A 57,671-nucleotide genomic window follows, 5' to 3' on the forward strand; every position below is an offset into this window, starting at 1 on the left:
CCTAAAATTGTGCGTGAAAATGCGCTCGACTTTATTAATAATATAGATCATAACAATACACAAAGTTTATTGGTTACGGCTTCATTGGATATCTGGGTAAAGCCATTCGCTCAGGCACTTAAAATGGAGCTTGTTTCTACGCGGGCAGAGTTTAAGAACGGGGTTTTCACAGGAAATTTTGTAGGAAAAAACTGCAACGGGAAAGAAAAACTTGTAAGAATAAAAGAAGAAATAAACGATTCTAAATACGATAAAATTATTGCATTTGGCGATACTTCCGGAGATCGGCCAATGTTGAAATGGGCAAATGAAGGACATTATCAATTTTTTCACTAATTTTGGGAGATAAAATTGTAAAAAATGAAAAGCCTGTTAATTGCATGTGCAGTAATCTTCATGAGCTGTGCAAGCACTTCATCCCAGAAGTCTTCTGCTGTGCAGGAAAATGCTGAACTTCTTGTCTCTGAATCCCAGGGAGGAGCAGATACATCCGGCTTTACAATCATTAAAGACGAAAAAGATTTTCGAAACAGAATCAGAGGAAGTTTTGGTGTTGTAGACCTTGATAAAGAATCTTATATCAAATATCCTTCATTTCCGAAAAACAAAAAAGTCGTTTTATACAATTTGGGAACTTTCAGATCCGGAAGTCACAAAATTGATGAAATTAAGAGCGCGTCTGTAAAAAATCAGATTCTTTATGTAGAAGTTCCGGCCGGAGAACCTTCCGGTGGAATGGAAATTCAGGTGATGTCTAATCCCTGGATTATTTTCACTGTTCCCGCCAATTACCAGTTTACCTCCGTAGAATTAAAATATTCAAAATAAGAATGGATAAAGTATATTTAGATAATGCCGCAACCACTCCGCTTGCAGAAGAAGTAATAGATGCAATGGTGGGTACTATGAAGATGAATTTCGGAAACCCGTCTTCAACGCACAGCTTTGGCCAGGAAGCAAAAATCCTTATTGAAAATGTAAGAAGACAGGTTGCAGACTATCTTCATGTAACTCCTGCCGAAATCATTTTCACTTCCTGCGGAACAGAATCCAACAATATGATCATCAAATCCTCGGTAGAGCACCTTGGAGTAGAAAGAATCATCAGTTCTCCTCTGGAACATAAATGTGTTTCTGAAAGTATTCTGGATATGAAGAGCAGAAAAGGAGTAGAAGTAAACTATATCCGCCCGAATGAAAAAGGAGATATTGACCTTACAAAATTAGAAGAGCTGTTAAAAGCTTCAGATAAAAAAACATTGGTAAGCTTAATGCATGCTAATAACGAAATCGGAAATATTATCGACCTTAAAAAAGTTGCCCAGCTATGCAAAGAGCATAACGCGCTTTTCCACTCGGATACCGTACAAACTATGGCTCACATGAACCTTGATCTGTCTGATATCCCTGTAGACTTTGCTTCATGCAGTGCCCACAAGTTTCATGGACCAAAAGGAGCAGGATTTGCATTTATCAGAAAGGCAACAGGCTTAAAAGGGATTATCACAGGAGGGCCTCAGGAAAGAAGCCTTAGAGCCGGAACAGAAAATGTTTGCGGAATCGTAGGATTAGGTAAAGCATTGGAACTTTCCCTTAATCATATGGGTGAGTATACCAACCATATGCAGGATATCAAAAATTATACGATTGAGAGACTTTCTGCCGAAATTGAAGGGATTAAATTCAATGGAAGAAGTGCTGAGAAGGAAAACAGTCTTTATACGGTTTTAAGTGCATTATTACCTTATAAAAACCCATTGATCGGGCTTCAGCTGGATATGAAGGGAATTGCAATTTCTCAGGGGAGTGCATGCTCATCAGGAGCTTCAAAACCTTCCATGGTTATGATGATGGTGCTTTCTGAGGACGAAATGGATCACTGTACGCCATTACGTATCTCTTTCAGCCATATGACGACGAAAGCAGAGATTGATTCATTAGTGAATGCTTTGAAGGAAATTTCAAGCGATTACACTATAGAAAAAACTAATGTTGAGCATAGATAGGCTTGTGCTTTAAAAATCGTAATTTTGAACATCCAATAGAGGATTAAAAAGAAAATAATATTAATTAAAATAAAAGAAACAAAATGGCTTTAGAAATTACAGACAGCTCATTTCAGGATACGGTTTTAAAATCAGACAAACCGGTATTAGTAGACTTCTGGGCAGTATGGTGCGGACCTTGCAGAACATTAGGACCAATCATCGAAGAAGTAGCATCAGATTTTGAAGGTAAAGCAGTAGTAGGGAAGGTAGATGTAGACAACAACCAGGAAATCTCTATGCAGTATGGTATCAGAAATATTCCTACAGTTCTTATTTTTAAGAACGGGGAGGTAGTGGATAAATTAGTAGGGGTAGCTCCAAAAGAAGTTATCGCTGAAAAATTAAGCGCTCACTTATAAAAAAACAACTTTGGTAATGAATGCCTTCCATGATTGGGAGGCATTTTTTTTGAAAATAATTTGCAGGTAAGGAAAAAAGGTGTAATTTTGCAACCACGAAAAAGAAACGAAGTTCTTTAATAATTTGATCCGGTAGTTCAGTTGGTTAGAATGCCGCCCTGTCACGGCGGAGGTCGCGGGTTCGAGTCCCGTCCGGATCGCAGAAGTTTTCTCAATTTCTTTTAAAAAAATTGATCCGGTAGTTCAGCTGGTTAGAATGCCGCCCTGTCACGGCGGAGGTCGCGGGTTCGAGTCCCGTCCGGATCGCAGAAGTTTTCTCAATTTCTTTTAAAAAAATTGATCCGGTAGTTCAGCTGGTTAGAATGCCGCCCTGTCACGGCGGAGGTCGCGGGTTCGAGTCCCGTCCGGATCGCAGAAGTTTTCTCAATTTCTTTAAAAAAATTGATCCGGTAGTTCAGCTGGTTAGAATGCCGCCCTGTCACGGCGGAGGTCGCGGGTTCGAGTCCCGTCCGGATCGCAGAAGTTTTCTCAATTTCTTTAAAAAAATTGATCCGGTAGTTCAGCTGGTTAGAATGCCGCCCTGTCACGGCGGAGGTCGCGGGTTCGAGTCCCGTCCGGATCGCAAAAAGTCTTCTAGAAATAGAAGACTTTTTTTTTTATAACCTTTGTAAGAGTTTGGATGCTAAATAAGGAGGGTGGAACATTTAAGTCTGTTCTATTTTAATTTAACGCAAAGTTATATTCATTTATCTTATTGTTAAGGAAGCTAAGTAATCGACAATGTCGCTGATGAAGCTGAGTGAAAATTTGTAAGCTTAGAAAGAATCAACAAAGTTGATTCCTGTCTTTGCTCTCTTAAAAATGAACGATCAGATACTAAATCTTTGTGTTAAATTTAAATTAAAAATGTTTTACTCCTCAGATTTGGAGTCCTTGCCATGAAATAGTTAACATTAAGACACAAAAAAAGACTTTCAGAAATGTAAGTCTTTTTGCTCTTCCTACTGACATAGATTAGAATTGTTTCGTATAGTTAATTATTGAATTAGCCTAATTTTAAATTCCTTGCAGTGCTCGAAACATTTGAGTTGAAGAATGTTTTAGATTCGAAAATACAAAGAGTATCACACAGATATTAAAACCTGTTATGCTTTAGGAATTTACAAAGAAATTCCCGGTTCAATATCTCCTTATTGGAAATATGAAAACCCTGAAAAGTTTATCGGTTCTGGATTTTCTAAAAATATTCAGAATGATCTGGAGGATACTCTTGATTCCCGTTTATACTTTAGCCGAAAAGCATTCATTTTTCTATCCTCAAGAAATAGATGAATATGGTAAGCACAAAGCGTTGTGCATCTGTTTCATGTGGGGGAAGGCTTTTCGTAATGGAGTAATTTCTATGGCGGAAATCTAACCGGAGTGATAACGAAGTCAATCGACTTGGTACAAAGATGCTGGAAAATGGAATTCCTAAGCCAGAAAGCCTATGAAGAAACCAGGAAAGAAAGGTTTCATCCTAATGAAACTTAACTGTGTCTCGAAACTCAATCTTTTTGAGTGATTAGTAGAGGAAGCCATAAAAAAACCACGCCCAAGAGCGTGGTTAAAATTTCAAACTTCATCCAAATCTTGGATAAAAGTATGAAAAATATTAGTTGTCCAAATATATCGTCATTTTATTTTTTGATTATTTTAACAACAGAATCAGAATCATTAATTCTTATTAAATATGCTCCTGAAAGTAAAGAAGAAACATCAGTCTTCTTATTTTCAAATTTTCCAGTTTTTACTAGTTGCCCGGACATATTATAAATTTGATAATAATAGTCTTTAGTATCTTTTGCATCAATATATAATATCGTACTTACAGGATTTGGATACACTACAAGTTTATCAGATTCTACTTTCTGCTCAACTTCTTTTTCAGCAAAAGTATTAACGGCCCGTTTTCCTGAATTATTTGTTACAGACAGACCCAGGTATCTAGGTTCATCTTTTGCACAACGGCAAGACATAGCAGCTTGAGGATAAACTCCAGTGCCAGAAGCTACACTTCCTATATAACTAACCGAAGGTGATTGAATTCTAAGAGCAATTGCCCAGCCTGAATTTAGGTCTCCTAATGATGCTGTCCATAGCCCGGTAGAATTAGCAAATGTTGGCATTGTATTCGTAGGTGTCCCAATTGATTTTGGTATCCATCCGCTTCCACCAAAAAGTCCTCTAATTCCACTTGTAGGAATATTTCCAATATTATACTTAGACCCATTGAAGTTAAATACCCATCCCCAATAGGTATTAAATCTTGAATATGTAACAGATGGATCGTAACCATAATAGGCAACATTGGCGGAGTTAGCAAGCATATAGCCAGGGTATTTAATCTCACCAACTGCGTTATTACTAGCTCCTTTTAATTGTGCTATAACACCCTGCCCAATTCCGTATGTTGATAGGTTTGCGGCATTAGCACGTCCCTTATTATAAAACCATGGCGATGAACCTTGATTATATCCAAATAAACCAGCCATAGTAGTGTCAGGGATTCTATAACCATTAGGACAAGGGTCAAATGGTGATTTTTCGGTATTATGTCCCCATCTTTCTGGCATCATTTCTTTTTCATCAGAAATCCAATCTTTTACCTGGGCATTAGCCACATTTCTATTCTGTTTTGCAAATCTAGCATCTGCAGAATTATATACAATTTCTTCAAAACCAACCTCAGTAGGTGTTGTAAGTGAAGGATTATTATCTAAAGATGTATTATGAAATAGAAAGTAAAAAGGATTTTCTGTAGAATACTTTAGAATCTTTCTTATTTTCTCACTTGGAGTATCAGTTGGCGAAACACCAGCTTCCTGCTTATAGGTGCTATACTCTCTGGAATAACCATTTGCTGTTTTATCTCTAAAGTTTGCATCTGAGATTCCTGCTGAATAACTTGTTAAATTTATAGTACCATCAGTATTCGCGGCTGCTATCTGCCTAAACACCTGATAAGATGGGTCATTGTAAATAACATTTGGAGCAGAAGTACAGGTAGCACATCTGTTTAGAGTACCACCGTTAAAATAGAATGTTGGCAAAGGATCTTTTCTGCCCCACTGGTAATGCAGTCCACTTGCAAAGTGAGTTTTGATATTAGATTCTGTTCTATCAGGAGTATTAATATCTATCGGAAGATCTTCTAAAGCCCCTAAATCTCTATCCATAAAAACAGTTTCCATAGGTGCCACTCCGCTTTTTGTAGGATTAATAATATGTCCGCTTGTATTTGGAGTTACCATTCCGTTATCCGCTGCTAAGCTTGAATTTTCTTCTGTCACATATTTTGGTAAGTCATTAACAGTAGATCTAGGTGCCCAGATATGCCAGCTCCAAACCACAGGATCCTGCATCTTAGAGTTAAGCCACTGTCCAGAATTTCCCCTATGAAAAGCAACCACTGCGTTACCTATAACATTGGGTTTTAAAGTAATCCTAAGCTCACTATTTTCGTCAATATTATCAGGATTAGGATATATTTCCATTTTACTGATTAAATTTTTATCAGTTGTCCATACAATACTTGGCGTATTTTTAGTTCCTTCTCTGAAAGTTCTATTGCTCCCTCCATTAAGGTACAGCATATCCATTGCAATTGCTTTTTTGAGCTTTATTGTTACAATTCTGTCATCAGGATTAGCTGTATTAGTATAGGCTATAAAACTGTTCGGTTCTTTTGCCCATTCTTTCAATGTTGCTACATCTGCAACTACATTATCTCCTTCAAGATAACGATTGGCAAACTCTTGATTAATATCAATAAACTGTTTATTAGGATCTGCTATACATCTACACGTACTAGCTCCTTTAGTCATTGAAGTCTGGTTAACTGCAAATAACATCTTGCCAGTGTAATCATTTAAAAAGTCACTTACAATTCCTACTCCTCTTATTCCATTCCAAGGAGAATAGGTTGCTGTTGGTAAGTTTCCTGTTGATCTCCAGTTAATATAACCCATTCTGTTAAAACTAGAAACATAATCTACTTTTTCATTAGGTCCTAAAAACACGTACGCTCCTGTAATTGGGAAATATCCAATATTTCTATTATAGTTTGGATCAGATTGATTTTTTTGATTCGTAAAATCAAACCCGATTTGAGGATATACTTTTACGCTACTTAAAACAGGATTAACTGTAGTGTATTTGAATTTAGAATTATCATTTAAATCATCGTCTGCGCCGCTATTTAATCTTCCCCAAGGGCTCATATTGTTTCCAAAACTGCTTCCCAAACTACCTGCATAATGAGATGGGATTCTCCAGCCGTTAGGGCAGGGATCATAAGGCGATTTCAGCTCGTATGATTTGCTGTCTGCCTCTATTAAGTAATCTTCTGGAGTTGCATTTAAACCACGATCATAAGCTTTTCGCCCATTAGAATATAACCCTTTTCTATTATCTGACCAAAGATCCCAAGAAACTCTATCATGTTCACTAGTTCCTAAAAACTTATATTGTACATCCGAAAACCAAGTTCCATAATCGGTATTATCATAACCATTCCATCCGGCATAAGTAATTATTTTCAACGGATTATTTACAGAATATTTTAGGTTGTTCACTATATTCTCGTGTCCACTTATATTATTCCTTAAAATCCAACCTGTTTTTGGGGTAGCTTGATAGGATAATTCTCCAAAATCAGCCGCATTATACTTGCCGGCTTTTCCATTAATAAAATAAGTAGAACCATCTTTGTGAGCTAATGGCGGAATAGGGTCTTTTCTTCCCCATTGGTACATAAGTCCTACTGATTTATTGGAATCGTTTCCTAAAAACTCAGTATTTGTAGCTCCTAAATTTCTGTTCATCCATTTCCACTCTTCATTTGGGATTGGAGTATTATCTACTCTTGTTTCAAAACCTTGTCTGAAAGTAGCGCCATTAGCAGTAGGATCATCTGTAACCCAAACGTGCCAGCTCCACTTCACTTCATAATCATTGATTGTAGGATTAAATGTATTTAAAGAAACCACTGCATTACCTTTTCCTTTAGTAATATCAATAGGAACTTCTATTTCCGCATTTTCTCCTGTACCTCTAATCGCTAATTCATAATCGGTTCCAGACATTACCAAACCTGCTTTATCTTCCCAATACAAGTAAGCTTTAACATCAGTACTGTTTATAGGATTATTAAAAGAAAAATCAGCATTAGAATTATCTTTCCACATTGCATATGCTTTTTTTACTGGTATTCGCAATCCTTTCTTACTTTTATCTTTTTCTATGTCAAAAATATAAGTATTGGGTGCTTTTGTCCAGTCTTGTATAGCATTATCAGGTAGTGCTCCGGCATTAATCGCAACGCATCCGCTTGAACAGTCTGTAGAATCATATGCTGTTGAATTTCCAAAAACTCCTACATACTTGATGAATTTTTTAATTTCCGTTTCAATTTCAGAAAGAGGTCTCATTGGCCCATTCCAGTTAGCTATTACTTTTCTGTTTCTAATGGCTCCTATACCATATAAAGAAGCTTTAGGAGTATTGCTCAGAAAGAAATTTTCAGATCCGGGACCTCTTTGTTTGTCATATAATGGAGGGTAGCCGAAATCATTCACAGTATTATAATTGCTTAATGCATTGACGGTGATGTACTGCCCGGTAGATTTATATACCCTGAAACCTGTTATTTTGCTTACAACAATAACTACGGGTTCCTGATCCGAAATAATGTCGGTCAGTTTCTCGTTGATGTAATTGTAAAGGTTATAATACCTGTTCACTAAAGCGTTAGGGTTTGTAAAATCCAAATATCCTCTACCCCAGGGTTCTCCACCCTCCTCAGGAGGTAAAAACCAGTTACTGAAGTTAATAAAGAAGCCCGAACTTGAAAACTTACCGGCAAATACATAAACAGGATCATGATAAGAAAACTCAAAAGGACTTGTGTCACTGCCTTGGTAGATGTATTTCTGTGAGCTGGCAATCGTACTGATATTATTAGGATTATCAATATTAATCACAGGTGCATTTGGATTGCTGCTATCCAGAGTACCACTGGCGTTAACGGATAATACAATATCATCCAGTTTCTTAGTCAGATGCTGTGATTTTACCCTGTCTTTCACTCCGGAAACACTTCCGTTAGGATTAAATAATACTGTACCACTTTTTTTCGGAGTGAAAAGTATCGTATATTCATTTTCATCCAGTTCACACGTGGCTGCAGTATAATCTCCTAATTTGTAATGGCTTACCGCTTTATTCCACGTAATTCCGGAGAAGTTATCTGTTTCTGAGCTTAGCACAACTTTTAAATTATATGTGCCGCTGCTTGCAGAAGCTGGTAATTCAAAGGTAGCATTAAGGTTTTCATTATACAGATTGCTGGCATATAATGTTTTGCACCACGCAGTAACCCATTCTCCCAGGGCATTCTGATATTTAACGGAAATCAGAACATCGCTGGTGGTAACAGGTTTGTTGAGCTGTCCGCTCATCACAACCGCTCCTTTTTCATTGAGGTTTTGTGAAATAGACATCACGGGACCCAAATCATAAGTGAGGACGGTTACTGGAAGACGACTTTCCAATATAAACCGATCATTAAAAAAGCGCCGGTCCGTATCGCCTCGTGACGAAGCATAAACGGATGCAACTGAGCAGAATACAGCCCAGACTGATAGCATTGATTTTTTTCTCATACGCATGTTTTTTTAGGTTATTAGATTCTGTTTGAATAACTTTTATTCAAATTTTATAGCTTATCATCAATAGTATAGGAAAGAATAGAATACAGTAAAGCAGATGTACTTTTGGTAAAGTAACCGCTACACAAGAATCCGATATTATCATTTGGGGCAGATTTTTGAAAACCGACTGTTCCTTACAATCTTTATTTTTCTATTACTAACCATGGTAAATAATCCGAATTGTGCTTGTATTAAAGCCTTCCAATATAATTATTGCAGGTTTTCGGGCTCGTGTTGTGTTGTGAGTAAAAGTAGGCTGGTAGAATAATATATATTATAGCCTGATCTAAAGATAAAAATCTCATTTTTCATATTTGTGTTTTAGGTTTTTAGTTTTTTTATTGAAAATAATTGATAATCAATTATACTTTTATGCAAACTTACAATCAGAGCAAATTAATAAGAGATATCATAAAAACATACGTTTTTTAATGAAAAATTTCTACTTAGTTTTTTGTGCTTTTTATAATGTTTTTTGTTAAATGTGTGGATAGTACTGCATTAATTTATTAATAACCACTATGTTTGCAAAGTTACGATATTAAAAAAAACACACAATGAGTCAAAAAAATCTGACTAATAGCAATTCGGCTGAAGGGGCAGACATGTGCCCTGTACAGAAGCTTTTAAAAACACTTTCAGGTAAATTAAAATTAGAAGTTTTTATTCTTGCTTCCAAATCTACTTTACGTTTCAGCAGCCTGCTGCGCGACATAGAAGGGTCTAATAAACAAACATTAACAACAGCTCTGAGAGAATTGGAAGACCTGGATTTACTCGAAAGAACCGTTATAACTCAAAAACCTTTACACATAGAATATAATCTTACTGAAAAGGGAAAGTCTCTGATTCCTATTTTACAGCAATTGGAAGGGTTGGTATAGGAATATATTGATGAGTTTAGAAGAGTGAATTATGAATTATGGGTTTTCGAGATCCTGTTTTTTGGGATATGGATTTAAATATTTAATAGGGGCGGGCTTTAGCCTGGTTTCCGTTTAATAAAACGTTTTTCATCCGGCTTTAGTCAAAACTTCGAGGATGGCTAGCCATAAAAAAGCCGGTTCTGAACAGAACCGGCTTGATAGTTATTTGCATGAAGAATTTAAAGGATTATTAAGATAACCTTCTCTCTGCGGTGGCTGTACAAAGTAAGGCGTTCCATAAGTATTTCCAGAGCGGAAAAAGTCGGTGGAAACAACCTGTGCACCACTGCTGAAAGCTGCTTTAGATCTTGTGAGGTCATTAGTTTTAGCTTCATAGGTTTCAATATCAGCCCGGGTTCTGACCATAAATCCCTGTTTTACCAAATCCTGTATCTCTTTCTGTCTTACAATAGCATTGTCTCTTAGGATAAACCCTGCGAAAGCATCATCAGGTTCACTGTTTAGAAACATAACCCTTTCCTTTAGAGATCCGTCCACAAGATAAGGATTGTCTTTGGAAGAAAGGGTTCCGGCACTTCCCGGAAGAAGCATAAAAATGAATTTTCCTTTGCTGTCAGTAAGCTTTGGCCAGTTATTGTGTGTTACAGCCTCTTTGAGTGTTTTATATTTGCCCTGAACGTCTTTTGGAGTGATAATTTTATCCTTTCCAAGATATTTTACAATCTCCTCATCCAGTTCATCGTAGGCTTTCTTATCAAAGGGAAGAACTTTCGTACTGGTTTCAAGAATCGGGAAACCTGAATCTTTAGCTTCAATCATCATGAAGATGGGAGTGTGCCCCGGATGTTGGTCAGACCAGGATTTAAGAGCAGTTAATGCATCTTTTAAAGTAGGGTAATGCGTTCTGAAATCTATATCTGCCATATGCAGGACTTTGAAACCGGGCTGATCCAGTCCTTTTGTATTAAAAGGTGCCAGATCAGTAACTCCCTTTGCCTTTAGCACCTCATACGTTGCAGGATGGCTAAATCGGCCGCCTTCCGGATCGTAATAAACATCTATTTCCAGCCCTCTGAGATTGGCGTTGAGCTGTTCTGTGAAGTTGGGGTGATTATAATTCAGACCTTCTTTCAGATCCATGCCGTAAGGATGATATTCTTTAAATTTGGCCTTTTGATCTTCAGACATCATACTGCTGTATTTCTGCATCATCCCGTTGATGATCGGGGTTACCAGATCCAGTACTTTTGGGTCTACAGGCTGGGCGTAAGAATTATGAGTTCCTACAACCTGCAGCTGATTAATTCTTAGATTCTGGCATTTATCCTGTGCCTGTGCCAGTGCTGTCATACAAAATGCAGCTCCATATATATGCTTTTTCATATGAATAAAATTTTTTGATTAAAAATTGAAAGTAAAACCAAGTTGTCCACGTATCCCTGAATAAGAAATATTTTCTACACGGCCTTTGGTTCCCATATAATAGCGGTTGGGTTCATTAAAAATATTGTTCAGTTCCATAAACAGGCGTACTTTCTTTGTAAGACTATAGGCCGTGGAAAGGTCTACAGTAAAGTTTTTGTCAAAATACTGATAATGATCTGCTCCAGCCGCTGCTCTGATTTCGCTTACGTAATTTCCTTTGTAATTTCCGGCAATACGGATCATCAGTTTGCTGGTTTCATAGAAAAGAATGGTATTGAAAATATGTTTGGCTTGGTTCGGAATTGTGGTAGACATTGTTCCTGTTTGTTTACCGTTTTCGTACACAGGCATATTCATTTTGGAAGATATGTAGGTGTAGTTTCCTTCAAAGCCGATGTTTTTCAAAAACCCGGGTAGGTTTTCAAAACGTTTTGATATCCCAAATTCAAAACCAAAGAGCTTAGCACCTTCCAGATTTTTAGGAGCTGTGAAAGTATAAGTTCTTCCCGCCAGATCTAATACAGACTGGTCTTTGTAGATAAGATTCGTGATGTCTTTGTAAAACACGCCCGCAGTTATCAAATCCAGCTTTCCAAAATAGTTCTCAAACATAAGGTCAAAATTGTTTGAAAATGTAGGATCAAGCTTGGTATTTCCCTGAGTGATGGTATTGGTAATGTCATTGACGATGGTTCCGGGATTCAGGTCGTTGAAATCCGGTCTGGCAAACGAACGGGTATAGGCCAATCTCAGGATGTGGTCACTGGTAATATTCCATTTCATATTGACCATTGGAAGAACTACATTGTACGTTTTATTGTCCTTAATATCTTCCGTTTTATTGTCTTTATCAGAAACTACTTTTTTGCCCCAGAAGGTAATATCATTGTATTCATTTCTGAAACCTCCCAATACCTGCAGTTGATCTGAAATCTTCCAAGTGGCCATCAGGTAAGCTGCCCATACGTTTTCAGTACCACGGTAAGAACTTGTAATATTCGAATTGCTGTCCTTGCTGCTCACCTGCATCAGCCCTAAGCTGTTTTGTGTAGCGGGATTGTACATCTGATCGATCTGGGTATTGGTAATTTGGTCTATGATAACGGTATTATAAGGATTGCCCAAAGGATTCATAAAACCTCCTTTATAGGGAAAGCCTTCTCGCCCAAGCTGACTCAAATATGTAACAGGAGATCCGGGAATTCCCAACGATGATTTAGGCATCCAGACCAATACAGAACTGTCTACAATTTTGTTTTTATTGTTGTATTTGGTTCCGAATTTAATTTCAAAATTATCTGCGGCTTTATATTTAATATCAATCTGCCCTCTTAGATCTCTCTCACTGTTATGGTTCTGACTCAGAATAATTTGATTGAGCTTAAGTTTGTCTGCTGCTATTGCCTGCTGATTATAAGGCAGTGTGTATTTTTCGGTAACTCCAACGCCATCAGGAGCATCCATTGCCAAATATTTTCTTCCGTCTGCAGAGAGATTTCCATACGTCATAGCCTGTGTGAAATTAACAATCGGATAACCCCTTTGATCTTTTTCAAGATTATCAGGAGAATTGAATTTGAATTCAGAACGTGCTTTGGAGGCGGACCAGTTCACTTCCATACGCTGTCCCACCTGATGATTACCACCAATCTGCATAGAGTACAGATCCGTAAGATAATCCGCATGACGAGCCTGCAGCAAGACATTTTTACTGTCAAAATTGAAATAGGTTTCCCTTACAGACTGCCCGTCTTTGTATTGGCTATATAATGCTTTTGCGTATAATTTATTCCGGCTGTCTATTTCATAATCCAATCCCAGGTTAAATCCCAAAGTTCTGCGGTTTGCCAGGTAATCACGAAGCTGAAGCTGGTTGATAGAATAAGAAGCTGTTTTATCTTTCAGTCCGTAATTATAAATATTTCTCATCTGATCTATAGCAGTAGAGCGCTCCCAGATCACAGCAGAGGTAATGAATTTAAGCTTATCCGTAATTTTATTTCCGTAGACGATGGAGGTATTGTAAGAAGGAGATTTGGACATGTTAACATACCCCGAAGCCATACTTATTGCCAATGTTTCTTTATTGGGTGAGGTTTTCGTAATAAAATCCACATTTCCGCCAATGGCATCACCATCCAGATCCGGAGTAAGCGCTTTAGACAAACGTACATTCTGAATAAGCTCCGAAGGGAAAATATCCATTTGAACTCCACGATTGGCATTGTCACCGCTGGCACTTGGCATTCTGTTGCCATTCAGGGTGGAAGACGTCCATTGTATAGGCGTTCCTCTTACTGCCACAAAACGTCCCTCGCCCATATCTCTTTCAATAGAAACACCCTGCATACGCTGTACAGCATCAGCTGCGTTACGATCCGGCAGTTTCCCGATAGCATCTGCAGAAAGTACTTCTGTGATCGTATTGGAGTTTTTTTTCATGGTAATCGCTCTTGCCTGTGATGCTTTGTATACACTGGTAACAACTACTTCCTGAAGGTTGTTTTCTTTAAATTTAGCTCCAAATTTAATTAATCCAAGATCTATTTCCCTTTTATCCGTAATGGTGAAAGGTATATAAACACTGTCATATCCTTTATATTCTACAACAAGTCTATAACTTCCGTCATAAACATTATTAAGAACAAAAGAACCATCAGTATCAGAAGTTACCTTCTGTCCGCTGTTTTCAATATACACCAATGCATTGGGCAGGTTTCCCTGACTGTCTACTACAGTTCCGTGAACAGTGGTTTGAGCAAAGGCCAAAGGCCCAAGAAGAAAAAATGCTGCTTTTGTTAAAAAAAGTCTTTCTCGTGACATCCTTATAAAGTTTGGTGCAAAGATGTCAGCTCATTCAAAAGTTTTGGTTCATTTAAATTTTATGCAACTACTTCTCTTGAGTTCGAGGTAAACTGTGTTGTAATTCAGTTAGTTACTAATGTTAAATAATTGTAACTAATGAACAAGCTGAGAGGGAAGGCAGTGAAATTCTTTTTTAAAATATTTATAAAAAGTAGATTTGGATTTAAAACCACATTGAAACGCAAGATCTGTAACGCTGGCTGAAGGATCTTCCAATAAAATCTGTTTAAAATGCTGAATACGGCTTCTGTTGGTATATTCGTGAAAATTGGAATGAAGATGCTTATTAAATGTGATACTTAAATCGGCTTTGCTTATTTTCAGATGGCCGGAAAGCTGGTCTAAGGTAAATTCTTCATCCAGATAATCATGACTTTCCTTGTAGAAAGAGGTAATGGCATTTTGTACAGCCTCAAAATCTATTTTTGAAAGGTCTTTATACTGATACGTTTCTTTAGGAACAGAAAACGATGATGTATTCTGAAGTTTGTGCTGGTACGTTAAAATATAAACGTACAAAATCCACCCGAACTGGAACAGAAATAAGAGACTATAGATCTTCTGATAGACCAAAGTATCCCAGCCTAATTGGTAGACCGCCCAGAAAACTAATACACCTGTCAATACATAGCAAACCAGATAACGGAAATTACGGGCTGCCGGATGGGTAATATTTTTACGATACTTTGTAAGCAGGTAAATACATACAACAAGACATGCAATCCAATAGTAACTATAATAAACAAAGTAGGATTTATAACTTTTGATAGCGAGATCTGCCCAGGAAAGATCAAGCATCTTAGCCGAAGTAGCAATGGCGTGGTGTATAACAACTAACGTTAGCGGAGCAATCAGGTATTTGAGCTTATCTCTCCATTTTGCATGAATTAAATACGTAGTGATATAAAGAAAAATAAGCCCTTTGAATACACGGAGACTCCCCGGAATTTCATATAGAACAGATTCATAACCGAATTTCTGAATGATGAAATATTCATAACCCATATCCAGTGTAACGACTCCTATATACAATAGCAGCATATTCAGTACAGATTCCCTGTTTTTGATAAGAGACATCAGTAAAGTAATGGTGATAAGTGCCTGTAGTACAACTACCATAATGATATATAACATGATAACTGATATTTTGCCAAAATTATAGATAATATGCGCACAGCTTCTTTAACAAATTATTAAATATCAGTTTAATAATACAATGACGGGTAAGATGGTAATTCTGAACGTTTTTTAAAAGGTTTTTCAGTTTTGTATATTGATGAGTTATTGCTATTTTAGCTAATAACCTGTATATTTTATGGAAAAACAATTTCAAAACTGGATCCTCTTTTTTATTGCAGGAATTATTGCCATGATTTCTGGATTGATTGCCGCCATTGTTCTGATGAAAGGCTCGTCAGTACCTGATGTTCTATTCGGGTATATTCTGTTCGGTTTAGTTCCTTTATTGCTGGTGATTATTATAGACCGTATTCTGGTATGGAAATTCGGGAATAAAAATGTCAATAAAGTACAGTTTTCAATACTGGTGCTGATTGTTTTTTTATGGATTGTAAGATTTGTGTTGGATCTTTTTATATAAACTGATGATGATGAAAAATCTGTTTTTATGCTGTTTTATGCTGTTTTCCGTATTAATCTTAGCCCAGCCTTTTACGTTAAAATCTGTAGGAGAAGCTAAAGAATTCAGGCTGAAACTTTATTATGGATCTCAGGGTAAGGGGGCATTTGTGCAATATTCCGGGAAGAAAGAAATCATTCCTTTACAGGTAAAAAGTTTTAAAGTAGATACAGAAAGGAGAAGAGACGGGGAGCCGGACATTAATTATTATGTCTGGAATGAAATGATCGGAGGGAAAATCAACGGGGTCTATACACTCGAAATGATAGATGATAGTACTTCAAACATTACCTATACCAGAGCAAAAGACGGCAGAAAGTTTACCATGGAAATGGTAGAGGGCGAAAAGTATGACGGAAGCGATAAATATCTTCTGCATGATGCTGTATTGGCGTTTAATCATTCTTATAATAATCATTTTACCATTGCTTATCCTGATGGTAAGAAAACTGCAATAGAACTTCAGTCTCCGGATCAACCTTCTTTTGCCAGACAAAGCATCATTGAGGATTACAATTTTGATGGTTACGATGACATTGCATTCTCTGTTCCTGACGAGGGAATGGGCGTTTACAGAATATTTGATATATATCTGTACAATCCTCAAAGCAAACGTTTTGAAAAGCTTAAAGAACCGGATTATTCCCACTCAAGTTGTTCTTGTCTATGCGATGTAACTGTTGACAAAGAGAAGAAACTTTTAACAACAGGCTGTAGAGGAGGGGCAAGATGGCATCAGGACCTCTATCGATTTGGTAAAAAAGGAAATTTAGAATGGATTTCCACAGAAGAGCAGAAGGAAGACTAGTCTGCTTTTAAATGTGTGAAAATTCCTTTCAAATCGATAAAATTAAGAAATTAATTAGTAGTAACTCCTCATTTACAGGGATAAACCCTCCGTTTTTTTACGGTATTTTTAACAATCTCTTTTAGGATTCAATTTTAGGTCTGATATTTGTACTGGGTAGCCAAACTAAATGGCCGATTTATTTATGAAAAACATATCTGTGAAAAAATCCTTTCTTTATGCTTGTTTGTGTGCTTTTTTTCTTGTTTCCTGTAAAAAGGAGATAGAGAAAATAAGTGATACCTTTAAAGATACTGTTTCATCTTCCGAAGTTCAGGAGGTAGAAAAGGATTCTATAAAGAAAGATTCTGTTCCTGTGGTAAAGAAAGAATCCGTTCCACCTGTGATGCAGGAGAATGGTTTTTATAATGCTTTTGTTCTTCCAAAGGACAAAAAGATGAGAGATTCTATCTACGCAGAATACAGTAAAAAATACAGTGTAGGAGAGCGTACCGCTATTTTAGCATTAAACAGACTGGATTCTAAAAGTAAATGGAATGCCGATACACTGGTGGTTCCGGCCAAAATAGATACAACTTTGATGGCGTATTCACCATTTCCCATGCAGCTGGATGTATTGAGCGGGGTGAAGAAGTTTGTCATCTTCTCATATCCTATTCAGGCTTTTGGAGTTTATTCCAACGGAAGTCTTGTGAAATGGGGACCTACAAGTATGGGTAAAAAAGCAGCTCAGACTACCAGAGGGCTTACTTTTGCCAACTGGAAAAAGGAGCTGGCTATTTCTACTGTGAGCAGCGAATGGAAACTTCCTTATAACTTTAATATTCACAATTTAGGAGGTATCGGATGGCATGAATATACACTTCCGGGATATCCTGCTTCACACTCATGTTTACGATTGCTGAGAAAAGATGCGAAATGGCTGTATTCTTATGCAGATACCTGGATTCTGAATCCTGGTGGTGCTACAACTAAAGCAAGAGGAACAGCCGTAATGGTGTTCGGAGATTATAAATGGGGCGGAAGGAAACCGTGGAGAAAACTTTTGGATGATCCTAATGCTAATAATATTTCTGTTGAAGAATTAACCAAGCTTCTTGAACCTGAGGTTCCGAAAATGCTGAAAGAGCAAAGCAACAGAGAAAAAGTAGCAGATTCCATCAAAGCGGCAAGAGCAGCGGCTGCACCTGTTCAGAATGAAAAGCCTGTAGAACCTCTGTCTAATTAATTTTCTTTTCAAACTGAAGAGTAGATTCTTCAGCAAACCTTCTCAGTTTAAGCATTTCCTCTTTTCCTTTATGCTGTCCGAATCTGGCGGCTATATAAGTAAGAAGAATAAAAAATAACATCACAAAAGAAGCGCTCAGTGCCCACGGGTATTCGGCGCTTTTTATTTGTTTTTCTACGTAATACATGGTGAAGAAAGTCATCCAGAGAATAGAAAAGGAAAAATAGAGGAACATGAAGAATGTCCACACCGCAGAACTTGGACCAAATACTCCACGTATAGCCGTATGTTCATCTTCCATTTCTACCCTTAAAGCAAGGCGGGGTTTCCAATAGTTATCATATTCTGTTTTCACCCAGATGGTAGCAACTTCTTTATTGATATTGCCTGAAAACTCGTTTTTATGCTCTTCCATATATTTTTTCAAACTTTCAGCATACTCTTCTTTGGTAAGGTGAGTAAACATTTTAAATCTGGGTCTGGTTCTTATTCTGTCTAAGGTGCTTTCTTCAGTATTCATATTGTTATTCTTGATAAGGAATGGGATCTTCCAAAGCGAAGCTCAATGTCAGTTTTTGAGTTTTTCGTTGAACGACCATAGTAATATTTCTGCCTTCATTGGATTTCATGAGTTCTACTATTTTTTCCAGAGTCATATCCGAGGTTTGCTCTCCATTGATGGTTAGAATTCTGTCATCTTTTTGGAGACCTGCCTGATAAGCGGGAGAATCTTTTCTTACTCCGGCAATGGAAAAAATGGGTTTTAATTTAAATTTATACTGAAAAGCATCTTTATATACTTCAGTGGTAGACATATTAGATTTTTGGGTTTCAATTTTTACCCTGTCCTCCTGCCATTCCAGTCCGTCCTGCTTGAAGTCGAGCCCGCTCATGTTAAAATGAAAAGGATCATCGAAATATCTGTTTTTTTTCAAATAAAGTGTATGGTTGGCGTAATCAAAAACTACGGTAAACCTCCGCATAAGCTCACTGCCTATGGAGCCTTTTCTGTTGTCTACCATATTAACATGCTGAATAGAAAACTCATCCGGCATAGCGGTAAGAGGTTTTTCAAACTTGAATTTTCCAAGATAGAAATTATGAATCCGGCTTCTTTTACCATAAATATCTCCATTGAAACCACGGCCCAGAAAATCATCAATATTAGGTCTGTTGTAAACAAAATTCTTGATAAGAGTAGGAAAGAGCCATATAGCATCACTGTTTCCGAGGTCAATCAGCAGTTTTGAATCTTTCTTCTCATTCGTCATTTCTACACCGCCGTACAGATAAGGCTTATCTTTCTCAATGGTGATCGGAAATTCTTCAAACCTTTTGATTTTCTTTTGCAGAGCATCTGCATTTTCATACACGGTAATTTTCTTAGCGCTGTAATCTATATAAATAGGGTGGTCTTTGAAAAAATGATACCCGATAACTCCATTTACAGGAATTCCTACATGGGGCGAAATATTAAATTCTTCATCAATAATAATATAAAGAGACATGGAGGTATTTACAATTCCGTCTCCTATTTTGCCAATATTGCGGTCAGATTTTAAACCATCAATACTTATACTGCCTCCAAGACCGGAAAATTTTACTTTTTCCACATTGCTCAGCTTAAGTTCCTTATTTTCCAGACTGAAAAGAATGGTTTCCGAAACTCCTGTATCCAGTAAAAAGGTTAGCTCCGCACCATTTACATTGATGGGAATAAAGATAAGATTATTGATCAACTGAAAAGGAATAACCGCTTTTTTAGTATTAATCAACTCAAAAGAATTCTGGGCATTTATAAAAATGCTAAGAAATAATCCCAATAAAAGCAGTTTGAATTTCATTTACTGAATTTACTGAATTTATCGTTATGATAAAAAAAAACATTCCAAAAGCTGGAATGTTTATGTAAACTACAATGAAGTAGTGTTTTCTGTTGAATTTATTTCAAATTGGAACTCTGTTTATTTGGAAAAGAATTCCATAAGGTCCATATAATTCTTCTGATTAACACCGTGGCCGCTCATATATTCTCTGAAAGTGAAGTAACAGCTGAGGTCATAAAGAAGATCTGCCGCTTTTCTTCCCCATTCAAGTGGAATGACTGCATCATCGGTACCATGTGAAATGAAAAAACGAAGTCCTTCCAGTTTCTTTTTGTCTTTTACGATACCATCCAGAATTTTCTCCTCCGGATAACTGCTTAGGCAGGCAACATAATTGAACAGTTCAGGATGTTTCAATGCTAAAGCATAGCACAATATTCCTCCCTGGCTGAAACCGCATAAATGCGCCTTGCTTTCCGTAAGGCCATAATGGTTAATAATCTTCAGCATGCTTTCCAGCACTGCATTTAAAGATTCTGTAGCCTGGGGAACATCAATAAAGTTTTCGGGATCGTTGAAATTAATATCATACCAGGAATATCCTTCAAATTGAGTATCACACGGAGCTCTGAAACTTACAATAATCCAGTCACTGGGAAGGGTTTCCCTGAAACTAAAAAGATCCTGCTCGTTACTGCCATAACCGTGAAGCATAAAAAGAATGGGAGTTTTGGACGTAATATTTTCCGGTTCTCTTACTAGATAATCTAAATTCATGGAACAAAGATAATTAAATTACCTGCAAAATCTCCACTTTTATTATTCATACAATGAACTTTAGGAGGATGTGCCGGATGTTTAATGATTGATTCTTTGGAGTGTATTTTTGGACTTTAATGTTGTGTTTTTATTTTTGTTGATTTGATATTATTTGGAAATCTTTATTGGAAATTTTTCATAAAAGTTATTTTTATATTAATAAAAAACTTATATTTGAAACATTAAAAAATCTATTTGGAGAAATGAAGCAATTTTACAATTCAAAAAGTTTACTTAGACTTTCTTTTTTATTCGTTTTATTATTTTCTGTAATTACCGTTGTGAATTCTTGTAAAAAAGATGATGACGAAGAGTTTCAGGATCATGTGGTTCAATTCGAAGTGAAAACCACAGCCGGAGGAAATATTATAAGTGTTGTAACGCAAGTAGGCACAGCTCAGAATACCATCTACAATACCCCGCAGTCCCCCGTGACTTCACCGTGGACGAGTGGAGAATTCTTTGTGAACTCTAGTCAGGCACAGCTGAATCTTGATGCTAATGCATCTATGCCGGATGATAATTCTGAATTAACAATTACTCTTTATATAGACGGAGAAGTTGCAAGAACTGTGAAGAAAAAAGGTAAAGGTGTATTGGTTGCTTCTATCGATTACAGTTTCTTAGAGCCATAAAATTATTTTAATTATTGATATAAAAAATCCGTCTCAATTTTGAGGCGGATTTTTTTATTCTATATCTATTATACAAATATTACATAGGTCTGACTAAGATATAGCATATTTGAAATTTTGATTTATTAGAAAGATTTTAAATGATTGATACACAATAGTTAATATTGTGTAATGCCTATGTGGTAGCTGTTTTTTTGCATTAAAAATTATATCTTAATAAGATTACAAAATCAAAAGTATAAGACTTTAGAAATAGAAACGAATATCAAAGCTTGAATAATTTAAATGAACGATGCTATGCTAACTGACAAAATAGAGAAAAGTATTTCTGAAAATCATAGGAATATTCTCGTTCGTAATTTCTTTGGTGAAGAGGAATACGATATATACCATAAAATAATGTTTAAAGCAGAAGCATCTGCTGCAGGATCAAATATTACATCTGTTGTTGATAATGGTAATGGTGTAAGTAATGAAAGTGCTTTTGATGGTACCATCTGTATAAGTTCGGAATATATTCATAAAGAAGAATTACATGCAGGAGAAACTGCTAACCAAATTCAAATAGGAACTGTAAAAGCTAGAGGAGTAGATGATTCTTCAGTTTTGAAAGTTATATGGAATTTAAAAAAATGGTAGCTTTCTCAACTAAGCCGTGAATTTGTTTCACAGCTTTAGTTATGGTGTGAAATATGACTGTAATCAATTTTAATATATCTGGAAACCAATGTGTTATTTGTTGTGTTGTAGGTTTGTTGTATGTTTTTTTTTGGAATATAGGACTGGTTTTATGTCACTTTGTATAAATGTAAAACTTTAAAAATGACAAAACAAAAAAGCTTTCAAAGGAGCACAACGCTATTTTTATCTTTAATAATCATAGGTTTATTTGCTATAGTAACTTCTTGCAATAATGATGATCACAGCGTTTATCCCGTAACTCATAAAGTGGTTTACAAAGCAGAGGGGTCTGCAGGAATTAATATTACAAGTGCCGAATATAATGATGAACCTGGGAGTGCAGATTTTATCATTGTCAAAAATATTAACAGTAACGTATGGGCAAGCCCTGAAATTACAAGTGTAATTTCTGTAGGTGTAGGTAAACCTTTAGCTGTAGATGCTGTTCTTAGTATAAATGCAACTGGTGCTGACGATTCTTCTACTTTAAAAGTTCAAATTTATGTAGATGGTGTTTTGAAAAAAGAAGTAGTAACTACAGGAGTTGATCTTAAAACTGAGACAAAATATAATATAGAATATAAGATAGATTGATATGTACATTGCTAAAAAAAATCCTGAAAAATCAGGATTTTTTTTATTTTAGAAGATTAAATTAATTTATCTTTACAATAAAATAAGCCTTCTTACCCTTTTGTAGCAATAAGAATTTGCCGTCGATAAGATCTGTTTCATTAGCCGTAAAAGTATCATTTACTTTTTGCTTGTTGACAGAGATTGCATTTCCTTTAATCTCTCTTTGGGCTTCACTCTTAGATTTTAAGAAACCTGATTTTTCAGAAAGAAGATCCACAATATTCACTCCCAGAACATCTGCTTTTGCAATTTCTTTTTGAGGAACTCCGTCAAAAACTTCAAGGAAAGTTTCTTCATCAAGGCTTACCAGATCTTCAGCTGTAGAACGTCCGAAAAGAATTTCAGAAGCTTTCAGTGCTTTTTCATACTCTTCTCTTCCGTGTACCCAAACTGTTACTTCTTCTGCCAGTTTCTTTTGCAGCTTTCTTTCATGGGCAGCTGTTTTATGCTCTTCAATTAAAGTTTCAATTTCTTCTTTTCCTAAGAATGTGTAGAACTTGATGAATCTTTCAGCATCTTCATCAGTAGCATTCAGCCAGAACTGGTAGAATTTGTATGGAGAGGTCTTCTTTTTATCCAGCCAGTAATTTTCTCCACTTTCAGACTTCCCAAATTTTGAACCGTCCGCTTTGGTAATCAAAGGAACTGTTAAGGCAAAAGCTTCACCCTGCGCTTTTCTACGGATCAATTCTGTTCCTGTAGTGATATTTCCCCACTGGTCAGAACCTCCCATCTGTAGTTTTACATTATTGTTTTGGTATAAGTGAAGGAAATCATATCCCTGGATCAACTGGTAAGTAAATTCTGTAAAACTCATTCCGTCTACACCGCTTTCTCCTGATAATCTTTTCTTTACAGAATCTTTAGCCATCATATAGTTGACCGTGATATTCTTCCCGACATTTTTAGCAAAATCAAGGAAAGAAATATTCTTCATCCAGTCGTAATTGTTAACCAGTTCAGCTTTGTTGGGCTCATTTCGTTCAAAGTTTAAGAATTTTGAAAGCTGATTCTTTAAGCAGTCAACATAATGTAAAAGAGTTTCCTCATCCAAAAGATTTCTTTCAGCAGATTTTCCGGATGGGTCACCAATCATTCCTGTAGCACCTCCTACCAAAGCAATTGGCTTGTGGCCATGTAATTGGAAGTGCGCTAAAATTTTTATCTGGATAAGACTTCCGATATGTAAAGAATCGGCAGTAGGATCAAAACCAATATATGCAGTAGTTACCTCTTTATTCAGTTGTTCATCGGTTCCTGGCATCATATCGGCAAACAGACCACGCCATTTCAGTTCTTCTATAAAGGAATTCATTGATTTTTAACTTTAAAATTTTAAGATGCAAAGATAGTAAATTCAGAAGTATTAAGGATAAAAAAGCAAAAGAGCAATAGGGTAGGAATATAAAATAAGAATATCACAAAACTTTCTGGCCGGCCACTTTAACAATAGAATGGCTTAACCTTTTTATCCCTTTGTTTTTTCACCCTAAATAATCTATATTTGTTATTAATGAACGACGAACAGCTATTCCTGCTCATACAGAAGGCCAAAGATAAAGACCAGAAGGCCCAGACTAAACTCATTAATGTTTTTTGGGTGGACGTTTTCTCTTTTGTCATGAAAAAGGTGAGAGATGAAAATGATGCCGATGAAATTACCGTAAATGTTTTTTCAAAAGTATTGTCGAAGCTGGATATGTTCGATCCTCATTTTCAGTTTAAAACCTGGGTTCTTACCATTGCCCAGAATACCGTAATCGATTTTTGGAGAAAAAAGAACCGTGATAATGAAGATGCCGTTGAAAATTTGGATGAAGTTAAAAATCAATACGCAAAATCTCCGGAAGAACTTCTCATTTCTGAAGAAGAACAGAAGAAGATCATCAAAACAATAGAATCTCTGGATGCCAACTATCAGGACATTATCAAACTGAGATTTTTTGAAGAAAAAAGCATCAAAGAAATAGCCGATGAACTGGGAATTTCTGTTGCCAACACCAAAGTAAGGGTAATGCGAGCCAAAAAAGTCTTAGCCGAACTGTTAAAGAATAATGAGTTTGATGATAATTAAACTCAATAATATTCAATAGAAATGGTATTGTCATTTTGAACGCAGGCTGATAGTCTGCGAACGTAGTTCATAAATGCAGTGAAGAATCTCATAAATTTGTTCATCAGTAAGATTTTTCCTTCGTCAGAATGACAAGATTCAAAATTGGCTTTAGCTAAAACTTAAATTTTAAAATACATTGCTTAAAAATAAACCTCTTCTTTTGTTTTCGGAAGAACTATTTTCTGCTGTTTTTCCTGATTTCTGTTCTGCAGATTAATCTTTAGCCCTTTTTTAATATAAGTTTCCTTTAAAGATTTACCATATTCTGCCGTATTTTCTACCTCTTTTGAATAATTCAGCTGTCCTGTTGAAAGGTTAAAATCTACCTCTTTCCAGTAATCACCGGGTCTTCCTGAGGTTGTAGAAGTTCCTATGAGTTCAAAATGTCCGTTCTGAAATCTATATTTGTCTGTAACATCCCATTTCCAGCTGCTTCCGCCATTTTGGGAAATAATAAGAATTCCTTTTTCTATTTTCGTTTCTCCGTAAGGATCGCCCATCATGCCTCCAGCGCTGCTTTCCATAACAGCATTTCTGGATTTTTCAAGAATAGTCCATGCTCCGCCCACTTTTTTCAGGATCTGAATTTCACGGATGTTTCCCATATCTGTTGTATCCTTTGTATTGTAAATAATTACTTTTTCAGGAATTTTATCACCGTCAAGATCTCCGTCTACTGTCTCAATAATCGAAGAACCTATGGGCTGGAATTGTTTTTGGGCAAGACAAAATGTTCCGCATACCGCGAAGAAAAAGAAGAATATTTTTTTCATAAGAATATTTTGAAGACATAAATATACAAATGAAATTTGAATGATCAATTTCATCAATATATCCGGTTGATGGTTTCCATTAAAAAATCCTTAACTTTGAACTTCAATTTTAGAAATGGAAAATTCAGTTCAAGACACTACCGTTCAAAAACCAAAATGGATCCGCGTAAAACTTCCTACCGGAAAGAATTACAGAGAGCTGAGAACATTGGTTGATAAATATAAATTAAATACAATTTGCCAAAGCGGAAGCTGCCCGAATATGGGAGAATGCTGGGGTGAAGGTACAGCTACTTTCATGATTTTAGGAAATATCTGTACCAGAAGCTGTGGATTCTGTGGCGTGAAAACAGGAAAACCGCTGGATGTAAACTGGGATGAACCTGAAAAAGTGGCAAGATCCATCAAATTAATGAAGATCAAACATGCCGTTCTTACATCTGTAGACCGTGATGACCTGAAAGATATGGGATCTATTCTTTGGGGAGAAACAGTGAATGCTGTAAGAAGAATTTCCCCGGGAACCACCATGGAAACTCTTATTCCGGATTTCCAGGGACTTACAAAACATCTTGACAGATTGGTAGATGTAGCTCCGGAAGTGATTTCTCACAACATGGAAACGGTAAAACGTCTGACCAGAGAAGTGAGAATCCAGGCAAAATATGAAAGAAGCCTTGAAGTATTAAGATATCTGAAAGAAGCCGGACAAAGAAGAACCAAAACAGGGGTTATGCTTGGATTAGGTGAAACGAAAGATGAGGTTTTCCAGACTATTGAAGATATCAGAAATGCCAACGTAGATGTAATTACTCTTGGACAATATCTTCAGCCGACTAAAAAACATCTTCCGGTAAAGAAATTTATCACTCCTGAAGAATTTGATGAGTTCGGAGATTTTGCAAGAAGCTTAGGTTTCAGACACGTCGAGAGTTCTCCACTCGTAAGAAGTTCTTACCATGCAGAAAAACATATTCACTAAAATACAGACCGTTCAGAAATGAACGGTTTTTTGTTTTTTTAGGTAACAGGTGGTAGATGATAGGTAGCAGGTGGTAGGACAGAGGTTATAGGGATTAGGATTGGCAATCTTTACAATAACGGCTTGCATCATTCCCCTCCCTCGGAGGGGTGGCAAAAATTCAAAGAATTTTTGACGGGGTGGTTTATACAACACTCACAAAAATATCCACACCAGTGGGCTTTAGTCTACCTCATTAAAAATTACTTAGCAGGTAGTATCCTTTGTAATCACTCCAATCCGCCCATTAATTTCAATAGGTCTGAAATGTTTCTTCTTGAATTCTGAAGGAGTTTCTCCCGTATGTTGTTTAAATAATTTATTAAAATAAGAAAGACTTTCAAAACCTACCTGAAAACATACTTCCGTCACAGACTGATCTTTTAACAGGAATATTTTAGCCTGATTGATTCTGTAATTGTTGACAAAATCTGTAAACGTCATATTGGTCTGCTTTTTAAAATAACGGCAGAAAGCAGGTGTACTCAGACTCACAACTTTGGCCACTTCATTTACATTAGGTTTCCTGTCGTAGTTTTCGTGGATGTAGTCGTAGATGGTGCCCATTCTGATTTTATCATTCAAAAACCACTTGATCCTAGTATCCTCTTTGTTGAGTTCTTTTACTTCCGTAGAATCGGAGAGGATCTGTAGAATTTCAATTAATCCTACCAATGATTCAAAGGAGTTTTTATCTTTAAGGATCTGCATTTTTTCAACCACTGTATTTTTTGTTTCTCCGGAAAATGAAAGCCCGAGATATGATCGTTCTAAAAGGGTTTTAATATTTTCAAATTCAGGAACAGGAAGGATGATATCCTGCAGAAAGCTTTCACGCATCTGCAATACCAGCTGTTTGCATTCGGTCTGAATGCCATAGTCAAAATTAAGATGGGGAACATTGGAGCCGATCAGTAACAGATCACTGTCTGTAAACCCGGAGATATTTTTACCAACATGTCGTATTCCATTTACCACTTCCACATATACCAGTTCAATTTCCGGATGATAATGCCAGAAAAAACAGTTTTTCAGAGAAGGGGAAAACAGCTTGAATGATTTTCCTTTTTCAAACTCAATAATTTCTTTCTGGATTTTCATTTTGTTCTGATTTGATTGTTTCTGAATTTAAATTTAAACAAAAAGGTTAATATGGAGCAAATTTTTATCATTCAAAGAGGTGTGAAATTCAAACTTTCTTTCGATTTTTGCACTTTCAAAATAAAGATACCCAGTTGATCTTTTATTTTGAACGAAATTAATTCAGAAAAAAGATTTAGATACAATGAAGATTGATAAAAGAATAATACCGCTTGCTATTGGTGGTTTAGGGATAGGAACCACGGAATTTACCGTTATGGGACTGTTACCGGATATTGCAAAAACATTACAGATCACCATTCCGCAAGCCGGACATTTAATTTCTGCTTATGCCATGGGAGTAGTTATCGGAGCACCTATTCTGATTGGGTATTCCGTGAAATTCCCACCCAAAAAAGTTCTGATGGCTTTCATGATCCTTTTTACATTATTTAACGGACTTTCTGCAATTGCTCCCGGATACAACAGTATGCTGGTGATCCGTTTTATGTCCGGACTTCCTCACGGAGCATTCTTCGGAGTAGGAACCGTAGTCGCTTCAAGAATGGCAGGAAAAGGAAAAGAAGCCTTTTATATCTCCATGATGTTTACAGGGCTTACGGTTGCTAACCTCGCGATGGTACCTTTGGTCACCTACATCGGCCATACTTTCCATTGGAGATTGTACTTTGCCATTGTAGCATTAATTGGGCTTTTTGCCATCTTATTTTTAAAACTGTGGCTTCCTGCAATGGAATCTAACCAGAATACGCATTTCATGGAAGAACTTAAATTCCTGAAAAACAAACAGTCGTGGCTGGTATTGGCTATTACAGCGATCGGATTTGGAGGATTATTCACATGGTTAAGCTATATTACTCCTTTAATGACCGTTGTTGCAGGAATCAAAAGCAGCCAGATGGCATATGTGATGGTTCTTGCCGGAGCAGGAATGGTAGTCGGAAATTTGGTTGGAGGTATTGTCTCCGATAAATTGGGACCAGAAAAGACCTGTGCACTTCTGATTTTCCTGATGATGATTTCCCTTGGAGGGGTTTTCTTCCTGGCAGAATATAAAAATATTGCTCTGGTACTGACTTTCATGTGTGGTGCTTTATCTATGTCTATTGCTTCACCCATCAATATTATGATGATGAAGGCTGCCCCGAAAAGCGAAATGATGGCCGCTGCTTTTATGCAGGCTGGTTTTAATATTGCCAATGCAATGGGAGCTTTCCTGGGGGGAATTCCTTTAGAATATGGATATTCGTTTAATTATCCGTCACTGGTAGGGGTTGGTATGACTTTTATTGGAGTGGTTATCAGTGTAAGATATATGTATCTTTATGGCTCCAAAACTCAGAATGAGGAAGAAGTAACGCCAGAATGTGTATCGTGTGATAAATAAGAAATTATATACGAACATAAAAAAGAGCCTGTTTCTCACTGAAACAGGCTCTTTTTATAAAAATAACTTTTAAGCCTCTACTTCATCTCCATTTTTGCACCAGTAGAGCGCGTTATATAAATTTTCTTTAGGGAAAGACTTAAATTCTCCCGGCATCAGAACACTGAAAATACTGGTGAAATCACGTATGCCTTCTTTGTCTGTAACGATGGCTGAACGATTCCAGTTGGTAAGATTTTTCAATCCTAGCAACAAGTCTTCAAGCCATGCTCCTACGGTAAAATTATCCAGATCGGTATCCAAATACAATAAATAATTCAGTTCACCGAATTGCTCTACCTTCTCTTTTACACGCGGAATTACCAGTCTTTCAAAATCCTCTTTCGTTACTTCTCCCGTTGCATTAAATGCTGCAACATTCTCCGGAGCTTCTGGAATAATTGTTATCATAATGAATATTTTTTGGTGGTTTAGTTTAAAAAAATAACAATAATTACACCATTATTTAATGCATTATTGTTAAAAAAGGTATAAATATTGATATTTTACACATAAAATATCAATATGAATTTGAAATCGAATGAACCTTTCTGGCTTTTAAAAAACGGATTATTAGCATCTTACCCTTCATTAAAATCAAACGAAGAATGTGATGTTCTCATCATAGGTGGTGGTATTACAGGAAGTCTGATGGCTCATCAGATGATAGAAGATGGTTATAATACAATCCTTATTGATAAAAGAGAACTTTGTAATGGAAGTACCTCTGCTACTACTTCAATGCTGCAGTACGAAATAGATGTTCCTTTGTTTGAGCTGAAAGAAAAGATAGGCGAAAAAGGAGCTGTTCTGAGTTATACGGCTTGCAGTGAGGCTATTGACAAGCTGGAAAAACTTTCAAAACTGACCCGATCCAATGCTGGCTTCAAACGAAAAAAATCACTGTATTTTGCTTCAAAAAAGAAAGACGTAGAATGGCTGAAGAAAGAATACGAGGCCAGAAAACAAAATGGATTTAAAGTTCAATGGCTGGAAAAAGAGGAGATTTTAGAAAAATTTGAATTTGAAAATACCTATGGCGGAATTTTATCCCAGCAGGGAGCCAGTATTGATGCCTTTCAGTTTGCCCATGAGCTCTTCATGCACAATGTAAAGAAAGGATTGAAGATATTTGATAAGACTGAAATGGTAAAAGTAGAGGAGCATAAAGGGTTTAATCTGGTTACAGCAGACAGCGGATTCGAAATCAAAACTAAAAAAATCATTTACTGTATAGGATACGAAAGTAAAAATTTGCTGAAAGAAAATTTTGTCAATCTGAAAAGCACCTATGCCGTCGTTTCAGAAATAGATAAAGATAAGTTTAAAAATATCAGCAGCACATTAGTCTGGAATACCGATGATCCTTATCTATACATGCGTACTACCGATGACGGAAGACTTCTGATTGGAGGTGGAGATGAAGATTTTTATGATGCAGAAAAACGGGATACCATTTTGCATAAAAAAGAAAAAGAGATTCTGAAAAACCTAAACAGAATAAAGCCGGATTACCATTTTTATACAGATTTTGTCTGGGCGGGAACTTTTGGGGAAACCAAAGACGGACTTCCTTACATCGGCGAACACCCAAAATTTAAAAACTCGTATTTTGTTCTGGGATTTGGAGGAAATGGTATCACTTTTTCCATAACAGGGATGGAAATGGCTTCTTTATTTATGAAGAGTAAAAAACATCCGCTGTCAAGATATTTTAAGTTTGGAAGATAGTATTTCAAATCTCTTTTTCTTTTTTTTGAAGACTACTTATTTTGTATAAAATATCTTTTTTTCAGTCTGCTTAAAGATACCGGATGCATTCCCAAATAGGTGGCGAGGTCTTTGGATTTTACCCGTAGAATTAATTTTGCATTTTGTTGAAGCAACTGCAAATATCTCTCTTCAGGAGTTAGGCTCAGAAAAGAATAGAAGTGCCCATACATTGCCATTGCGGTATTTTTCCAATACATTAAAAGCAGCCTTCCAATATTGGGATAATCTTTAATAGTATCTTCCAGTTCAGCATAATTGAGTAAAAACATAGTCGTTTCTTCTAGTGTCTCATAGGTTACCGTAGAGGGACGGTTGAGTGCTAAAACTTCCATTGAACCATAAGGCTGATTTTCATAAACAATCCAGACCGTTTTATTATTCTTATCATAGACTCTGATTAAACCACTGAGTATTATACCTACCTGGCTTATTTGTTCTCCCCGGTGTAATACTATTTTATTCATAGGATAGGTCACCAATTGAGCCATTTCAAGCAGCTTTTCTTTATCTTTTTCAGTAAGAAAATCATTTTGTTCGAAATAGATTTTGGTGAATTCGTTCGATTTTATCATTTGTTGTTTTTGTATTGCTAATTTATGAGTTTATCCAACATTTATGTCTTAATAAATCACAAAAAAACAATAATTTATGGTGTTTTTTTGCAGCAAATTCGGGTATATTTCATTTATTAACTTTTGTTGAAAATTAATTATCATCTGTTAATAAATACTCATTATTTCACTATGTTAAGATTTTTTAATGATAGTTTATATACATTTGTAAGTATGATTAATAGAAGATTAAAGAGATGTATACAAATCAAAAAAATATTTTTTTTCATTAAGTTTTGTTTGGTTGTTCTTTGAATACAACCAGATTTATTACATGTGTTTTGCCGCTTCGCCTGAAGCGGTTTTCTTATAAAAACAAAGATCTTGTTAATAACACTAATAAAATAAAATCCAGCAAAAAAATTGCTGGACTTTTCATGTTTGATTAAAATATATTTCTAAATTATCTGCTATAATACTGGATCTGCATCTCTTTTGGATATTTCACTTCGTAAGAGAAAGTGATCTTCTCTGAACTGCCCGATCCAATGTTTTTATTCCATAAAATACTTCCGGTTTTTTCATCGGGAATTCCACCTCCAAGGTTTATTGTTTTTACCAGAATCTTAGAGTTTTCACTGATGGGAAGCTGGTCAAGAATTTCCAGTTCAATATTTTCTTTCGTATTATTTCTAATGCTGATCTGGTAAGACTCAGTTTCCCATTTATTAGCATTCATTGCTTTTTGAGATGTTTTATCTTCAAGCTTGATTCTCTTTACCGTAATTCTTTCATCCACTCCCAAAGAAATCGGGAATTCATCTTTTACATAATTGCTTGTGATATTGGTTTTTCCTATATAATTATCCTCAAAATAGATATTAGCTTCTCCATTGATGAGGTTGAGGTTTTGCCAGTTTTTCACAAAAGCCATCAGAAATACCTGATTGTTCAGCTTCGGAACCGTATGATATTTGTAGGTAGCATCAACCAGTTTTTTATCAAGAATCACATATTGTTCTTTTTCCTGGCTTACGATGGTCTGATTGTAGTTCAATTCATAAATCACATTCATCTGGCTATCTGAAACGGTAGCTACAGGAATCTGGCTTGGTTTTACAGCAACATCTTCTCTCATCTGATAAGCGTTTGCAGCTGAAATTTCTTTCTTAGATTTATATCCTGCTATTTCCATCTGAGAGTTGTAAGGTGTATATTCAGCTACATAAAGCGGAGATAAGATAGGTCTGTCCTGATTATAAGAAGGTCTGTAAGTAGAAACAAACAGTTTCACATTTTTCCAGTCCTGCCCGGTTTTCTGATAAATTTTGCCCTTATAAACCATTTCCAGCGGTTTTTTTACAGATTCCGCACGCAAATCGTAAGAAGGAATCCACCCTGCATCTGAAACGATATAACTTATTCCAAGATTCAGATTGGTTTCATGATCAGCAAGAATTTCCAGCAGAAGCTCTTTAGGGTTGGTATTTTTATGGGTTTGCTCTTCAGCAGACTGATTGTTGAGCTTGGCAATGCTTTCATCCAAAACTGTCTTCTGTTCATTTAAAAGAAATACCTGATTGTCAATTTCAAGCATTCTCTTTCTGTAAAACTCAGTAAGCTTAATCAGCTGCTCCTGCGGTGTAGATTTATCATTGGTCGAAATTTTTAAATTATCATTTATGATATGCTGTTCACCCGTCAGGTTTTTAATTTGAATATTCAGCAGGCTGACTTGCCTTTGAAGCTTTTTGTTTTCCGTTTCCAGCTTCTTTTCACTCTCTGACAATTCATCGTTTTTCAAAAAATTGCTTTGAGGCGTGATGGAAAGAAGTGTTGTATTTTTTTCAAGATTGATTTTATAGGTATTCTCATCCAGATTATTGGGAAGGTTGACAATCTTCACCATATTTCTCCCTTTTTGAAGACTCACATTCGTAGTTCCAAAAACTTTTGCCCCCTGTAGAAATACGGTGGCCTGTTTTACTTCAATTTCTTTTCTGATTTCCTGTGCTTTGAGAAAGGAAACCGAAAAGGTGATTAATATTAAAAAATAGCGTTTCATTGTTTATTATTTTGAATTTCTAAAGTAAAATTATCTCTATTTAAGGCTGTAAATTGGGAGACTTGGTGAAGCAGTAGTTTGACTTGGTGAATTTGGCAACACGCATAAAAAAAGACAGCTCCGGAGGAACTGCCTTTTTAAATCCGTTATTTTAAAGAATTTCGTATTTTGTTTTGATGCTGTATTTCAGCTTGATGTTTTCAATATTATCAAAGGAGAAATCTACCGGAGCATCAGCCATTTCCATTTGAATATTGCTTGCTCTTCCTTTATAAGCTGCAGGCATTATCATATCGCTTGTGTAGTCTTCTATCTCTACAATTTCAAGAGCATTTCCTGTTTTTTTGCCCATGCTTTCCAACAAATAATCAGCTTTTTCTTTAGCTGCTTTCAAAGCGTTGATCTTCACTGCTTTTCTGAAATCTGCAATTTTGGTATTTTTTACCTCCGCAATATTCAGGCTGCTTACCCATTTTTGGTTCAGGTCTTCAAATATTTTGCTAAGACTTGATTTTGTACTGGCTTTAAACTGATAGTTCTTAGAAAACTTGGCTGTTTTAGAATAGATATTCTGATACATAGATTTGAACTTGATATCCTCGTTTTTTACTCCCGCATTCTTTAAGATGTCAAATAATTTCTTTTCATTGTCTGCCAGATCGTTTTTATTATCAGCTTTTATCCCGATGCTGAAGATAATTTCATCCGGTTCTACTTCCATTTCGGCAACGCCTGTTACTTCAATAGCATTTTTCTTTACTTCCTGAGCATTTACAAAGCTTCCAAGAGTTAAAATTCCGATTAATAAAAAATGTTTCAATTTCATAATTTCCTGTTTTAAATTTTTAATTCTGATGTAAAATTACGCAGATCAGTTACCGGAATCCGGGAGACTTGGTGAAATGGAGCTTTCACTTGGTGAGTCTTGAAAAATGGTTTACTTCTCTTTATTTTTCTTCAGATCATACTTTACGCTGAGGTTCATAATATACTGTATGCCCACTTCAGGATCGGAGTTATTGATGACTTTATCAAAACCTGTATAATCTGTTCCATCATAATAAAAGGTCTTTAATTTCCTTTCTTCTTTTTTGATATATCGGGTGTCATATCCATAGGTGACACTGGCACTTTCAAGAGCAGTGTAATTCTGATATTGGGTTTTTGGGAAAATATAAGTAAAGCCTGAAGTGGCTGTAGGCTTGCCGATAATTTCCTTTTTAAACAAACTAAAATAGTTTTCCTTCTTTTTGTCAAAAACAGCATACGCCTCTTTGAGAAGGTCTTCTTGGATTTTATCAATATCATTGCTGATATAATCTACTTTAATAATATCATAAATCTGGAAGTCTGAAGCTTCAGAAATCAGTTTTTCAATCATTGAGTGCTTGTTTACTGTAATAATGATATTTTTCTTGGTTTCGAAACCATCCATTTTCTGAATGGTTACCTGAGTGTCTTTATTAATGTCATAATCATAGATTTTCGTCTGCGAGATAAAATCCACAAAAATGTCATCGTTTTTGATGCCCATTGATGATATCCTTTTTATAAAACCATTGATTCTCCTGTTGATATTTTCGATGGCAACTTTAGGCGTTGTAGCCTCTTCATTCAACCCTAAAGTAAGTTTATAGCGGTCTGCAGTTTTGTTCATTAATACTTTTACACTGACAACCAACGTAGAGTCATTCGTGAAATAACTATTGGAATTGTTGAATTCTGGGAGGTTTCTGAGAGGAGTATAGTCATTATTTTTGTCTCTGTAAATCTGGTTTCCTCCTACCTGTGCTTTGGAAAGGCTTAAAAAAGAAGCCATAATGAGTAAAAATCCTAATGCCTGTTTTTTCATGATTTTTAAATTTGAATTATTTTGCCACAAACTTAGCCTTACGCTCATAGGGTCAATGACTAAACTTGGTGAAAGGGAAACTTCACTTGGTGAATAGTTTTTGAGCAGACTATATATATGTATATCTTTGTTTTATGAAAATGCTTAAACTCTTTACGCTCTTTTTACTGACGCTTTGGGGAAGTACAATCTATTCTCAAACTACCAATAACAGCACTGCTGCTGTGGAAGAAGTGCAGGTAGAAACAAAGAAGCTGAAAAAAGCAATGGATACGAAGAATGAACCCGCCCAGGCAGATTCATATTATAACATTGGGGAAACATTTTTCAATGGCGGAAACTTTCCCAAAAGTGAAGAGTATTATACAAAAGCAAAAAATCTGTATGAAAAACTCAACGACAAACCCAATATTGAAAAAGCAACCCGCAGATTGGCCCAATCACAGGAAAAGCAGAACAAAATAACACCTGCTATCAGTAACTATGGCAGAGCGGCACAAATGGGCTACAGTGAAAAAAGTAAAGCGGTGAACTCTAATGATGTGGCAAGACTTTCTTCTCCTACACCCGAACTTAAGGCGGAAGCCATCCAGAATAATATCAATCTGAATAAAAAAGAAAACGAACAGGGTGATCTTGCAGAAAGCTACAGCCAATTGGCAGATGTGAATTTAAAACAGAAAGACGTTTCCAGTGCTGAAGAAAATCTGAATACAGCTTATAAAATTTCTAAAAAAGAAGCTCCTCAGCAAGCTCTTGCTATCAATCAGAAACTGGCTGATCTTTATGTCGAGAACAAAAACTATGATAAAGCTATTGAAGCTAAAAAGAAAGTGCTGAAGGAAGATTTTGTAAAAGAAAATTCACAGGAAAAGGTCAATCAGATTCAGGAGCTGGCAGATATTTATATTAAAAAGAATGATCCTAAAGAAGCGGTGGACCTGTTGAAAAATGCCTACGGAATTGCTTTAGACAAAGGTCATACACTGGAAGCGCAGAAAAGTGTAAAAAAACTGGACAGCCTTTATGCGATTTCAGGAAATGTAGATGCATCAGTTCAGCTGTACAGAGATTTTTTGGGAAAACTTCCGAATCTTGTTTCAAAAGACAGAAGTCTGGTAGATAATAAAATTCTGGAAGATACGGAACAGCGAATTTCACAGCTGGAAAAAGAAAAAGAGCTTAAAGACGAGCTTATCAGAAAGAAAAATCTCTTTAATTATGGTCTGATCGGAGCTTTAATTCTTTTAACCGGATTGATTGTTTTTATTTTCAGAACGCTGAAAAAAGTTCAGAGCAAAAATAAGAAAATTGCCCTGCAGTCTTTGCGTAGAGAAATGAATCCGCATTTTATCTTTAACAGTTTAAATAGTGTCAATCACTTCATCGCAACCAACAATGAACTGGAAGCGAATCAGTATCTAACCAAATTTTCGAAGCTGATGCGAGGAGTGATGGAAAATTCTACCGAAGATTTTATTCCTTTTCAGCAGGAGCTTGATCTTCTTCAGAACTATCTTGCTTTGGAAAAAACACGGTTTGCAGATAAATTCGATTACGAAATTGAAGTAGATGAAAGCCTGAATATGCAAAATCTCCAGGTTCCGGGAATGCTTATACAGCCGTTTCTGGAAAATGCGGTTTGGCACGGACTCCGCTACAGAGCAGATAAAGGATTTTTAAAATTAAGCTTCGGGAAAAATGAATCTTATCTGAAAATCCTTATCGAAGACAACGGAATAGGAATAGAAGAAAGTAAAAAGCAGAAAACACAGCACCAAAAAACGAGAGAAGGCAGAGGAATGAAAAATACACTGGAAAGAGTTCAGCTTCTGAACGATCTCTACAAAAAAGATATCAGCTGCTCTGTAAAAGATAAAGAAAATAACAGCGGTGTTCTGGTAACAATCCAGCTCAATCTGGGATAGACTGAATCCAGGCGGGTTATTATTATAAATTAGTGAAGATTTAGGTAAATAAAAAGGCATATGCTTTGTATGGTTTGAGTCTGATTGTACGATTGGTTAAATATTACTAATTTGCATCTGCAATCTATTACCTGCCACCTAAATTCTGATCTGATGAAAATAAAAGCCGTAATTGTAGATGATGAACTCATAGCAAGAGAAGTTTTACGAAGCTATCTGACCAAATACTGTCCGCAGGTGGAAATTCTGGACGAAGCTGAAAATATCAGAGAAGCAGTTCCATTAATCGCTGAAAAGCAGCCCCAGCTGGTCTTTTTGGATGTAGAAATGCCTTTTGGAAATGCTTTTGATGTTCTGGAAGCTACCAAAGAGTTCTCCTATGAAACCATTTTCATCACTGCATTTTCACAATATTCTTTACAGGCTTTAAATAAATCTGCAAGCTATTATATTTTAAAACCTATTGATATTCAGGAACTGATTCTTGCAGTCAATAAAGTGGTAGAAAGCCTTGAGAAAAAAGATGAGCTCAACCGGAATAAAATTCTTCTTGAAAACCTGAAATTAAAACCGGAAAAACAGCAATTGATCTTACCCACTTTACAGGGATTTGACGTGGTAAAAACAGAAGATATCGTAAGACTTCAGGCAGATGGAAACTTTACTCAGGTATACCTCACAGATGGCTCGAAGAAGATGGTATGCCGTTTTCTGAAACATTTTGATGACCTTCTGGAAAATCCTTTTGTAAGGGTTCACCGTTCTCATATTATCAATACAAATTTTGTGAAATCCTATCATAAAAGCGGAACCGTAATGCTGTCTGATAATACGGAAATTGAAGTTTCAGGAAGCTTTAAAGATAATTTCCTGAAAGTATTTTCATAGAATTTATTGTCCCTTAACAGGTTTAAGGCATTATTTTTGACGTTTTAATAATAACCACACAAAATCCTTTCTGTTATGAAAACCATTCATAAAATTATACTTCCCGTTTCGTTAGGAGCATTGGGGCTTATCATTTTTAATTCCTATTCTGTAAGAATTCCCAGAGGTGCTTCTGCTGTAAAGAATTTTGATCTGAAAAAATACCTCGGACAATGGTATGAAATAGCCCGTTTTGATTACAGGTTCGAAAAAAATATGGATAATGTTACCGCAGAGTACACGGAGAATCCGGATGGAACAGTACAGGTAAAAAATAAAGGCTACGATTACGTTAAAAAAGTATGGAATGAATCAATAGGAGAGGCAAAATTTGTAAAAGATCCTACAGAAGCCCGATTGAAAGTTTCGTTTTTTAAACCCATTTGGGCTGGTTATAACGTCATAGATATTGATGAAGACTATCAATATGCGCTGGTAGCTGGAAGCAGTTTAAAATATTTGTGGATTCTTTCCCGTACAACTGATATTCCCGAAAGTATTCGTCAGCGCTTCATTCAGAAAGCAAAAAAGATAGGTTATAATACCGATGAACTGATTTGGGTGAAGCATAATCAATAAAAAAATAAAATCGCAAAAGGGCAAATTTGTAAATCAGCCGTTTTGCGATTTATCTTTTCGCTATTAGCTATTAATATATTCCTTCCATTCCTCAAAACGGTGATCAATAACCTGCTTCATCAGATCATAGTTTTCATAGGTATCCTCTATGTGATAGAATGTTTCGTATTCGTAGTCGTTTTCCTCTGCTTTACCATCGAAAAGATTCACGTAATCATCAGCAAATGAGCTGTATTTGTTACCGAAATCGGTATCATCTGCATAATAGTCTTTTGCAAAAAGGTTTCCCAGTTCATTCAGATCATATTCGGAAAATTTTCCGTCGCAGGCATCCATAATGAATTCAGCGCCAGTAATTTCTCTTCGTTTTACTTTTTCTATTTCCTCAGCATTGTCTTCCTTCAGTTCTTCGGAGATCAAATTGTTGTGAATACACCAGTTCAGAAACATTCCTGTGTGTGTTGCTCCGTTTTTCTGGGGAAGTCCTTCCGGAAAATCACCGCCATAATGCCATGAAGCATCATCATATTTAGACATAATTTGTATTGTAGTTTTAGATAATTTCGTCAAAAATAGAAAAAATCAATTTATATTGCCCCAGCCACAGAATTTTCCGTCATTTGCATAGAATTTTTTTCAACAAAAAAACATATGGAAAAAGCTGTTCTGATTACTATCGGGGATGAAATCCTTTCCGGAAACACGGTAGATACCAATTCTAATTTTATCGCCACGGAACTTAAAAATGTAGGAATAAAAGTTGTTCAGATTCTTACCATCTCAGACGAAATTGAAACCATTAAAGAAACTTTAAGCATTGCTTTCGAAAAGGGAGACCTTGTCATTACCACAGGTGGATTGGGTCCTACCAGGGATGATAAAACAAAAAAAGCCCTGGCAGAATATTTCAACGATGAAATAGCTTTGGATGAGGTAACCTTCAACCACCTGAAAAGCTACATGGAAAGAAGAGGAAGGGCAGATATTCTGGAAAGAAACAGAGAACAGGCTTTTGTACCCACAAAATCTATTGTTTTTCAAAACCATTACGGAACCGCTCCATGTATGATGATGGAACAGGACGGAAAATTGTGCTACAGCCTTCCGGGTGTTCCGTATGAGGTGAAACCGCTTATTAAAGATCAGATTATTCCTTACTTGCAGCAAAGATTCAATCTTCATTATATCCATACCAGAATTGTTTCTGTAGTAGGTATTCCTGAAAGTATTCTTGCAGACAAAATTGAAGACTGGGAACTGGCGCTTCCTGAAAATATTGCACTGTCTTATCTTCCGGTAGGAACACGTGTAAAGCTTCGTCTTACTGCTTCCGGAGAAAATGAAGAAGATCTGAAACAGAGAACGGAAGAAGAAATCCAGAAATTGCTTCCTCTGGTAGAAGGTCATGTGATTGCCGTAACTGAGGATAAAATTGAAAATATTCTGGCAGAAATGCTTACCGAAAGAAATTTGACGATTTCGACCGCAGAAAGCTGTACCGGAGGTGAACTGGCAAAAATGATCACTTCAGTTTCCGGCAGTTCAAAATATTTCCTTGGCGGAATGGTAGCCTATGCCACAGAGAAAAAGATTAAAATTTTAAATGTTTCCAGAGAAACGGTAGACCAATTCACCGTAGTGAGTGAACAGGTGGCACAGGAAATGGCCGAAGGATGTCAGCAATTATTTGAAACTCATATTTCCCTTTCTACAACAGGCGTTGCAGGACCTGGAAAAGGTGAAGACGGTAAAGATGTAGGAACGGTTTATTACACCATCAGGATTAATGATCAGGAAGTAACTTCCAAATTATACATGCCGCATCTGGAAAGAGTAGACTTTATGGATTTTGTTTCCCAAAAAGTAATTCAGGATTTAGTAAGCCTTCTTATCAACAGTTAAATACAAACCTGTATTTTTAATTTTTTTTTAATTAATTTTTATACAGTTTTTCACACTTTTTGAAAGCCCTTCAATAAATTTCAAAAATCGTGGAAAATTCCAAACAGATTTTTCAGACCAGCAGCAAAAAACGCTGGAAAAGTGTACAGTGGGGAAGCCGTGTTTTTATCTTTATAGGAATGCTGCTCCTGCTTGCATTAGGTCTGATGATGACCCTGGACAGAAGTCCTAAAATTCCTTTTAAAGAAGATTATAAAGCTGTGATTACAGCCAATAAACCTTATCTTCAGGAGAATAAAATTTCTAAAGAATACAAAGGTTTCAGAAGTTTTATTTCTGAAAAAACAATCCATACAAGCCTTGATAAAATAGAGAAGGCAAGAGCAGAAAGATATAAGAATCAGAACCGAAACTGGGCTCAGTTTCCTGGAGGAATCCGTTCTGCATTTTATGTAGCGTGGGATCCTCAGTCTCTGATGTCTTTGAAAAGAAATATCAGACACGTCAATCTTGTTTTCCCGGAATGGTTTTTCCTTGACCCCAAAACAGGAGATTTGAAAACCAATGTGGATCCGGAAGGGTATAAAGTGATCAAAAGAACAGGTGTCGCTGCCATGCCGATGCTGAGTAACAACTCCGACAGAGAATTCCGTTCAGAAGGACTGGTAAAAGTTCTTAACAATCCGCAGAAAAGAACCCATCTGATTCAAAAAATCACTCAGCAATGTAAAAAATATCATTTCAAAGGAATTAATATCGACTTTGAAGATATGAACCTGGATTCTGATGAGAATCTGATTGCGTTTATGAAAGAACTTTCAGAGACTTTCAAAAAGAATCAGCTGCTGGTAACCATGGATATTATGACGGATAATGATGATTACAATATCCCAAGACTGAATCCTTATGTAGATTACTTTGTGCTGATGGCTTATGACGAATATTCTGCAGGAAGTGATGCAGGTCCGGTTTCTTCTCAAAAATGGATTGAAGAACAGACTGGAAAAATCGTGAAGCAGGTTTCCCCACAAAAAATCATTCTGGGATTAGGAGCTTATGGTTATGACTGGAGTTCCAATAAAGACGATAATACCTCTGTTACTTACATGCAGGCAATTACCAAAGCCAGTGCCAGTAAAGCGGTTATTGATTTTAATGACAATACGTTTAATTTAAATTATTCTTATACGGATTCTAAGAATTTGACTCACACTGTATTTTTCAATGATGCAGCTTCTATTTTCAATACTATGCGTTTCTCCTCAGAATATCCTTTGGCGGGAACAGCACTCTGGAGATTGGGAAGTGAAGACAGCAGAGTCTGGAATTTCTATGATAAAGACCTTACGCTTGCCGGCCTTTCCAAGTTGAATTTAAAAGCACTGGAAAATGTGAAAGGGCAGACCATGGTGGATTATATCGGTGACGGAGAAGTATTAGATGTTTTGAATACCCCTCATGACGGAAAAATTGCATTGGAAATTGATCCGAAAGAGAAAATTATCACAGACGAAAATTATATTACGTATCCAAGTTCTTATGAAGTAAAAAAATATGGAAGTGCCCCTCAGAAAGAACTCGTCCTCACTTTTGATGACGGTCCGGATGAAACATATACGCCACAGGTATTAGATGTTCTGTCCAAGTACCATGTTCCGGCAGCTTTCTTTTTGGTAGGATTGAATGCCGAAAAAAATCTTCCGCTTGTTAAAAGAATTTATCGCGAAGGACACGAAATAGGCAATCACACCTTTACCCATGAAAATGTGGCCAAAGTAAGCCCGGAAAGAGCTTTGCTTGAAATGAAACTGACAAGACTATTAATTGAATGCGTCACAGGACACAGTACGATTCTGTTCAGAGCACCATACAATGCAGACTCTGAGCCAACGACTTCAGAAGAGATTATTCCGGTAGCGCTGGCCAGACAGCAGAATTATCTTGATATCGGGGAAAATATTGATCCCGAAGACTGGCAGCCGGGGATAAAAGCAGATGAAATTGTAAAACGTGTGATGGCCGGAATCAAACAGGAGAGAGGAAATATCATCCTTCTTCATGATGCAGGCGGAGATACCAGAGAAGAAACTGTAAAAGCTTTAAAAATCCTGATTCCGACCCTTCAGAAACAAGGCTATCATTTCACAAATCTTACGAGTATCTTACACAAAAGCAGAAGCGAGCTGATGCCTGAAGTTCCTAAAACAAGATCATATTACATTATGCAGCTGAATCTAGTGTTGGCCACTTTTATTTACGGAGTAAGCCACTTTTTGGTTGCATTGTTCACTATTTTCATTGTATTAGGAATGATCAGATTATTGCTGATGGCATATTGGGCATTTAAAGAAAGAAAAAAAGGAAAAAAACTGGGTGAATTTCCGGTGCTGGAATCCTATCCAAAGGTTTCAATCATTGTTCCTGCCTATAATGAAGAGGTGAATATTGTTTCTTCTCTGCAGAATTTGCTGAAGCAGACCTATCCTAATTTTAATATCATTATGGTAGATGACGGAAGTAAAGATTCTACCTATGAAAAAGCTTTGGAAGCATTCCCGGATCATCCGAAACTGAAAATTTTCACCAAAAGAAATGGTGGAAAAGCCACTGCACTAAACTTTGGAATATCACAGACCGATGCAGAATATGTAGTGTGTATTGATGCCGATACCAAGTTGCAGCAGGATGCAGTGAAATATATGATTGCACGATTTTTAAATTCAGGTCCGGAAGAAAAAATAGCCGCTGTAGCAGGAAATGTGAAGGTAGGAAACAGGGTAAACTGGCTCACCAAATGGCAGGCTATAGAATATACAACAAGTCAGAATTTTGACAGGCTGGCGTATGCACATATCAATGCTATTACCGTAATTCCAGGAGCTATCGGAGCATTTAAAAGATCTGTGATCATTGAAGCAGGAGGCTATTCGTCTGATACTTTAGCAGAAGATTGTGATATTACAGTAAAAATATTAAAAGCCGGATATACTGTTGCCAACGAAAACAGAGCAATAGCTGTAACGGAAGCTCCGGAAACCGTGAAACAGTTTTTAAAACAGCGTTTCCGATGGACCTACGGAATTATGCAGATGTTCTGGAAACAGAGACAGACTTTCCTTAACCCCAAATATAAAGGATTGGGACTTTGGGCAATGCCGAATATTTTATTATTCCAATACATTATACCATTTTTCTCGCCATTGGCAGATGTGATTATGTTTTTTGGAATCCTATCCGGAAACGGAGATAAAATATTTACCTATTACCTGATCTTCCTTTTGGTGGATGCTTCATTAGCTTTAATTGCATTCATCATGCAGCGGGAAAAATTAATCAATCTCTTGTATATAATTCCGCAAAGATTCGGGTATAGATGGCTGATGTATATTGTATTATTTAAAAGTTTAAGAAAAGCACTGAAAGGCGAAATGCAGTCCTGGGGATTTCTGAAAAGAACCGGGAATGTGAAAGAGATAGCAACTTCTTAAGATGTAGAGAAGCTGGGAGATGGAAGCTGGTTATGAAAAGCATACAATAACTTCCAGTCTCATTCTTCCATCTTCCATCTTTTATAAATTCTTATTATGCTATGATGTTATTTGTTTAAATTTGTTTCCTTGAGACGTAACAAATAAGAAATAAATCATACATATTCTAAAAATTGTTATCATAATGAAAAAAATAACGCTTTCTTTGTTTTTAATAGCAGGGATCTGCACTCAAACTACTATGAGCGCACAAGCTAAAGCTGCTAAAGTAGCAGTGAATAACACAGATAAAGGCTTAGACCTTAGCTTGATGGACACTTCGGTGCGTCCTCAGGATGATTTTTATAACTACGTGAGTGGAACCTGGATGAAAACAGCCAAAATTCCATCTGACAAACCAACTTGGGGTAGCTTCAACAAACTGGCTGAGGATACGGATAACAATTCCATGACCATCCTGAATTCTCTTCTGAAAGATAAATTTGCTGACGGAAGCGAAGGGAAAAAAATTCAGGATCTGTATGCTACTTATATGAACATGCAGAAGAGAAATGCAGACGGAATTAAACCAATCCAGGAAAACCTGAACAAGATTGATGCTATTAAAAATATGGCAGATCTTCAGAACTATCTTGCTTCTGTAACAAAAGAAGGGGAAAACGTTTTCTACGGATGGGGTGTAGATGCAGACCTTAAAGATTCTAAAATGAATGCTGTTTACTTAGGTAATGCTTCTCTAGGTTTAGGAAGAGATTACTATCAGAAAGTAAACGAGAAAAATACAGAAGCTATTGCTGAATATCAGAAGTATGTAGCTTCAATGCTAAAAGAATTAGGATATAAAAATGCTGATGAAGCAGCAAAAGGTATCGTTAATTACGAAAAAAGCATCGCACAGACTTACCTGACCAACGAGCAGAGCCGTGATAACACGCTTCAGTACAATCCTAAGACGATGGCTGAACTTTCTGCTTTGGTAAAAAATGTTGACCTTCCAGGTTATCTTAAAAAAGTAGGTGTAAATTCTGACAAAGTAATTATCAGTGAACTAGGATTCTATAAGAACTTCGATAAACTGGTAAATGCTCAGAACCTTCCTGTAATCAAAGATTATCTGAAATTCCACATGATCCACGGAAGTGCTTCTTACTTAAGTGAAAACTTAGGAAATATGAAGTTTGCTTTCTATGGTAAATACCTTAGAGGACAGCAGGAACAGAGAGCTCTTAACAAAAGAGGTTTTGAGTTGATCAACGGTTCTTTAGGAGAAGCTTTCGGAAAATTATATGTTGAGAAATATTTCCCGGCTGAAGCAAAAGCTCAGATGGTAGAATTGATCGATTATTTAAAGAAAAGTTTCGCAGTTCATATCAATAACCTAGCTTGGATGTCTTCTACAACTAAGGAAAAAGCAATGCAGAAACTGAATAAGTTTACTGTAAAAGTAGCTTATCCGGACAAATGGAAAGACTATTCAAAATTAAATATCGTTTCTGAAGCCAATGGTGGAAACCTTTACAAAAACCTTCAGAACATCGGTGAATGGCAGTACAATAAAGATTTAGCTAAAATCGGTAAGCCGGTAGATAAAACAGAATGGGGAATGACTCCACAAACTGTAAATGCATATTACAACCCGGTAAACAACGAGATTGTATTCCCTGCTGCAATCCTTCAGCCGCCATTCTTTAACCCTACAGCTGATGCGGCTGTAAACTTCGGAGGTATCGGTGCTGTTATCGGTCACGAAATGAGCCACGGATTTGATGATTCAGGAGCACAGTTCGATGCAGACGGTAACTTAGTAGACTGGTGGACGCCAGAAGATAAAGCAAACTTCGAAAAAGCTACAAAAGCCCTTGCTTCTCAATATGACAAATATGAGCCTGTAAAAGGAACTTTTGTAAACGGTACTTTCACAAACGGTGAAAATATCGCTGACTTAGGAGGAGTAAACATTGCTTATGACGCTCTTCAAATGTATCTGAAAGACAAAGGAAACCCAGGAAAAATCAGCGGATTCACTCAGGATCAGAGATTCTTCCTAAGCTGGGCAACCGTTTGGAGAACATTATCAAGCGAGAAATATATGGTGAATCAGGTGAAAACTGACCCGCACTCTCCGGGATATTTCAGAAGTTTTGGTCCGCTTATCAACGTTGATGCCTTCTACAAAGCATTCGATGTGAAAAAAGGAGACAAACTATACAAAACTCCAGAAGAAAGAATCAAAATCTGGTAAAAATAACAACCGCTCAGCAATGGGCGGTTGTTGTTTTTTTAGGTGGCAGGGATCAGGTAGCAGATGATAGGTAATAGGTAATAGGTAATGGAGATTAGCAGACTTATGTTTGTCATAACGGCTTATATTATTCCCATCCTTTGGAGGGGTGGCAAAAATTCAAAGAATTTTTGACGGGGTGGTAAACCTTAAACTTTAAATTTTTAATCCAAATCTTCAATTTTCAGCCATATATAAATATCATTCATAACATATCATTAAAGTTTGTATATTTGATAAGTTTGTGTAAAATCAAAAATTATCTTTAATGAAAAAGCTAAATATCGGAATACTTGCCCTTTCGGGTATTGTATTTCTTAACTCTTGTGGTGCAGCCAAGACTGCAGGGACAGACAGTAAAACTGAAGCTACAGCAAAAGTAGCTGAACCGGTAAAAGAAGAAGCAAAAGAAGAAGGAATCAATTTATCGTATATGGATACCAGTGTCCGCCCGCAGGATGACTTTTTTAGCTATGTGAACGGAAACTGGGTGAAAACTACTCAGATTCCTTCCGATAAAGCCAATTGGGGTTCTTTCAATGCGTTGAGAGAAAATGTGGATGATGCTTCATTAGATATCTTAAACAAAATTCTTACAGAATCATACCCGGCAGGATCTGAAGGGCAGAAAATCCAGAACCTATATGCCTCTTTCATGGATACCAGTAAGAGAAATGCAGAAGGTCTGGCACCTATCAAAGCTGATCTTGCCAAAGTAGATGCTATTAAAAGTGTGGGTGATCTTCAGAAATACCTTTTGGAAGCTACAAAATTAGGAGACAACTCCTTCTATGGATGGAGAGTAGGTGCTGATATGAAGAATTCCAATATGAATGCGGTATATCTTGGCGGTCCGGATCTGGGATTGGGAAGAGATTATTACCAGAAAGTAAACGAAGCCAATACTAAAACACTGGCAGAATATCAGACTTACGTTGGAAAGTTATTTGGTGTTTTAGGATATAAAAATTCTCCTCAGGCAGCACAGAATGTGGTAGACTTTGAAAAACAGCTTGCTAATTATTTATTGACCCTTGAGCAAAACAGAGACGCTAATTTAAGATATAACCCTAAAAACGTATCAGAATTATCCGGTCTTGTGAAAAACGTAGATCTTGCCAAATATCTGAAAGATGCAGGGGTAAATACGGACAGAGTCATCATTGGAGAACTGAAATATTATCAGAATATGGATCAGTTCATTACTCAGAAAAACCTTCCTTTACTAAAAGACTATCTGAAGTATCATATCATCAATGGAAATGCCAGCAATCTGAATGACAGCTTAGAACAGATCAGATTTGATTTCTATGCTAAATATTTACAGGGTCAGAAAGAACAGCGTCCGATGAACAAAAGAGGGCTTACTCTTGTAAACGGAGTTCTTGGAGAAGCTTTCGGAAAACTATATGTAGACAAATACTTCACTCCTGAAGCTAAAAAGCAGATGGAAACGTATATTGATTACCTTTTAAAATCATTCAAAACACACATCGCCAATATAGACTGGATGTCTCCTGAAACCAAAGTAAAAGCTCAGGAAAAATTATCCAAGTTCACAGTGAAAATCGCCTATCCGGATAAATGGAAAGATTATACTCAGTTAAAAGTAGAATCTCCAAAAGAAGGAGCGACCCTATATTCTAATCTTCAGAATGTAGCAGCATGGCAGTATCAGAGAAGCTTAGACAAAGTAGGAAAACCAGTTGACAAAACAGAATGGGGAATGTCTCCACAAACAGTAAATGCTTACTACAGCGGGTCAAACAACGAAATTGTATTTCCTGCAGCGATCCTTCAGCCGCCTTTCTACAATCCTAAAGCGGATGCAGCAGTGAACTTCGGGGGAATCGGAGCCGTTATCGGTCACGAGATTTCTCACGGATTTGATGACAGCGGTTCACGCTTCGATGGAGATGGTAACCTGAATAACTGGTGGACGGATGCAGACCGAAAAAACTTTGATGCAAAAGTAGGTCAGTTAGCCGCTCAGTATAGTGCTTACGAGCCTGTTAAAGGAAGCTTCGTAAACGGTAAATTCACAAGCGGTGAAAACATTGGTGACTTAGGTGGAGTAGCGGTTGCTTACGATGCCCTTCAGATGTATTTAAAAGATAAAGGAAACCCTGGAAAGATCAGTGGATTCACTCAGGATCAGAGATTCTTTATGAGCTGGGCAACCGTTTGGAGAACCAAAGCTACCGATCAATACATGATCAATCAGGTGAAAACAGATCCGCACTCTCCGGGAATGTTCAGAGCATTTGGACCGTTGGTTAATCAGGATTCATTCATCAAAGCATTTGACATCAAGCCGGGGGATAAATTGTATAAAGCTCCTCAGGACAGAATAAAAATCTGGTAATTTTACCCGAAAATTGTTAGAAAAGAAAGAATCCGGCTCACATTGAGTCGGATTCTCTTTTTAATATTCTTTCTTATAATTCCGGAGCACAAATTTGATTCCGGTTTCTATAATATCGCCCATCGTTTTACAATACTTAAAATTCACATCATAGGTAAGTTTCCGTAAAGCTGTGCTTAATTCTGTCACATTAGCCTCAGGAGCAATATTATCTTTTTTCATAATAGAAATAAGTTCATCGAATCTATTTTGGCTGCTGGTTACTCTTTTTACAATTTGTGAACGTACCTCTTTACGGTATTGCTCTATAGAACTAGGTTTCAGTTTTTGCATTACCATATTCACCATTTGATTATTCTCTTTAAAATATTGTGGAAGATACACTTTCAAATTCCCCTCATAAGACTGTTGGTCAAAATCAATAGGGCGAATTCTATAAATAACCTGGTCAAAATCATGAATGGGAATCACCACATAATTATAAGAACGCATGTCACCAAGAAGACCAATAAGACAACGCTCATTGAATTTCACAAACTCCTTGGAAATCTGTGCCTTTTCCAGTTCTGTACAGTTATGCATATGTTTCTGAATAAAAACATCCCCCGGAATTCCTAAAATATGCTCTTCAATTAATGTGTTTTTGTAAACCAGAAAGTTAATCCGGTTGGGAGAAAGCAGATCTTCAAGTTCCAGTCCGAATATTCGGGAAGCATCCGCCTGCTTAATATAAAAATAGGTGTAATTATCATTAAGGATATTTCTCACCCTAACCCGGAAAGGTTTAGAATTTCCAAACGTACAAAAGTCGATGGTGTCTACTTTCAGATAAGGTAAAGTAGCAATATCCCCATCAGAGTGAAGGAGCGTATAGATCTTATTTAAATTAGCCTCTATTTCCTTAAATTCAAATTCAGGATATAATACCCCAAGCCACAAAGTATCTTTGCCGTCTTTGTCCAAAATACTCACACTGTCGCTGAACCTTAGGAGATCTTCATAAAGAAACTTAATTTGGGTAGTTCTGTTATATTTTTCCAAATATTGCTGTAAAGCTTCTGAAACTGGAAATATCGGTTTTCTGAACGCTATTTTTACATCTTTCATAACCCTGTTCACTTTGTTTAAATATAAAGAATATTTTATTGTAATGTCTGAGGAACTCCTATTTTAACATTCATGGCATAAGAGTAAAATGAAACAAAATTTTATTTATTTTTTCTTGAATTTTTTTATTTATTTTTTCATAGCTTAGTGATATCGTAATATGGTGATTTTATGTTGAATAAATGTAGATAAAATTAGATGATTCAAGAAAAATCTTAGTAAAATTTTGTATGTTACAGTTTTTTTTTAAATTTAAACACTGGATTGGTAATTTATTTGATTCATCAGTAAATTACTCAAAGACAAATCTAAACCAAATTAATAAATCTCAAAATAACAATAATATGGCAATGTTTAATTATGGTGTTGGCGGAAACGAGGTAAAAGTAGACGCTAATGAAGCTATTCAGGAAATACAGGAAAATAAATCACTGATAGTAAGCCAACTTACAACAGAAGAGTCTTATACTCCTGAAATCGTAACAGGATTAAAAACAGTGGAAGACGTTTTCAAACATTTTCAGCCGGCAATATCTGTGCAGCACGAAACAGAAGATGGTGGAATGGTAGAAGAAGAATTCCGTTTTCAAAACCTTGGAGACTTTACCCCTAAAAGCCTTACTCAGAAGTCAGATTATCTGCAGCAGCTGAGCATGGAACAGGAGCAGTACAACAAAATAGTACGTCAGCTGAAAACCAACAAAATTCTTCGTAACATGCTGGAGAACGATCAGACAAGAGCTGCGTTTATAGAAGTATTGAAAGAAGTGGCACAGGAACTTGAAAAATAATTAAAGACTACATTAAATCATGGATAGCAAATTACAGGCACAAGAAAGCCAACAGCAGGGGCAGCAGCAACATTCAGGGCAGCCGAAAGGCAACCCGCTTGCAGAGCTTAATAAAATGGGAGGTTTTGGCTTTGTTGAATCCGTTGTAGACGGTATCGCCAATATGAACCCAACAAGAAAGGCAAGAAAAGAAATCTTCCTGAACGACAGCAATAAAGCAGACGAAAGAAAAGAACTTCTTCAGAAGATCAATCTTTGGGTAAACCTTTTAGAAGGAAGTGAATCTGCAGATAAAATGGCTGATACGTGCAAAACAAAAGCACAGCAGGCCGACCAGAACCTAAAAACAAACTTAAAAAATACACTGGATGCCGTTCGTCTGTTGGAAACCAACTACAGAACAGTAGCCCAATTCTACAAAAATACAGAATTGGATAAAGTGGATAACGTAAGTATCGTAAACGCAAGCCTTGAGCAGGTTTCCGATTTGGATAATCCTTTGTTCATTGATGCCATTTCAGAAGAATTCAAGAACTATTACGACCGTCTTGACCTTAGAGATAACTACTCAATCCTGGCCATACCAGGATATTTAGGATCCAATAAGGTCATCGAGAAATGGGCAAAAATCTGTAACGAAAATAAAGTAATGATGGTTACAGACTTCGCTAATCTTGACAAACCGGATGACGTGGTAGACTTATTCCACTCTGCAAACCTTACAGGAGGCGAACTTCACAGAAGTAACGTTATCATGACGTGTAACTGGCTGGTAGGACGTGGTAAAGCCGAAGAAGTAGGAGAAGAAGAAAACGTAGAACTTCCACCTTCCACTTCATTAGCCGGAAAAATCCACAAAACACTGATGTCTCAGGTAGCAGCAGGTAAAAAACATGGTAACATCAACGAAGTAGACGCTGTAAAATTCGAATTGAAGAAAAGTGAAATTTCTCAGTTGGAAAAAATGGGTCTTGTACCCATGGTAAACGAGTACGGAAAAATTATGGCCTTCTCTGCGAAGACCTTATTTACAGGAGACAACATCGGTCTTCAGACGTATTCCGTAGTGCGTGTATTCGACTATGTAACCAAAGTATTGCTAGACTTCCTGAACAGAAGAGCTTTCGAGAACTGGAATGCTAAAAATGAAGACGATTTGAGAAGACAGATTGTAACCTTCCTGGATAATATCAAAGGACCGGACAAGTTGATCGAGAAATTCAAAATTGTTCGTTTCGAGCAGGATAGAGTAAATAAAGACAGAGTATGGCTGGATATCCGTATGACCCCTTATTTTCCTACAAAAAGTTTCGTTATTAAATTAGACGGACACAAAGGAGATGATGGTAACGAATGGGATGCAGAATATACTCAGGAGTAATATCAACGTACTTTACATAACAAAAACCGATGCAATTTTACATCGGTTTTTTTTCAACCAACACCTATGAAACTGAATATGAATAACAAGCTTATTATTGGCTTACCCGCTATGTTGATGGTGATTTTGATAAGCTGCGAAAAAAAATATCAAAGTCCCGGCACTTACGAAAATGACCTTTTCGCACAGGAACGCCAGGAAGGAAAGGCATATATCATGAATAAAGATGAATGCTTTGATGGCAGTGAACTCGTACTTGAAAGTTCAGATGTAAAGCTGGCAGACAGTTCAAAAGGCCGCGGAAAATCATTCTATCTTTATAAAGTAAAATCGGGAAAAGTATTGAAAACAGTAAGAGATTCTACTGTAGATATGCCAATGCTGTTTTTATCCCAATATAAATTAAAGATCAAAAATAGTGATTCTATGTATGTTTATCTTAAAAAACTGGAAGGCTACCGATTTATTGCAAAAGACAGAAACCTGAAATATCAATGGTTAAAAGCCGCTCCGGTATATTCTGTTAAAGCTGATAAATAAGTTTTATCTTTGCACATACAAAATGTTTTGACTCCGCAATGCATAAGACAGTAAATAACATTCGTTTATTGAAAACGGTTGGTATTAGCAATGTCATACGGAGTATAAACTGAAAGTTTACGAACATAGTTCACGAAATATCTCATAAAAGCAAAACAAAAATTTTTGGAGAAGGATAACCGAGGTTCAGATTTTCTGCATATGGGCAGCAAAATCCTTGAATGGTATAAAAATAATGCAAGAGATCTGCCTTTCAGACAGACAAAAGATCCCTACAAAATCTGGATCTGTGAAATTGTATTTCAACAGACAAGGATTAATCAGGGCTTGAATCACTATAATAATTTCATTAAAAGATTTCCAGATGTAAAAACGTTGGCAGAAGCTGAAGAAAACGAAGTTTTACTCTATTGGAAAGGATTGGGATATTATTCCAGAGCCATCAACATTCATAAAGCTGCCCGGCAGATCATGAATGATTATAAGGGTGTCTTTCCTGATCAATACGAAGAAATTCTAAAATTAAAAGGAGTAGGGAAGTATACAGCAGCAGCGGTGTCAAGTATCTGTTTCGATGGAAAAATGCCTGCTGTGGACGGAAATTTCTACCGCGTCCTAAGCCGTCTTTTTGCCGATGATTTTGATATTTCGAATTCAAAAGCATTTACCTATTTCTCGGAATTGGCTGCTTTGGTGATGCCGGAAAATGTGGGAGATTTTAATCAGGCGATGATGGATATCGGTTCTGAGATCTGTAAACCTAAAAATCCACTTTGTGGAGAATGTCCCATCAATGAAGACTGTCTGGCATTTTCTATGCAAAAGATTTCCGCTTATCCTGTAAAAACAAAAAAAGTAAAAGCAGCAGATCTTGCTCTGACCTATTATTTTGTACACAGAAACGGACAATTTCTGATTCGCCAGAGAAAAGATGACTTCATCTGGAAAAAATTATTTGAATTTCCTGATAGTATTTCTTCAGATATGGAAACCTTTATTACAGGTTCAAAAACAGTTACCCATAAACTGACTCACAAGAATTTAAGTATTGAAATATGGAATGTTGAAGTTACTTCTGAGAAGATCTGGAATGATTTTATCACTGAAAATCAGTACGAGATTACAGATGTTGAGGGCTCTCATGAAAAATCGTTTCCGAAGCCTCTGGAAAATTACATTCAAAACGCTCTGAAAGACTGAAATTTGTCTTCCGAAATCTGAAATCTAATTTGTACTTTTGCAAAATGATTAAAAAAGTCATTTTTATTTTTGTATCACTGCTTTTAATTTCATGTGGAAAAGACCCTTCACCAAAACCTTATGGAGAACTGCGTCTGGAATATCCTGCACCGAAATACCAAAAGTTTGAAAACAATTGTGCCTATACCTTTGAATATTCGGAATTTGCTTCCATTGCACCTGCCAAGAAACCTTGCTGGTTCTATCTGAATTATCCCAAAATGAAGGCAAAGCTTTTCGTTACCTATTATCCGATACAAAATGACTTTGCAGATCACATCAAGGAAGCAGAAAAAATGGTATACGAACATACCATTAAAGCCAGCTCCATAGATACAAAATCCTTCGAATACCCTGAAAAGAAAGTATACGGGAACTTCTATGAGCTGAAAGGGCAAAGTGCTTCCAATCTTCAGTTTTACATTACAGACAGTACGAAACACTTCGTTACTGCTTACTTATACTTTAATACGAGACCGAAACCGGACTCTCTTGCTCCTGCAGTAAATTATATCAAGAATGATATGAAACACCTGCTGGACACTTTTGAATGGAAAAAATAATTACTTTTAATATACATTGAAAAATATATGAAACTTTTAGTTGTAGGAAGTGTTGCATTTGATGCAATTGAAACACCATTTGGTAAAACGGACAAAATTTTAGGAGGTGCAGCCACTTATATCGGAATCACTTCGTCAATTTTAGGCGTTAAATCCGGAATTGTTTCTGTAGTAGGAGGAGACTTTCCGCAAGAACATCTTGATATGTTCACCAACAGAGATGTAAACATCGAAGGAATTGAAATTGTAAAAGAAGGAAAAACATTCTTCTGGTCCGGAAAATATCACAATGACCTGAATACAAGAGATACTTTGGCTACAGAAGTAAATGTACTGGAAAATTTTGATCCGAAAATTCCGGATTCAATGCAGGATGCCGAAATTTTATTACTTGGAAACCTACACCCTGGAGTTCAGCTGTCAGTTCTTGAAAAAATGAACAACCGTCCTAAACTGGTTATTCTTGATACCATGAATTTCTGGATGGATTCTGCCTGGGATATCTTAATGGATATGATTGCTAAAACAGATGTTATTACCATCAATGACGAAGAAGCAAGACAGCTTTCAGGAGAATATTCTTTAGTAAAAGCAGCTAAAAAGATCCATACAATGGGTCCTGATTACGTAATCATCAAAAAAGGAGAGCACGGAGCTTTACTTTTCCACGATAATAAAGTATTTGCAATCCCGGCACTTCCGTTAGAAGATGTTTTTGACCCAACAGGGGCTGGAGACACTTTTGCAGGCGGATTTGCAGCTTATCTTGCTAAAAAAGGGAAAATAGACTTCGAAACAATGAAATCTGCACTTATTGTAGGATCTGCAATGGCATCTTTCACGGTAGAGAAATTCGGAACAGAAAGAATAGAAGAAGTGAGTGAAGCAGATATGTTCAACAGATTGAGACAATTTAAAGAATTGACCACTTTTGATGTTGAACTGCAGTAAATAAGTCTTTTTAAGAAATATTTATAATAAAAAATTGAGTGAAATTCGTTAAGAATTCTAAATTTGCAACTTGTTAAAATAGTAAAATGACAAATAAACTAAAAATCACTTTTCTTCTTGGGATTTTTATCATGATCTTTTCTTCAAATATGATGAATGCCCAGCTAAAACAAGGAGATTTGGTGGATGGTATTTCAGCTGTTATCGGAGATGAGATTGTATTGGAATCTGATGTATTAGAACAGATGAATTATGGTAAACAGCAGGGAGCTGCCAACACAGACAAGTGCGAGTTCCTGGAAAACCTTATCAGCAATAAGCTTCTTGTATACGAAGCAAAGAAAGATACCTTAATTGAAAACCGTTCTGCAGCTATCAAAGAACAGGCTAATGCAAAATACCGTCAGATGCTTGCTCAGTTTCCGGATGAAAAAACAATGCTTGCTGCCTATAAGTTCAGAAATGCATATGAGCTGAAAAATGCTATTGAAAAAATAGATACAGACCAGTATTACGGACAGGCAAAATATCAGAGAGTTACTGATAAAGCAGACGTAACGCCAAATGAGGTAACTGATTTTTTTAATACGTATAAAACGCAGCTGCCACAGGTAAAAGATGAAGTTACCCTTGCTCAGATTATGATCTATCCTACATTAACGGAAGCGCATAAACAAGACCTGATTAACAGATTAAAGAAAATTAAGCAGGATATTGCAGGAGGTGAAACTTTTGAAAGCCAGGCAAGAATTTATTCTGAAGATGAAGGATCTGCGGCAAACGGAGGTTTGTATAAGAATATTAACAAGGGACAGATGGTGAAGCCATTTGAGGCTGCTGCACTGAACCTTCAGGAAAATGAAATTTCAGATCCTATTGAATCTGAATTCGGATTCCATATTATCCAGTTAGTAAAAAGATCAGGAAAAGTATATGATGCAAGACATATCTTGCTGAAAGCTACTCCTACTGATGATGAGCTTAAAGCTGCAAAAGCAAAATTAGACAGCATCAGAGGTCTTATTCTGGATGGGAAAATGACTTTTAAAGATGCTGCTTTTAAATTCTCAGATGATAAAAGAACAAAATTCAATGCTGGGATAATTCCTGGAGCAGATGGTTCTGATAAAATTGAAAGAGAAAGTATCCCGGGTACCATCAGCTACGAATTAGCAGGATTAAACAAAGGAGACATTACTACAGCTTTTGAAGATGAAGAAAACAAAAGAAAGGAAATCAAGATCATCAAAGTTGAAGAAGTGATTCCTTCTCACCAGATTACACTGGAAACAGACTTCAACAGAATCAAGCAGATGGCGTTGAACAAAAAGAAAAGTGAAATGGTTGAAAAGTTTGTCAATTCTAAATTGCCAACCACTTTTATTTCAATCGACAAACGTTACGGCAGTTGTAACTTCAAGTCAAACTGGAATAAACAATCCATGTCAAAATAAAATTAAAACCTTCAGAACTTCTGAAGGTTTTTTTTATTGATATATTTACAAAAACTAAGAGTATGGATGAGCCTTTTTATCTTGAAAAATTCCATCAGACGGTATCAGGAATTCCTCAGGAAACACTTAGCAAGTATGGATTGAAATTATCCGTTGTTACCATTTTAGAATCCGTTTCCCTAAAGGCTTACAAACCCGAATGGTCTGGAGACCCACAATCGCCTTTAGATGCCGAAGGACGTATTTTCTTTTCGGTTTGGGTAAATGATAAGGCCATCCGTGAGAAAAAGATTTTTTATAATATTCATGCTCTGAAGCTAAGAATGTTAAAAGCCTATAAAATATCCAGCAGAGATTTTGCCCAAAATTTTAGAAAAGAATTCTCAATTCATCAGAAAGAATGGCCAAATGTAAGCGTAGATTATGGACCGCTGACATTAATGGAAGGCTGGATAGAACTGAGTACAGATCAGATGGAAAATGATGTTCGCGAGCTTGTTCAAAAGTTTTTAAAAATAAGTCCCATTATTGATAACCTTTTAGAACAGTACACAAAATAATTATATCACGGTCTCTGTATATTTTTAACCAATAGAAGGCTCTGGAAATCGTTGTTTTTAGTATTTTTACGCATGAGCAATTTTATAGATTTTAACGCTGCAAAAAAACTTCATGACATGGAGGCTACACAAAATAGAATTTCACACCTTTTTAATATTAAATATCCAATTATTCAGGCAGGAATGATCTGGCACTCCGGATGGAGGCTGGCATCTGCCGTTTCCAACTGTGGTGGATTGGGAATTATAGGAGCAGGGAGTATGTATCCTGACATTTTGAGAGAAAATATCCAAAAATGCAAACTGGCAACGGATAAACCATTCGGGGT

The 57,671-nt window shown here is 36.5% G+C and carries 48 protein-coding genes and 5 tRNA genes (2 of these 53 cut by a window edge); 36 read left to right on the forward strand and 17 right to left on the reverse strand.

Annotated features, from left to right (window positions below; all coding sequences use genetic code 11):
* The 9 genes from CLU97_RS05120 to CLU97_RS05160 form a co-directional block, all read left to right on the forward strand.
* Window positions 1–336, forward strand: partial view of an HAD family hydrolase gene (locus CLU97_RS05120; RefSeq protein ID WP_105704340.1) — the 3' portion only. 252 nt of this gene lie to the left of the window's left edge; only the last 336 of its 588 coding nucleotides appear in the window; its start codon lies off the left edge, out of view; it ends in the stop codon at window positions 334–336.
* Between the two features lie 24 nt (window positions 337–360).
* On the forward strand, window positions 361–828 hold the full coding sequence (locus CLU97_RS05125; RefSeq protein WP_121486973.1) for a hypothetical protein: 468 nt from the start codon (window positions 361–363) through the stop codon (window positions 826–828).
* 2 nt (window positions 829–830) lie between these two features.
* Window positions 831–2,006: a cysteine desulfurase family protein gene (locus tag CLU97_RS05130; RefSeq protein WP_121486974.1), complete on the forward strand. Its 1,176-nt coding sequence runs from the start codon at window positions 831–833 to the stop codon at window positions 2,004–2,006.
* Window positions 2,007–2,089: 83 nt separating this feature from the next.
* Window positions 2,090–2,407 carry a thioredoxin gene (trxA, locus tag CLU97_RS05135; RefSeq protein ID WP_027374941.1) on the forward strand — a complete coding sequence of 106 codons (318 nt, stop codon included), beginning with the start codon at window positions 2,090–2,092 and terminating at the stop codon, window positions 2,405–2,407.
* 126 nt (window positions 2,408–2,533) lie between these two features.
* Window positions 2,534–2,607: transfer RNA gene (locus CLU97_RS05140), tRNA-Asp, on the forward strand.
* 32 nt (window positions 2,608–2,639) lie between these two features.
* Window positions 2,640–2,713, forward strand: a tRNA-Asp gene (locus CLU97_RS05145).
* Between the two features lie 32 nt (window positions 2,714–2,745).
* Window positions 2,746–2,819: transfer RNA gene (locus CLU97_RS05150), tRNA-Asp, on the forward strand.
* 31 nt (window positions 2,820–2,850) lie between these two features.
* Window positions 2,851–2,924: transfer RNA gene (locus CLU97_RS05155), tRNA-Asp, on the forward strand.
* Between the two features lie 31 nt (window positions 2,925–2,955).
* Window positions 2,956–3,029, forward strand: a tRNA-Asp gene (locus CLU97_RS05160).
* Window positions 3,030–4,086: 1,057 nt separating this feature from the next.
* On the opposite strand, the gene CLU97_RS05170 is transcribed toward CLU97_RS05160, so the two are convergent.
* Complete coding sequence (locus tag CLU97_RS05170; protein WP_183084518.1) at window positions 4,087–9,111, reverse strand: T9SS type A sorting domain-containing protein; 5,025 nt, start codon at window positions 9,109–9,111, stop codon at window positions 4,087–4,089.
* 605 nt (window positions 9,112–9,716) lie between these two features.
* Here CLU97_RS05170 and CLU97_RS05175 point away from each other — a divergent pair.
* The gene (locus CLU97_RS05175; protein WP_183084519.1) at window positions 9,717–10,043 is read left to right on the forward strand and encodes a winged helix-turn-helix transcriptional regulator; all 327 of its coding nucleotides are present in this window, start codon (window positions 9,717–9,719) and stop codon (window positions 10,041–10,043) included.
* Window positions 10,044–10,247: 204 nt separating this feature from the next.
* On the opposite strand, the gene CLU97_RS05180 is transcribed toward CLU97_RS05175, so the two are convergent.
* From CLU97_RS05180 to CLU97_RS05190, 3 genes are all read right to left on the reverse strand, one after another.
* Window positions 10,248–11,429, reverse strand: a complete 1,182-nt coding sequence (locus CLU97_RS05180) for a phosphatidylinositol-specific phospholipase C domain-containing protein (RefSeq protein WP_121486977.1) — start codon at window positions 11,427–11,429, stop codon at window positions 10,248–10,250.
* An 18-nt stretch (window positions 11,430–11,447) separates the two neighbouring features.
* Complete coding sequence (locus CLU97_RS05185; RefSeq protein WP_121486978.1) at window positions 11,448–14,294, reverse strand: TonB-dependent receptor; 2,847 nt, start codon at window positions 14,292–14,294, stop codon at window positions 11,448–11,450.
* A gap of 135 nt (window positions 14,295–14,429) precedes the next feature.
* The gene (locus CLU97_RS05190) at window positions 14,430–15,470 is read right to left on the reverse strand and encodes a helix-turn-helix domain-containing protein (RefSeq protein ID WP_121486979.1); all 1,041 of its coding nucleotides are present in this window, start codon (window positions 15,468–15,470) and stop codon (window positions 14,430–14,432) included.
* 181 nt (window positions 15,471–15,651) lie between these two features.
* On the opposite strand from CLU97_RS05190, the gene CLU97_RS05195 reads away from it, so the two are divergent.
* The 3 genes from CLU97_RS05195 (at window position 15,652) to CLU97_RS05205 (ending at window position 18,011) form a co-directional block, all read left to right on the forward strand.
* Entirely contained in the window at window positions 15,652–15,936 is a 285-nt protein-coding gene (locus CLU97_RS05195) for a hypothetical protein (RefSeq protein ID WP_121486980.1), read from the forward strand.
* 10 nt (window positions 15,937–15,946) lie between these two features.
* Window positions 15,947–16,783, forward strand: coding sequence for an XAC2610-related protein (locus tag CLU97_RS05200; RefSeq protein WP_147436445.1), 837 nt, complete (start codon window positions 15,947–15,949; stop codon window positions 16,781–16,783).
* A gap of 184 nt (window positions 16,784–16,967) precedes the next feature.
* On the forward strand, window positions 16,968–18,011 hold the full coding sequence (locus CLU97_RS05205; protein ID WP_121489659.1) for a L,D-transpeptidase: 1,044 nt from the start codon (window positions 16,968–16,970) through the stop codon (window positions 18,009–18,011).
* On the opposite strand, the gene CLU97_RS05210 is transcribed toward CLU97_RS05205, so the two are convergent.
* From CLU97_RS05210 to CLU97_RS05220, 3 genes are all read right to left on the reverse strand, one after another.
* Complete coding sequence (locus CLU97_RS05210) at window positions 18,004–18,531, reverse strand: hypothetical protein (RefSeq protein ID WP_121486982.1); 528 nt, start codon at window positions 18,529–18,531, stop codon at window positions 18,004–18,006. The two genes, CLU97_RS05205 and CLU97_RS05210, sit on opposite strands and share 8 nt — an antisense overlap.
* A 4-nt stretch (window positions 18,532–18,535) precedes the next feature.
* A complete protein-coding gene (locus CLU97_RS05215; protein WP_121486983.1) occupies window positions 18,536–19,855 on the reverse strand; it encodes a PDZ domain-containing protein in 1,320 nt (439 codons plus the stop codon).
* Window positions 19,856–19,975: 120 nt separating this feature from the next.
* On the reverse strand, window positions 19,976–20,614 hold the full coding sequence (locus CLU97_RS05220) for an alpha/beta hydrolase (RefSeq protein WP_121486984.1): 639 nt from the start codon (window positions 20,612–20,614) through the stop codon (window positions 19,976–19,978).
* Window positions 20,615–20,859: 245 nt separating this feature from the next.
* Between CLU97_RS05220 and CLU97_RS05225 the strand changes: the two genes are divergently transcribed.
* The 3 genes from CLU97_RS05225 to CLU97_RS05235 all read left to right on the forward strand — a co-directional run bounded on the left by CLU97_RS05225 (window position 20,860) and on the right by CLU97_RS05235 (window position 22,566).
* On the forward strand, window positions 20,860–21,291 hold the full coding sequence (locus CLU97_RS05225; RefSeq protein ID WP_228437528.1) for a hypothetical protein: 432 nt from the start codon (window positions 20,860–20,862) through the stop codon (window positions 21,289–21,291).
* A gap of 297 nt (window positions 21,292–21,588) precedes the next feature.
* Window positions 21,589–21,930: a hypothetical protein gene (locus CLU97_RS05230; RefSeq protein ID WP_147436446.1), complete on the forward strand. Its 342-nt coding sequence runs from the start codon at window positions 21,589–21,591 to the stop codon at window positions 21,928–21,930.
* A gap of 183 nt (window positions 21,931–22,113) precedes the next feature.
* Window positions 22,114–22,566, forward strand: a complete 453-nt coding sequence (locus tag CLU97_RS05235) for a hypothetical protein (RefSeq protein ID WP_121486987.1) — start codon at window positions 22,114–22,116, stop codon at window positions 22,564–22,566.
* Between the two features lie 61 nt (window positions 22,567–22,627).
* On the opposite strand, the gene tyrS is transcribed toward CLU97_RS05235, so the two are convergent.
* Entirely contained in the window at window positions 22,628–23,923 is a 1,296-nt protein-coding gene (gene tyrS / locus CLU97_RS05240; RefSeq protein WP_121486988.1) for a tyrosine--tRNA ligase, read from the reverse strand.
* Between the two features lie 198 nt (window positions 23,924–24,121).
* Between tyrS and CLU97_RS05245 the strand changes: the two genes are divergently transcribed.
* Window positions 24,122–24,682 (forward strand): RNA polymerase sigma factor, encoded by a 561-nt coding sequence (locus CLU97_RS05245; protein ID WP_121486989.1) that lies wholly within the window; start codon window positions 24,122–24,124, stop codon window positions 24,680–24,682.
* A 182-nt stretch (window positions 24,683–24,864) separates the two neighbouring features.
* Here CLU97_RS05245 and CLU97_RS05250 read toward each other — a convergent pair whose 3' ends face one another.
* A complete protein-coding gene (locus tag CLU97_RS05250; RefSeq protein WP_228437529.1) occupies window positions 24,865–25,497 on the reverse strand; it encodes a hypothetical protein in 633 nt (210 codons plus the stop codon).
* 115 nt (window positions 25,498–25,612) lie between these two features.
* Between CLU97_RS05250 and lipA the strand changes: the two genes are divergently transcribed.
* The gene (gene lipA / locus CLU97_RS05255; protein WP_034692098.1) at window positions 25,613–26,479 is read left to right on the forward strand and encodes a lipoyl synthase; all 867 of its coding nucleotides are present in this window, start codon (window positions 25,613–25,615) and stop codon (window positions 26,477–26,479) included.
* A 246-nt stretch (window positions 26,480–26,725) separates the two neighbouring features.
* On the opposite strand, the gene CLU97_RS05260 is transcribed toward lipA, so the two are convergent.
* Window positions 26,726–27,619: an AraC family transcriptional regulator gene (locus tag CLU97_RS05260; protein WP_121486991.1), complete on the reverse strand. Its 894-nt coding sequence runs from the start codon at window positions 27,617–27,619 to the stop codon at window positions 26,726–26,728.
* Window positions 27,620–27,803: 184 nt separating this feature from the next.
* On the opposite strand from CLU97_RS05260, the gene CLU97_RS05265 reads away from it, so the two are divergent.
* Window positions 27,804–29,006 (forward strand): MFS transporter, encoded by a 1,203-nt coding sequence (locus CLU97_RS05265; protein WP_121486992.1) that lies wholly within the window; start codon window positions 27,804–27,806, stop codon window positions 29,004–29,006.
* Window positions 29,007–29,075: 69 nt separating this feature from the next.
* Here the strand turns inward: CLU97_RS05265 and CLU97_RS05270 are convergent, their stop codons facing one another.
* Window positions 29,076–29,456, reverse strand: a complete 381-nt coding sequence (locus CLU97_RS05270; protein ID WP_034692101.1) for an STAS/SEC14 domain-containing protein — start codon at window positions 29,454–29,456, stop codon at window positions 29,076–29,078.
* A gap of 114 nt (window positions 29,457–29,570) precedes the next feature.
* On the opposite strand from CLU97_RS05270, the gene CLU97_RS05275 reads away from it, so the two are divergent.
* Window positions 29,571–30,776: an NAD(P)/FAD-dependent oxidoreductase gene (locus CLU97_RS05275; RefSeq protein WP_121486993.1), complete on the forward strand. Its 1,206-nt coding sequence runs from the start codon at window positions 29,571–29,573 to the stop codon at window positions 30,774–30,776.
* A 32-nt stretch (window positions 30,777–30,808) separates the two neighbouring features.
* Here the strand turns inward: CLU97_RS05275 and CLU97_RS05280 are convergent, their stop codons facing one another.
* The 4 genes from CLU97_RS05280 to CLU97_RS05295 all read right to left on the reverse strand — a co-directional run bounded on the left by CLU97_RS05280 (window position 30,809) and on the right by CLU97_RS05295 (window position 35,286).
* On the reverse strand, window positions 30,809–31,390 hold the full coding sequence (locus tag CLU97_RS05280) for a Crp/Fnr family transcriptional regulator (RefSeq protein ID WP_121486994.1): 582 nt from the start codon (window positions 31,388–31,390) through the stop codon (window positions 30,809–30,811).
* Between the two features lie 442 nt (window positions 31,391–31,832).
* Window positions 31,833–33,434, reverse strand: a complete 1,602-nt coding sequence (locus CLU97_RS05285; protein WP_121486995.1) for a DUF4139 domain-containing protein — start codon at window positions 33,432–33,434, stop codon at window positions 31,833–31,835.
* Window positions 33,435–33,585: 151 nt separating this feature from the next.
* On the reverse strand, window positions 33,586–34,260 hold the full coding sequence (locus CLU97_RS05290; RefSeq protein ID WP_121486996.1) for an SIMPL domain-containing protein: 675 nt from the start codon (window positions 34,258–34,260) through the stop codon (window positions 33,586–33,588).
* Between the two features lie 111 nt (window positions 34,261–34,371).
* On the reverse strand, window positions 34,372–35,286 hold the full coding sequence (locus CLU97_RS05295) for an SIMPL domain-containing protein (protein ID WP_183084520.1): 915 nt from the start codon (window positions 35,284–35,286) through the stop codon (window positions 34,372–34,374).
* A 134-nt stretch (window positions 35,287–35,420) separates the two neighbouring features.
* On the opposite strand from CLU97_RS05295, the gene CLU97_RS05300 reads away from it, so the two are divergent.
* The 3 genes from CLU97_RS05300 to CLU97_RS05310 all read left to right on the forward strand — a co-directional run bounded on the left by CLU97_RS05300 (window position 35,421) and on the right by CLU97_RS05310 (window position 38,720).
* Window positions 35,421–37,214 carry a histidine kinase gene (locus CLU97_RS05300; protein WP_121486998.1) on the forward strand — a complete coding sequence of 598 codons (1,794 nt, stop codon included), beginning with the start codon at window positions 35,421–35,423 and terminating at the stop codon, window positions 37,212–37,214.
* Between the two features lie 153 nt (window positions 37,215–37,367).
* Window positions 37,368–38,102: a LytR/AlgR family response regulator transcription factor gene (locus CLU97_RS05305; protein ID WP_121486999.1), complete on the forward strand. Its 735-nt coding sequence runs from the start codon at window positions 37,368–37,370 to the stop codon at window positions 38,100–38,102.
* A 75-nt stretch (window positions 38,103–38,177) separates the two neighbouring features.
* Window positions 38,178–38,720, forward strand: coding sequence for a lipocalin family protein (locus tag CLU97_RS05310; protein ID WP_121487000.1), 543 nt, complete (start codon window positions 38,178–38,180; stop codon window positions 38,718–38,720).
* Window positions 38,721–38,783: 63 nt separating this feature from the next.
* On the opposite strand, the gene CLU97_RS05315 is transcribed toward CLU97_RS05310, so the two are convergent.
* Window positions 38,784–39,257: a hypothetical protein gene (locus CLU97_RS05315; protein WP_121487001.1), complete on the reverse strand. Its 474-nt coding sequence runs from the start codon at window positions 39,255–39,257 to the stop codon at window positions 38,784–38,786.
* Between the two features lie 114 nt (window positions 39,258–39,371).
* On the opposite strand from CLU97_RS05315, the gene CLU97_RS05320 reads away from it, so the two are divergent.
* The 4 genes from CLU97_RS05320 (at window position 39,372) to CLU97_RS05335 (ending at window position 48,756) form a co-directional block, all read left to right on the forward strand.
* Window positions 39,372–40,622, forward strand: a complete 1,251-nt coding sequence (locus CLU97_RS05320) for a CinA family nicotinamide mononucleotide deamidase-related protein (RefSeq protein WP_121487002.1) — start codon at window positions 39,372–39,374, stop codon at window positions 40,620–40,622.
* Between the two features lie 89 nt (window positions 40,623–40,711).
* Window positions 40,712–44,110: a polysaccharide deacetylase family protein gene (locus tag CLU97_RS05325; RefSeq protein WP_121487003.1), complete on the forward strand. Its 3,399-nt coding sequence runs from the start codon at window positions 40,712–40,714 to the stop codon at window positions 44,108–44,110.
* A 184-nt stretch (window positions 44,111–44,294) separates the two neighbouring features.
* Window positions 44,295–46,352 (forward strand): M13 family metallopeptidase, encoded by a 2,058-nt coding sequence (locus tag CLU97_RS05330; protein ID WP_121487004.1) that lies wholly within the window; start codon window positions 44,295–44,297, stop codon window positions 46,350–46,352.
* Between the two features lie 307 nt (window positions 46,353–46,659).
* Entirely contained in the window at window positions 46,660–48,756 is a 2,097-nt protein-coding gene (locus tag CLU97_RS05335) for a M13 family metallopeptidase (RefSeq protein ID WP_121487005.1), read from the forward strand.
* Window positions 48,757–48,816: 60 nt separating this feature from the next.
* Here CLU97_RS05335 and CLU97_RS05340 read toward each other — a convergent pair whose 3' ends face one another.
* Window positions 48,817–49,863 carry a hypothetical protein gene (locus tag CLU97_RS05340; protein WP_121487006.1) on the reverse strand — a complete coding sequence of 349 codons (1,047 nt, stop codon included), beginning with the start codon at window positions 49,861–49,863 and terminating at the stop codon, window positions 48,817–48,819.
* A 344-nt stretch (window positions 49,864–50,207) separates the two neighbouring features.
* Here CLU97_RS05340 and CLU97_RS05345 point away from each other — a divergent pair, with 344 nt between their 5' ends.
* The 9 genes from CLU97_RS05345 to CLU97_RS05385 form a co-directional block, all read left to right on the forward strand.
* Window positions 50,208–50,654, forward strand: a complete 447-nt coding sequence (locus CLU97_RS05345) for a type VI secretion system contractile sheath small subunit (RefSeq protein ID WP_183084521.1) — start codon at window positions 50,208–50,210, stop codon at window positions 50,652–50,654.
* 19 nt (window positions 50,655–50,673) lie between these two features.
* Window positions 50,674–52,035 (forward strand): DUF5458 family protein, encoded by a 1,362-nt coding sequence (locus tag CLU97_RS05350; RefSeq protein WP_121487008.1) that lies wholly within the window; start codon window positions 50,674–50,676, stop codon window positions 52,033–52,035.
* Between the two features lie 66 nt (window positions 52,036–52,101).
* Window positions 52,102–52,575 carry a hypothetical protein gene (locus CLU97_RS05355; RefSeq protein WP_121487009.1) on the forward strand — a complete coding sequence of 158 codons (474 nt, stop codon included), beginning with the start codon at window positions 52,102–52,104 and terminating at the stop codon, window positions 52,573–52,575.
* Between the two features lie 165 nt (window positions 52,576–52,740).
* Window positions 52,741–53,775: an A/G-specific adenine glycosylase gene (mutY, locus tag CLU97_RS05360; RefSeq protein WP_121487010.1), complete on the forward strand. Its 1,035-nt coding sequence runs from the start codon at window positions 52,741–52,743 to the stop codon at window positions 53,773–53,775.
* Between the two features lie 44 nt (window positions 53,776–53,819).
* Window positions 53,820–54,377: a gliding motility lipoprotein GldD gene (gene gldD, locus CLU97_RS05365; RefSeq protein ID WP_121487011.1), complete on the forward strand. Its 558-nt coding sequence runs from the start codon at window positions 53,820–53,822 to the stop codon at window positions 54,375–54,377.
* Window positions 54,378–54,404: 27 nt separating this feature from the next.
* Window positions 54,405–55,328, forward strand: coding sequence for a PfkB family carbohydrate kinase (locus CLU97_RS05370; protein WP_121487012.1), 924 nt, complete (start codon window positions 54,405–54,407; stop codon window positions 55,326–55,328).
* 86 nt (window positions 55,329–55,414) lie between these two features.
* Entirely contained in the window at window positions 55,415–56,782 is a 1,368-nt protein-coding gene (locus tag CLU97_RS05375; RefSeq protein ID WP_121487013.1) for a peptidylprolyl isomerase, read from the forward strand.
* Window positions 56,783–56,844: 62 nt separating this feature from the next.
* On the forward strand, window positions 56,845–57,342 hold the full coding sequence (locus tag CLU97_RS05380; RefSeq protein ID WP_121487014.1) for a hypothetical protein: 498 nt from the start codon (window positions 56,845–56,847) through the stop codon (window positions 57,340–57,342).
* 72 nt (window positions 57,343–57,414) lie between these two features.
* Window positions 57,415–57,671, forward strand: partial view of an NAD(P)H-dependent flavin oxidoreductase gene (locus tag CLU97_RS05385; RefSeq protein ID WP_228437532.1) — the beginning only. 733 nt of this gene lie beyond the right edge of the window; only the first 257 of its 990 coding nucleotides appear in the window; it begins with the start codon at window positions 57,415–57,417; its stop codon lies beyond the right edge, outside the window.

Source organism: Chryseobacterium sp. 7 (assembly GCF_003663845.1).
Taxonomy (GTDB): Bacteria; Bacteroidota; Bacteroidia; order Flavobacteriales; family Weeksellaceae; genus Chryseobacterium.

Coding starts and splice junctions, on each gene's coding strand:
- CLU97_RS05190 (WP_121486979.1), bottom strand. CDS start 15,470: ATGTTATATATCATTATGGTAGTTGTACTACAGGCACTTATCACCATT.
- lipA (WP_034692098.1), top strand. CDS start 25,613: ATGGAAAATTCAGTTCAAGACACTACCGTTCAAAAACCAAAATGGATC.
- trxA (WP_027374941.1), top strand. CDS start 2,090: ATGGCTTTAGAAATTACAGACAGCTCATTTCAGGATACGGTTTTAAAA.
- CLU97_RS05260 (WP_121486991.1), bottom strand. CDS start 27,619: ATGAAAATCCAGAAAGAAATTATTGAGTTTGAAAAAGGAAAATCATTC.
- CLU97_RS05185 (WP_121486978.1), bottom strand. CDS start 14,294: ATGTCACGAGAAAGACTTTTTTTAACAAAAGCAGCATTTTTTCTTCTT.
- CLU97_RS05310 (WP_121487000.1), top strand. CDS start 38,178: ATGAAAACCATTCATAAAATTATACTTCCCGTTTCGTTAGGAGCATTG.
- CLU97_RS05265 (WP_121486992.1), top strand. CDS start 27,804: ATGAAGATTGATAAAAGAATAATACCGCTTGCTATTGGTGGTTTAGGG.
- CLU97_RS05230 (WP_147436446.1), top strand. CDS start 21,589: ATGCTAACTGACAAAATAGAGAAAAGTATTTCTGAAAATCATAGGAAT.
- CLU97_RS05375 (WP_121487013.1), top strand. CDS start 55,415: ATGACAAATAAACTAAAAATCACTTTTCTTCTTGGGATTTTTATCATG.
- CLU97_RS05295 (WP_183084520.1), bottom strand. CDS start 35,286: ATGAAAAAACAGGCATTAGGATTTTTACTCATTATGGCTTCTTTTTTA.
- CLU97_RS05200 (WP_147436445.1), top strand. CDS start 15,947: ATGAAAAATCTGTTTTTATGCTGTTTTATGCTGTTTTCCGTATTAATC.
- CLU97_RS05130 (WP_121486974.1), top strand. CDS start 831: ATGGATAAAGTATATTTAGATAATGCCGCAACCACTCCGCTTGCAGAA.
- CLU97_RS05335 (WP_121487005.1), top strand. CDS start 46,660: ATGAAAAAGCTAAATATCGGAATACTTGCCCTTTCGGGTATTGTATTT.
- CLU97_RS05300 (WP_121486998.1), top strand. CDS start 35,421: ATGAAAATGCTTAAACTCTTTACGCTCTTTTTACTGACGCTTTGGGGA.
- CLU97_RS05125 (WP_121486973.1), top strand. CDS start 361: ATGAAAAGCCTGTTAATTGCATGTGCAGTAATCTTCATGAGCTGTGCA.
- gldD (WP_121487011.1), top strand. CDS start 53,820: ATGATTAAAAAAGTCATTTTTATTTTTGTATCACTGCTTTTAATTTCA.
- CLU97_RS05170 (WP_183084518.1), bottom strand. CDS start 9,111: ATGAGAAAAAAATCAATGCTATCAGTCTGGGCTGTATTCTGCTCAGTT.
- CLU97_RS05205 (WP_121489659.1), top strand. CDS start 16,968: ATGAAAAACATATCTGTGAAAAAATCCTTTCTTTATGCTTGTTTGTGT.
- CLU97_RS05345 (WP_183084521.1), top strand. CDS start 50,208: ATGGCAATGTTTAATTATGGTGTTGGCGGAAACGAGGTAAAAGTAGAC.
- CLU97_RS05285 (WP_121486995.1), bottom strand. CDS start 33,434: ATGAAACGCTATTTTTTAATATTAATCACCTTTTCGGTTTCCTTTCTC.
- CLU97_RS05195 (WP_121486980.1), top strand. CDS start 15,652: ATGGAAAAACAATTTCAAAACTGGATCCTCTTTTTTATTGCAGGAATT.
- CLU97_RS05250 (WP_228437529.1), bottom strand. CDS start 25,497: ATGAAAAAAATATTCTTCTTTTTCTTCGCGGTATGCGGAACATTTTGT.
- CLU97_RS05355 (WP_121487009.1), top strand. CDS start 52,102: ATGAAACTGAATATGAATAACAAGCTTATTATTGGCTTACCCGCTATG.
- CLU97_RS05180 (WP_121486977.1), bottom strand. CDS start 11,429: ATGAAAAAGCATATATATGGAGCTGCATTTTGTATGACAGCACTGGCA.
- CLU97_RS05280 (WP_121486994.1), bottom strand. CDS start 31,390: ATGATAAAATCGAACGAATTCACCAAAATCTATTTCGAACAAAATGAT.
- CLU97_RS05220 (WP_121486984.1), bottom strand. CDS start 20,614: ATGAATTTAGATTATCTAGTAAGAGAACCGGAAAATATTACGTCCAAA.
- CLU97_RS05175 (WP_183084519.1), top strand. CDS start 9,717: ATGAGTCAAAAAAATCTGACTAATAGCAATTCGGCTGAAGGGGCAGAC.
- CLU97_RS05275 (WP_121486993.1), top strand. CDS start 29,571: ATGAATTTGAAATCGAATGAACCTTTCTGGCTTTTAAAAAACGGATTA.
- CLU97_RS05330 (WP_121487004.1), top strand. CDS start 44,295: ATGAAAAAAATAACGCTTTCTTTGTTTTTAATAGCAGGGATCTGCACT.
- CLU97_RS05290 (WP_121486996.1), bottom strand. CDS start 34,260: ATGAAATTGAAACATTTTTTATTAATCGGAATTTTAACTCTTGGAAGC.
- CLU97_RS05305 (WP_121486999.1), top strand. CDS start 37,368: ATGAAAATAAAAGCCGTAATTGTAGATGATGAACTCATAGCAAGAGAA.
- CLU97_RS05245 (WP_121486989.1), top strand. CDS start 24,122: ATGAACGACGAACAGCTATTCCTGCTCATACAGAAGGCCAAAGATAAA.
- CLU97_RS05235 (WP_121486987.1), top strand. CDS start 22,114: ATGACAAAACAAAAAAGCTTTCAAAGGAGCACAACGCTATTTTTATCT.
- CLU97_RS05370 (WP_121487012.1), top strand. CDS start 54,405: ATGAAACTTTTAGTTGTAGGAAGTGTTGCATTTGATGCAATTGAAACA.
- tyrS (WP_121486988.1), bottom strand. CDS start 23,923: ATGAATTCCTTTATAGAAGAACTGAAATGGCGTGGTCTGTTTGCCGAT.
- CLU97_RS05210 (WP_121486982.1), bottom strand. CDS start 18,531: ATGAATACTGAAGAAAGCACCTTAGACAGAATAAGAACCAGACCCAGA.
- CLU97_RS05270 (WP_034692101.1), bottom strand. CDS start 29,456: ATGATAACAATTATTCCAGAAGCTCCGGAGAATGTTGCAGCATTTAAT.
- CLU97_RS05215 (WP_121486983.1), bottom strand. CDS start 19,855: ATGAAATTCAAACTGCTTTTATTGGGATTATTTCTTAGCATTTTTATA.
- CLU97_RS05315 (WP_121487001.1), bottom strand. CDS start 39,257: ATGTCTAAATATGATGATGCTTCATGGCATTATGGCGGTGATTTTCCG.
- CLU97_RS05225 (WP_228437528.1), top strand. CDS start 20,860: ATGAAGCAATTTTACAATTCAAAAAGTTTACTTAGACTTTCTTTTTTA.
- CLU97_RS05340 (WP_121487006.1), bottom strand. CDS start 49,863: ATGAAAGATGTAAAAATAGCGTTCAGAAAACCGATATTTCCAGTTTCA.
- CLU97_RS05350 (WP_121487008.1), top strand. CDS start 50,674: ATGGATAGCAAATTACAGGCACAAGAAAGCCAACAGCAGGGGCAGCAG.
- CLU97_RS05380 (WP_121487014.1), top strand. CDS start 56,845: ATGGATGAGCCTTTTTATCTTGAAAAATTCCATCAGACGGTATCAGGA.
- CLU97_RS05320 (WP_121487002.1), top strand. CDS start 39,372: ATGGAAAAAGCTGTTCTGATTACTATCGGGGATGAAATCCTTTCCGGA.